Origin of the sequence: Fluoribacter gormanii, assembly GCF_900156395.1 — a bacterium.
GTDB classification, from domain to species: Bacteria; Pseudomonadota; Gammaproteobacteria; order Legionellales; family Legionellaceae; genus Legionella; species Legionella gormanii.
Genome location: NZ_FTNL01000017.1, coordinates 57,672 through 98,312, shown reverse-complemented (window position 1 = coordinate 98,312; position 40,641 = coordinate 57,672). Strand labels below are relative to the sequence as shown.

Genomic DNA, 40,641 nt, shown 5'->3' with positions numbered 1-40,641 from the left:
GGAGATCCCTCACCCTCGCTGCGCTCGGGTTCGGGATGACGTGGGGAGTTACCAGTTTTTTAACATGTGTTAATAATCATAGCGATGATGGTGCTCCACTATCTAATCAGCCATCAAGAGACAGAAATACATCATTATGAGTGCGCAAAGCAGAGCGCGATTGCTCCAAATGAACGATACACAGAACGAATCAAAGGAAGTGATATGTTTGCAAAAATTGATCAAATAAGAAATAAAAATAGAAAAGAAGTGATAGCAGCAATATCTGCGCTCGATACTGTAACTTATGAGACAGTTTCAACGTTTTTACCCGCAAAACTTGCTGACGGTTCATTGAAATTAGATCATAGTGCTTATTTGCCTGTCGATCCAGGCACAGTAGAGCCAAATGGTGTTGGGCGGTATCTTATCTATGATCACCCTGATGAAGCAAATCCTTTTTCCATATGGGCATTCGCATTTGCACCAAGACAAAAAACAACAATCCATGACCACAAATATAAGGGAACGGTGACTGTTCTGGAAGGGCCAATCTCTGAGAAATACTATCGACCCACAGGCGAACTGACCGCGCGATTAGAGAATCGTATTGATCGTTATCGATTTCATTGCAATCGTGATGATTTAAGTGAAATATTTGTGCATCAGCTCAAGCGAAGAAAAGGTTTGGGCAAAGGGATTAGTGTGACTTTGCATATATATAACATGCAAGCTTATTTAGTGAATTTAGAAGGCGATAAAGTAGATCGAAGGAACTTAAAGACAATCTATGCTAAGGATAAAACAATCGATGAAGAGAATATTGCGGCTTATTCAGAAGTTTATCCTCAGTTAAAGTTTGATTAAATAGATAATTATAATCTCTATCAAGGAGTTACTTGGTCATCCAATTCCTAATTTTTGATTAGAGAATTTTTTTCTAAATCTTCATAAGACTATAAGCCAGGATATAATTAACCTGGCTCAGTATATTATTTATAAATTTAAAAAGAGAAGTAGTGCTTTTTGTACGTGCATCCTGTTTTCACTTTGAGTAAAAATTATGGAAGCCGGACTGTCTGGCAAAGTCTCGGATACTTCTTTTCCTCGTTCCATGGGCATACAGTGCATAAATACTGCTTCTGGTTTTGCGTAAGACATTAATGACTCATTTACTTGAAACCCTTGAAAGGCTTGCTCATGTTCCTGACCTTCAAAGCCCATACTGGTCCATACATCCGTATAAACTGCATCGGCATTTTTCACTGCTTCTTCCGGTTTAGAAAAAGTATGAATCATTCCTGCTTTAGTGCTTTGTGCTTGTTTGACAATTGAATCATTCGGTTGATGGGATTTGGGACAGCAGTAATTAATTGTTATCCCTAATTGAGGCGCAAGGAGTATCAAACTATGGAGAATGTTATTTCCATCACCAATATAAGCTACGGTTAGCCCGTCCAGTGTGCCGAATTGGTCCCATAGACTCAGCAAATCAGCAAGAATCTGGCATGGGTGATGCAATGCCGAAAGGCCATTGATTACAGGTACTTTTGCATAGGTAGCCATTTCCTGCAACAGTTCATCAGCATGAGTTCTTACCATAATAAAATCAGCATAGCCGTTTAGAACTCTTGCCATATCTGCCGGTGCTTCTTGTTTTCTGGTATTGCCTACGCTTTCAATGGCTATTCCACCCATACTTTGAATTGCCATTGCAAAACTTAATCGGGTTCGAAAAGAAGGTTTTTCAAAAATCATCGCAAGGCTTTTATCGGCTAGAGCCTGATTGTAAAAGGATGGATTTTGTTTCAGCGTTTTAGCTTTCTCCAAAATGTGCATCAAATCCTCTGTGCTTAATTCCGTTCCTGTCAGCAAATGCTTTGGTTTTTTAGAGGATGTTCTATTCGTTAACTCTCCTGATTCAGATACAGAATCTTTGGTTTGATACGTACCTGATTCAAGATCAAATAGTGCTTGTTGTAGATTAATCACAAAAGTATTAGTTGTTACTTCACTAATAGATTGAGAAGCGTTTTCTGCAATCTGAGTGTTATTAACTGGGATAGTAAGCGACATGTTAGCCTCCATCAATTTATTTATAATGAGTCCTTTAACCAGATATCTTCCAGCTTTTGAATTTCTCCATTTTCTTTAAGCTTTTGTAATGCCTTGTTAATTTTTATTGTTAAAGGAGAGTCTTTTTTGACGACTAATGCATATCCATGGTCTGCTTTGGCAATTACAGAATGAGAAAGATCCATATGTTTTTTGCAGTAGATTTTACCTTGAGAGCCATCCATTAAAACGACATCAACAAGACCTGAAATTAATGCTTCAATCGCTTGATTATTATTATCCAGAACAGTAATTTCGACTTGAGGATAATTTTCTCGCAACCAAATCTCCATAATGCTACCAAGTTGAACTGCTACTTTCTTTCCTTTGAGTTGGTTCGGTATTGTGACTGGTTGGTTGGAGTGATACACGGCGGCCATGCCTTCAAAATAGTAAGGTTCAGAGAAGTCAAAATTGATTTTTCGAGCATCAGTAATTGAGATTGTAGCTATGGCAACATCATCTTGCCCCGAGCTTATGGCCGGAAGTACAGTACTAAATTGCATATTGTCAAAAACAGCCCTTTTGCCAAGCTCCTTAGCAATGAGTTTTGCTAAATCAATATCAAATCCCTTTATATCACCGTGGTCGCTATATTCAAATGGTGGATATTCTGCTGAGGTGGCGAAATGCAGGTAATTCTCACTGTCTTTTTTGTCACATGAAGATGAAAGAATAGTTGATGCAAGTACTACGATCTTTAAAAATTGCCTCATTTGAATACGAATCCATTTTCAATCCATAAAATGAATATACAGTTCGTTTTGTTTGTTGTCAATAAAGATGAATATGATTTCAATTTTTAGAATGTGTGTTCAGTACAGAGGGCTTTTGTTAATTAAGTACGTGCAGCTGGTATTTTTAGGGAGGCGTTTTTGAATCTATTGAATATCAAGTAAAATCTAATTGCCGCCACGCTTCATATAAAATGACTGCAACTGCATTTGAAAGATTTAAACTTCGATTATTCTCACGCATCGGAATAGAGAGGGCGGTGTATTTTTGTAAAACTTCTTTAGGTAACCCGCTTGATTCTGGACCGAACAAAAACATGTCTTCCGGTGTATATTGAACCTTTGAGTAACACTTCTGAGCTCGAGCACTGAACGTATAAATCGTTTTTTGATGATGTTGTTGAATAAAGGTTTCCCAGTTTTCATACTGGGATATGGACGCCCATTCGTGATAATCGAGCCCTGCACGTCTTAATGCTTTTTCTTGTAATGAAAAACCAAGAGGATGTATTAAATGTAGTTTTGCACCAGTATTGGCACATAATCGAATGATGTTTCCAGTATTTGGAGGAATTTCAGGTTGGTATAAGGCAATATGAAACATAAATTTTACAGAATAATAAAAGGGGTTATAGCCATTAATAAAAAATGATAATGGCTTATAGAATATAGTCAAGGAGAAGCATTTCATCCTTGTTTATAGGATTGCTTATAACATAAAGAGATTTAAATTATCACGCAATTCTTCTTTATCCTTTTTATCTACCTGATGAACATATTTAAAAAAGGAGATAATGCTTCTATCTTGCCATACAATAAGTGCAGTACTTTGAGTTGAAATTGTGTGTTGATATTTAAGTGTTATGCAGTCGGCTTCTTCATATTCAATATCTGATTCATCGTCTGGGAAAATTATTGACTGAGGCTCTTGTGCCAAGCTATTTTGTGTACTCTCAGAATCTGGAATTTCCTCAATGCTTAAAGAGGAAGCAGCAGAGGTCAGCTCTCTAAACGTAGGTAAAGCTCGTGCTTTCGATTTTAGTGAATCAGTATCAGTAGCATGAGGAGATTCTTTCTGCATTAATGAGTCGCTTACTTTTAGTGTATGTTTGTGCTCATGAGCATAACCAACTTTAACTGTTGCATTACTATGGAAGTAAGCTAATTTTTTAGTTTCATAATCAACTCCATTTAATGATACTAACTGCGGTACATGGACTGTCGCTGAGTAATAGTTAATGGTTACGTCTTTATAGTGTTCTCCTAAACCCTGAGCAAAATAGACTGCTAATTGATCATTAGTGTTATTCTCGTCACATATGAATAAATTAATTGCTTTCGTATTCTGGGCTAATGAAGGTGTAAGACCACATTGTTTCATTCGCCAGGCCACTGCATGAATTGATAGCTCATAAGGTTCTTGCGAAAGATATTGGTAATAGGCTTGATTAATATTTATGACATGATCAGGATCTCCGGTTCCATCAGCAAGAATATAAATTATTGCATTGTCTCCCAAATTTTCCTGAGTAAAACTAAATTGAGCTTGATCATAATATTCGTACTCTTCTTCGTTTTCATCAGGATGACGATAGATTATGATATTTGGAGTTTTGTCACTTTTCCCTACTGAAGTTTTTAAATTATACCTCCAGTCTAATGCTCTCATATAAAGAGAAAAATTATTTTCACTTGCAGTGAACGGAATAAATAAGATTATTTTTTGCTTAGATAAGTTCGAATCAAGTTTTTTTAGCATGGCCAAAGTTCATAAGCTAATAAATTTATCAAAGTATATAATTTTTAAATTAAGAGATTATTAAATATGACAAATCATTAATTCCTTATGGGATGCTGGCAGTCATAACGAGTTGATTTTTTAATTATCTATGCGTAAAGAGTAAAGCACATCTGCATGCGATTGGGTTGATAAAAACTGGACACTCCATAAAGCAATTTTAGCTTGGTCATCTAAAAATCGCCCATCAGTGAGTATGAGTGGTTTATTATTGACGATAATAAGGAAGTTATCAGTAAACCAGTTAAAAATAGTAAAATCATGAAATAACGAAGGTGAGTCTTTGACGTAATTGGGTAATTCTTGGGGTGGGAAAAAAGGATAGCTTGTTACCAATTGACTCTTTGACTCTCTAAAAAGGGGAGTTACTTCATCAATGATATATAAGCGATTTGTAGTTAGGGCAATTCCTCTCCATAAAGTTGAACTCAATAATTGAGGGAATACACGTACCTTCTGAGTATTTATCCTCAGCTTGGCCAGTTCATCCCGAATTCCTGTCATTGCTCGATAATGTTGAAATCCGTTAAATAGCATAAATACGCTTGCTAATATTAAAGCGATAATGACTGGCTTTCTTTTATTAAAAACAACAGTACAAACAACTCCCAAACATAAGGGTATCGTTACAAAGGGATCAATAATAGAAACAATATCCCAACTTACTCTGGTTGTGGAAAAGGGCCAAAATAAGACTGTCCCATAATTGGTACATGCATCGAGCAAGCCATGGGTTGCATAACCAATTAATGCTGCTAAATAAGTGTATTTCCAATTGATTCGGAAGCGTTTAAAAATTAACAAAACTAAAGTAACAATCAAAGCACCTACTGGAATAAAAAGTAAAGAGTGGGTGAAGTGACGGTGATAGAGAAAGAAGAGCATTGGGTTGCCTGATTCTCGAATTAGTAGGTCTAAATCAGGAGTCATAGCTGCTAAGCCACCAACAAGCCAGGCATTATGCTTGTCTTTCTTGAATAAACATGACTGAGAACAGGCTGCTCCCAAGACTGCATGTGTGACCGGGTCCATTTTTTTATCCCTATAGGTATTTTAGCAGCTAATATTTTTAATCCATTTTACTGTGAATTGAGGCGTGTACGCTTTGTTATTGTTCACAAATATTTACTATAAGCGATCCTGCCTGTTTTAAGAAGTGGAAAGCGTTTAGCAAAAGCTCAACCTGTTGGTGCTATCCGAATATCATTTTTACACATGCTAAGTTGCAATTTACTAGAGGAGCGGGGTTTAGTATTCTAAGATAACCTGAATTTTCCTTGGTTGCTGCTTTATCTCTGTTTCTGCAGTACTCAATTACCTGTAAGCTCGCTCCTCTAAATAAAGCGGCCTTGCTCTCAAGCAAAATCTACAGGTTATGCAGGAATTCTATCGAAGTGTTTAATGTTGATTCACTGGATGACTCATATTCAGCCATAAGAATTTCTTTTATTTCTTCTGGGGTTGGCCTTTCTTCCGGATTTGGCGACACCATAGGTAAAAGATTATGAGTTATTGTATCTTTTTCGAATTCCTCAAGATAAATAAGATCACTATCAAAAGTACCTTTCTTATTTAAACCGTAAATTTCTTTTATACCCCATTTAGGGCCAGGCGTGATCCTTCGCTCTCCAAAGAGTTCCGCAAGAATATGCCCTAAAGCAAATACATCGCTTGCTGTACTACTGCCTTCTCCAACAAATCGTTCAGGAGCCATATATAAAGGAGTCCCTCTTATGTTGGGGCCAGCATCATTTTTATGTGTTTTTTTGGCAAATGCAAAATCAATAAACGTGACAATTGGTTGCTTGGGGTTTGAAATATCAATCATTATATTTTTAAGTGAAATATCATTGTGTACCAAGCCTTTGCTTTCGACTTGTTCTATATAGGCGTTGAGAATGGCAATAGATATTGTTTTACGAGTTTCGATATCAAGTTGCACATTGGATTTGCCATGTAAAATATCATGCAATGTGGCACCGGATGCTTTCTTAATGAACATGTAGGCACAAAGTTTTCCCGCATTATCTCTAAAAAACACAGGTTTTCTTACATTTAAATGTCCTGCTTGCTTCGTTCGCTTATATTCTTTTTTAATGCTGTCACGCCATTGCTCTTCTTCCTTATCTTGTTTAAAGAACATGAATTTTCTCACTCTCTCCTTGTGAGGTTTTTTATGTGCGGGGGCAAACTCAAGTTCCTTACTAAAAGAAACTAACTTTCCTTCAATGTTATCCACTGTAGCGTATTTTCCAACACCTGCCCGACTATTTTTCATCACTTCAAAACATTCACTGACACCATCTTTCCCCAAACGCCAGTTCAGCTCATGGGTTAATTTAAATTGAATTTGCTTATATGTATAAATCGTATCCGGTAAAAATACTTCGGGTTGGTCATCCCCCTCCAAAAATTCTTTTAGGAATATACTCTGTTCTTTAGTTAAGTCAGTCGGGTTAATCAGCGCAATTGATTCATTTGTTTGGTCTGTGTTTTCATCTGTTGGTGATATTCTAGTCATTGAAAATTACTTAATATAAATTAAATGAACACGATTATACATTTCAATTATTAATTAAACATTATGGCAACTAATTGGGATGTTGAGTCGAATTTTTGAACCATTATTAAATGACTGTTTTCAAAAAGAAAAGCATTCTTAGTTCAGATGCTCTTTAAAATGTTTTAAATGACCAACAAATACCCTATAATTTCAAATTAAGATCTCTTCGAGACATTTTATGGCACTTGTAAATACTGTTGATTCAAATATTGATCAATCGATTATTGTGGATAAAGAAAGCGAATTTTTCATAGCTATTGCTAAAAAAGATGTCCATAGTTTTATTATGTTGGGTGTCGTAGTGGATGGTAAACCTAAGCTTTTAGCGAAGGTTGGTAAAGGAAACATTATTGATAAAAGCTTTGGAACAAGCTGTACCCAGCAATTCACCTTGTTTGGAAAAATGCTCAGAGGTCATTCAGATGCTTTATTAATTGATGAAGGTCTTGGGAGTTCAAATCAGTTTCCAGTAATTAGCTATCAAGCCTACGCTATCTCCTTTGAGCAGTATTTAGAATTTTTAGCGATAACAAAAGATATTCATCAGGATCAGTTGGAATTATATAAAGATAGAGCCAATCCGGTTGGGGAAGATAAAAAATTGACCTATCCTGAAAGGGCCGTGTTAAAACTCAGGAAAGGTATTTATTGTTATCTTCCTGATGAAGAAATATCTCCAGGAAAAATTGCTCTAACATACCAAGAGATTGGAGCCTTTAAAAAGGAAGGCATTCACGATGATAAGCTAATTCGTCAAGATATAATTGATGAGGCGAAGGAAATTAATACCTATAATACCTGTCGTACGACAGCACGTTCTATTCTTAATTATACCTTACATTATACTGCCAATGTTCCTGCCTTATTTGCTCTTGGATTTGATTACAAAACAATACTTTTGAATGGAAATACCTTACCGTCAAATACATTTTATATTCTGCCTCAGCCACCAAATTGCTTTCAGGTAAATTCTACTCAAATGAAAGTGCTGGAAGAACTGTATCAAAAGCTCGAAGATATACCTAAAAAAGAGCCTGAATCTGACGTCACAAGACGAAAATTTAAAAAATTAAAAAAACTATATCTTGAGATAGCAGTTGAGCCGCAATTATCGCTACGCTTACTATTGGATAAAATTACGGTGCATCGGGCAAATCATCAAAAATTATTTGATACCCGAAGAGGTCAAAGTTGTACTAGTCGCTTTGCTGAACTGCTTGGGATTAAAATTCAAACAGGGACTCAGCAAGCCTATGATCGAATGGAGCAGACTATCAGTAAGGAAATCGAAAGAGTGAAAAAGATTAACATCTCATCATTACCTTCGCAAAACATGGGAAATACAGATAGAGGGCCATTTACTCCATCTGCAGGTTGAACATTTGGCCATAAATACCCACCTTTCTACGTATATCTCCATGCTTCTTTGTGGATATTATTTTAACTACCTCATTCTATGATTTAGCTATAATATGAGTATTTTTTGAATAATCCTTCTCCATTCAGGCTTTAATAGTTCTAGTCTGCTTCATTGCTCAATAACTTATCCCCATTTTCTGTGGATAAGTCTGTGTACACCCACTGAAATTAACTAAAATCGATCGTTCAGGGGATTTCCCTAGCGAACAATTAAATCCATTAATGGACAATTGGAGTCGCGACTTAAAAAAGAAATGGGACGCAATTGACGATAAAAACTCCTTTTACCTTAACTATTATTCTTGTTTTATTGGTGTATCAAGGCAATCAGATTTATGAACTTTCCTTTAATGGTCGCGGTGTTCTCATGAAAAAGCGACTGTCCTTGACTGCGGAAGTTGCTTTTTTTATATGAGTGACAATGCGACAAAATTTCTTCTTAATTAAATGATTAGAACCTTAGTCCCTGGATTAGCCTTTACCCAATTAGCCACATATTCGATGTGGTTATTGTTGCCAACAGCGATGCATCCACGTGTTGAGCTTGGTAAGTTGTTTAACCAACGAAACATACTTGATGACTGAGTAGGTCCATGGATCCCTACATCTCTGCCTGTGTATCCCGCAGCTAATTGTTTTGTAGTCGGATAGAGAATTGGAATAAAAACTTTAAATTGATTCGATTTTCTTGGATGAGCTAACCCATATAAACCAATTGGAGTTTTATTATCCCCCGCGTGTTTTTTACCGACACCTTTGTATCCGAGCGCTACTTTAAAGGTCTTAATTACTGTACCGTGTTTACAAATATTTAAAATTCGCTTTTTGGTATGTACATTGATACCGTTTGATAAAGGACAAGGAGTAGTACTTGCGAATAAAGCGACAGGAAAAAAAATAGAAATTATCAAATAAACTGCTTTTATTTTCATATAATTATACTAAATTTAATTAAATTGGCGAATAATTATCCCATAATTTTGTCTTTATTCATAGGGGGGATCAGGTTAAATCGTTAGCTTGCATTCTCTTCGAGAAATCTCAATTCGAACTAACTCCTTGATTTTAAATATGCTTCACAAGGAATCGCTCCCTCTAATGCCTCTGCTCGATGTCTTTGCAACAACTTATTAGTTTAACCAATTTCAATTTGATCGTTTTTTGAGCATAAAGATTGGCATGTGCTATGATTATAAAAAGAGCTTAATGGTTTTTTTGTAATCAATTGGTGGGTCATGAGAAGAGCAAGATCCTTTGCAGTGACATGTAACCTTACATTTCGAGCATCTGTCGCAAATTATAACTCTCGAACTGGTACTCTTTTTTCAAGCAAAAGATTGCATCTCTCCATGTATTTCAGGTGTTTGACGGTCTTGGTATCAGACACAAACCATTTAAATACTTATGTGAGGAGGCCACTATGAGAAGAAGTTTCTTTGCACTGGGAGAGTTAACTGGGAGAGGGCGTTCATTTAGAGGAGCAGTATTAAGCCATGCTGCTCAATCTGGAGGATTACTTACAAACTATCCGTATAGATCTACTGTGCAGCAGGATATCGGGCATGCAGAGTTATTGAGGAGTTTACCAGTAGGAGAGGGTATTATTTATCGGGGTACAGCAGGTATAAGTGAAATAGTGGAGATAATGCGGTCTGGTGAAATGGGTACAGGGAAATATGCTAGAAGAACAGAGACGTTACAAATCCCCGAGTTTATTGAAGTGAATGATAGTCGCTTTCTTCTCTCCGCCTCTCCTTGCCCCCAAACAGTTCAAGACTATGCTGAAGGTTTATCTGTGATACCCACCAAAGGATATATTATTGTGATGGGTATGCCCAAAGTATTTATTCGTCCACAATTAGTACTACATCTCGATAGGGAACTTTATGAAGAATACGCACAAGCGAAAATCGCAAGAGAGGAAGAGGGTATGCGGGGAGCTTATAAGCCAATTGTTGCTACAGCTCAAGGAAACAATGAGGTGACCATCATTTTGGGAACTAGTAAACGAGATAATTGGCGACCAGAAATCGGTACTGATGTCATGAAAATTGTTGAGATAACCGCTCCTGGTAAGTTTCTAGGAAAATACATGGCTGCTAAAAGGGTTCACAGCCGAACAATCGATAATGAGGAGTATGTACAACGTCCTTGGGCTATAGAGGTTGCAACTACCAGGCATTCGGTACTCCCTGATTTTAAACCAGCATATGAACGAATGAATCGACGCGCCGATGAATTAGGTCTGATGACTCTCTCCGCTTCTGAGAGAAGATTGCTGACGATTGACGATGCTGAGGCAATCATGAGATCAGGAGTGCTCGAAGAGTTCGCACAGAGGTATACTTCGGGGAAAACTCTAGTATTTAGAGAGGTGCCTAAGGAAATTCCTATAGGTCACGCTGATGCATTAAATGAGTTTATGATTTCTGAACTTAAATCTGACCCTACCCTGCGAGAAATGATGCGAGCAGAAAACCCCGCACATTTTTAACAGGATGCTTTACTATCTCTCCAGCCGTAGGTCGGGCCAAGGCGCGACCTTGCTTAATAATTTATAGTCAGGCTTCGGTAAATAAAAATAAATACACATTCCGATTATTTTAAGGTATTTTTGTATAATAAAATATTTATTACCCGGTAATAATCAATGACTATCTATTTTTTATTTGGTAAAACTGGCTCAGGAAAAAGTTATATAGGAAGGCTACTCGAAAAGCAAAACATCATTCATATCGATGGCGATAAACACATCACCCCGAGGATGCTGGACTGTTTAATCGAAGATGAACAAATGACCTCGGAAATGATTGATGAATATGTGATGGTCTTGATTGATGTTATCAAGAAACAAAAGGAAAAAAATCCTGATCAGAGTTTTGTTATCTCACAAGCTATGTATCTCGACAAATACCGACTTAAGTTATTAAATGCAATACCCGAGCTTAAATTTGTACTGATTGATGTCGCTCCAAAAGTTCGGGAGCAGTTCATCTCCAGACGATTTGAAAATAAAGAAAGCAAAGTCAGTCCGAGGTATGCCAACGAGATGGATAAGTTTTTTGAAAGTCCTACCCATGAAGTAGTCACATTTGAAAATAATCAAGAAGCAGATGACATTCTAATAGAGCAAATCCATGAAAAAATGCCAGCTCTTTTTAACATGGAAGCAAAAGAAGAATTAAGCTCATGTACAACGACACTTTGCCTAAGTCCTGCTCTGTAAGTGGGGTTAGAGCTGTTACGTGTACAAGTCGAAATAAAATATCTATATGCAGTACGCCTCTTGATAAAAAGCTCTATCTTCTTGCTTATGCATCAGTACTACGCACAAGAAGTACTGGTGTGGTGGCAATTCGAACAACATTCTCGGCCACGCTACCCAAAAACAGGCGACTAAACCCACGCCGGCCATGTGTGCCTAGAACTAATAAATCTGCAGGCCATTCTTTTGCTGCGTCAACAATTACCTCAGCTATTCTTCCTTGCAATGGCTTTAATTCCAGGATTGATGTATCAGGCTTAATCGATGATTGGCTGGCTATTTTTTTTGCAGCATTATTTAATAGCTTTTCACCATCCTCCCTACATGAAGCAATATATGAAAGATAGTCAAAAGAAGGCCCACCATAAATCAGGAAGCTCTCATCAATAACATGGATTATTCGCACATTAACGTTTTGACCGTTAGTTAATTTTATTACTTCCTCAATTAAGGAGTCAGATATTTTACTCCCATCAAGTGCTAGCATAATATTTTTATACATTATAATGGCTCCTTGCTCGTATGATTAGTTATGACATCTATGAGCTAATTATAGATCTGACTGCTGTAATTTATTAGATACCATTTAATCACGTCCATGCACATGCAAGACATAAAATACATTAATTATCACTAGTCTTATTAATTGTAATAATGCAAACACTCGCTAAAGAGGGTAGTGTTTGCATTTGAAAAAATTTTAATTGAGGTGATTTATTCAGCCTTTTCAATTTTTATTGATTTCGAGCTGCCTTTGCCTAGAGCTTTTTTGGGAATAGTTACCCATAACATGCCTTTTTTGAAAGACGCAGTTGCTTTGTCTACATCAGCAGTTAAAGGCAACGAAACCGTACGCTCATAGCGACCATAAGTAATTTCTCGACTTACAAAATTTTTCTTTTCATCTTTCGTGGATGTAGATTTTTCACCTTCAATAGTTAACTTATTATCATTGAACGTTACTGTAATGTCTTCTTCACTCATGCCTGGCATTTCAGCTTCAATTTTAAAAAAATCCTTATCTTCGATTATATCCAGAGCAGGGGAAAGTTTGATATTTTCGAATTTTTTCAAATCGATGCTCATGGGCTCAAACAAATCGTAAAAATCACTCATTGCATGATTTACTTCTTGCTGAAGTCTCAAGAAAGGGCTGATAACATTTTCACTTTGATGATATTTCTTTAAACTGGCCATTGACTCATCTCCTTATCCATAAATTAAGTACGAAAGCTTCTCTGGTAGATTAATAATGCCATAGGAGTTATCAATATAATTTTAGATCAAAAAACAACAAAATGCATAAAAACAAATCGACTTTTGTTGGTGTTTTGTGGTTAATATGAGCAAAATAATTAATAAAATTTTACATGCTCAGCAGTTTCATCAAAGTGAATTTACTGTTTTTCAACGTGCTATAATTCACTCTTTGCCGCTCCTTCCTTTGTTTAACTATAATCTATGTATTACCTCAGTATGTGCTGATGCAAAAATTCAGCTAACTCAGGTTCCGTTAAATTAAGTATGTCATTTTTTATATTATGAGTTACTAATTGTTTTACGTGCTTATTGAGGTGTTGAAATAAAAGCCCATTCATATGGGGTGGGGCTACAACAATCAGATTTTTGTATGCCTCAATATTCCTGTCGTTATTCAGCTCTTTGGCCACTTGTCTTGAAAAATCATCGATTTGTATTTCTTTTGGATCTGACGGTTGCGTGAATGCACCGTGAGCAAAGTTATCAGCTTTATAGCGACCGGGTTTGTCTGAAGTTAACTCGATATCCTTAAGTTTGCTTGCAGGATGCAGAATTTCTTTAAGTAAAGCGAGTTGATAAGGATTTGTACTCAATTTATAGATTCGGCATTCATTCGAATTTAAGATAAGAACCCATGTTGCATGTTGATTGGATGACATGATTTGTACTCCCTTACTTTGATATGATTAATCAATAATTGTAGTATATTTTGCCATATTCGCTGGATTTGATAAGGTTTTCCATGTCATATTGTCAAGATGTCCCAAGTTTTGGGGTGATATTAGGATGATTTGAGTAAAGCTATTTGTTAATTGCTTAGGACTTATATTCTCAAGGATTGGTTTATGCATAATAAGATAATCAAAAAAATGAAAGGTGATGGACTATTACCGAATTTACAAGATTATCCTTCATTTTGTTCTTCATTTAGTTGGGAAAATATGGCAAAAGAACTGGATGGGTTGCCATATGAGAGAGGTATTAATATTGCATATGAAGCAATCGATAAACATATCCTACAAGGAAAAGCAAACAAAATCGCTTTACGATTTATTGAGAAGGACAATAATATAAAGGATTTTACATTTCAAAATCTAAACGATTTAAGTAATCAATTCGCAAATGTTCTACAAGTTCTTGGTATAAGCAAAAATGACAGGGTTTTTACACTCACTGGCAGAATACCGGAATTATACATTACTGCTCTTGGAACCTGGAAAAACAGAAGTGTATTTTGTCCTCTTTTTTCAGTTTTTGGACCAGAACCTATTTATTCAAGGCTCTCGATAGGCTCTGGAGTAATTCTGATAACAACCGAGGAATTGTACCGAAAGAAAATAAGTGATATCCGTGCTTCACTGCCTGATCTCAAGTATGTTCTTGTGATTGGAGATAACAGTAAATTTAAGAATACATTAAATTTTCACAAACTGTTATCAGAAGCTTCATCACAGTTTACGATTGAACCCACTGAGCCAAAGGATAATGCCATACTTCATTTTACCAGCGGTACAACGGGTAAGCCTAAAGGTGCTATGCATGTTCACCAAGCGGTTCTTGCTCATCTGATGACCGGAAAACTCGCGTTGGATTTTCATGAGAATGATATCTTTTGGTGCACTGCTGATCCTGGTTGGGTGACGGGCACCTCCTACGGTATTATTTCACCCCTGGTGAATGGCATTACCAGCATCATTGATGAGTGTGATTTTAATTCTGAACGATGGTTTAATATTCTTGAAAAAGAAAAAGTAAGTGTATGGTATACCGCTCCAACCGCAATCCGGATGATGATGAAAACAGGAGCTGAACAAGTACGCCAATATCAATTATCCCGACTTCGGTTTATTGCAAGCGTTGGCGAACCACTTAATCCTGAAGCAGTTTGGTGGGGAATGGATGCATTTAATCTACCTATTCATGATAATTGGTGGCAAACAGAAACAGGCGGCATCATGATAGCTAACTATGCCAGTATGGATATTAAGCCTGGATCAATGGGGCGTCCTTTGCCTGGAATCGAAGCCGCTATTGTTAAGATTGATTCAACTGGAGCCATACATTTCATTAAAGAACATGGTGTCAAAGGAGAACTTGCATTAAAAGCGGGTTGGCCTTCTATGTTTCAAGGGTACATCCATGAAGAAGAGCGGTACAAAAAATGTTTTGTCGATGGATATTATCTTACTGGTGATTTAGTTACCCGTGATGAAGACGGTTATTATTGGTTTGTGGGACGAGCTGATGACATTATCAAATCATCAGGGCATCTCATTGGCCCATTTGAGGTTGAGAGCATCTTGATGGAGCATCCTGCTGTTGCTGAGGCGGCAGTTATTGGTAAACCTGATCCAGTGGCAATGGAACTTGTAAAAGCTTTTATTTCTTTAAAGCCGAAATTTCCAGAAAGCGAAGAGCTGAAACTTGAAATCATGGGGTTTGCTCGCAAGCGCCTCGGAGCCGCTATCGCCCCTAAAGAAATTGAGTTTATATTGAATATCCCCAAAACACGAAGTGGTAAGCTCATGCGTAGGCTTCTAAAAGCACGTGAATTAGGAATGCCAGAAGGTGATACATCAACTTTGGAAACTAACTTATGAACGATTTGGATTTGCTTTATCAAATGATCTTGATTCGTAGATTTGAAGAAAAAGCAGCGGAACTTTATACCGAAGGTAAAATCCGTGGTTTCTTGCATTTATACATTGGCGAAGAAGCCATAGCCGTAGGTTCAATGAATGTTTTTAGTAAGGATGACAATATCATTGCTACTTATCGTGAACATGGCCATGCATTGGTACGTGGTATCCCTGCAAGTTCAATTATGCTTGAAATGTTTGGAAAACAAGAGGGGTGTAGCCATGGCCGTGGTGGTTCAATGCATTTATTTGATATCAAAAATAAATTTTATGGTGGGAATGCTATAGTTGGAGGTGGGATCCCCTTGAGTGTTGGTCTTGCTTTAGCTGATAAAATGCAAAATAAACCAGCATTAAGTGCTTGTTATATCGGTGATGGCTCTATAGCTGAGGGCGTATTTCATGAGTCAGCAAATATAGCTGCTTTATGGAAACTCCCCGTTTTATTTCTATGTGAAAATAATTTTTATGCAATGGGTACAAAACTATCTGAATACGAATCTCAGACCGATCTTGCCAAAAAAGCGAGAAGTTATAATATAGCCGCAGCAACAGTTGATGGAATGGATGTTATTGCTGTAAAAAAAGCAACTGACAAAGCAGTTCATTACATCCGTAATGGAAACGGTCCCTACTTTATCGAATTTCAAACCTACCGATTTCGTGCGCACTCTATGTATGATCCCGAACTTTATCGCGATAAAGCAGAAATTGAGGAATGGAAAAAACGCGATCCTATCGATAATTTTTTTTCAAAACTGAGTACACAAGGTAAGGCAACTGTTCATGATTTGGATCAGATTGAAAAGAAAGTCCAGGCTGTTATTTCAGATGCAGTTGCCACCGCTGAAAAGGGGACATGGGAACCTATCGAGCATTTAACTAAAAACATCTATCATGAGGATGATGTAAATGACGACTCAACTAATGACTTATCGTGAGGCATTGCGAACAGCACATCGAAGAGCCCTGCAACGTGACCCAAGGGTGTTTCTTATGGGAGAGGATGTTGGTGCCTATGGTGGAACTTATGCTGTGAGTAAGGGGCTTTTACAAGAATTCGGCCCCCAAAGAATTCGTAATACTCCTCTGTCAGAAAATGCATTTGTAGGTATAGGAATTGGAGCAGCACTTGGAGGCATGCGTCCTATTGTCGAAGTGATGACGATTAATTTTAGTTTATTAGCTTTGGATCAAATCATTAATCATGCCGTAACTTTTTGTCATATGTCAGGAGGACAACTATTTGTTCCCCTGGTTATCCGAATGGCAACAGGTGCTGGTCGTCAGGTTGCTGCGCAACATTCCCATAGTTTTGAGGGATGGTATGCTCATATTCCTGGAATTAAAATTCTCACCCCTGCGACTGTTGAGGATGCGCTTGGTATGCTTCTTCCAGCACTTCAAGATCCCAATCCTGTTTTGATTTGTGAACATACAACTCTATACAATCTTGAAGAACAGGTGAACTCTGAGATTGAAGAAGTTTCTATTGATAAGGCTGTAATTCGAAGATCAGGTACTGATGTTACCATTATTGCTTATAGTGCTATGGTGCATAAAGCATTAAAAGCAGCTAAAGAATTATCTGAAGAGGGGATCAATGCTGAAGTCATTGATTTGCGTATACTTCGTCCACTTGATACAGAGACAATTATTGCATCAATCATTAAAACTCACCGCGTCGTTGTTGTTGATGAAGGATGGAAAAGTGGAAGTCTTTCTGCGGAAATAATAACAAGAGTTATAGAAAATGCATTTTATGATTTGGATGCTCCACCAATAAGGGTCTGTTCCGAAGAAGTTCCTATTCCTTATCCTAAACATCTCGAAGATGCCGCAATTCCACAGGTGATCTCCATTAAAGAGGCCTGTAAAAAAGTGGTAGGTCATCATGTATGAATTTAAAATGCCCTCATTAGGGGCGGAAATGACCTATGGAACGCTTCTTGAGTGGAACATTGCAGTAGGAGATAAAGTAAAGCCTCATCAAATTATCGCTGTCGTCGATACGGATAAGGCAGCCATTGAAGTAGAATCTTTTGGGGAGGGCATTGTCGAACAATTGATAACAATGCCAGGTCAAAAAGTTCCTGTGGGTACTGTGATGGCATTAATCCGAGAAAGTACAGACAAAGTGGTTCCTCCTCTTGAGCCCCAATCCGTCCAAAAAATTAAAATAACCCCTTTAGCCAGAAAAGAAGCAAAGCAATTAAATATAGATATTTCTCAAATTCAAGGTACTGGTCCTGATGGCGTTATTACTGAAGAGGATATCCGAAAAAAATGCAAGCCATCTTTAGTTAAAGAAGACCATACTGAGTCTATGAAAAAAGTGATCGCAGCAGCTATGGCGAGATCGAAACGGGAAATACCCCATTATTATCTATCCAGTGAAATTGATTTAAAAAAGGCTTTGAATTGGCTAGAACAATACAATAATACGCATCCTGTCACTGAACGCATTGTTTATGCCGCGTTGCTCATTAAATCTGTAGCTCAAGCAATAAAGGAATTTCCTGAGTTTAATGGGTTTTATATAGACAATGAATACAAAGCAAGCGATTCAATACATATAGGCATGGCTGTTTCATTACGTGGTGGAGGACTCATTACACCTGCTCTGTTAAATACAGACAAACTGAGTCTAGCTGAGATAATGAATAATCTTACTGATCTGGTGAGCAGAGCCAGATCAGGCAAACTCAAAAGTACTGAGCTTTCAGATTCTACCATCACCATTACCAATCTTGGAGAACTAGGAGTAGACTCCGTATTTGGCGTTATTTATCCGCCACAGGTTGCACTTATTGGTTTTGGTAGGATAAAGCCCGAACAAACTATGATTATGACACTTTCTGCAGATCATAGGGTTACAAATGGCCATGTAGGAAGTCGTTTTCTTTCACGTATTGCTAAAATGTTACAGGAACCTGACCAATTATGAGTAATCATTCTGAATCTATTGATGAAATAAGAATGGTAATTTTGCAGTCACTGCATCAAATTGCCCCTGAAATTGATTTTCAAAACATTAGTCCTGATACTATTTTACGCGAAGAATATGAGATTGATTCGATGGATTTTTTGCGCTTTATCGTTTTACTTCATGAAAAACTAAAAATAGACATTCCAGAAAAAGATTATCCGAGACTGGCCACATTAAAAAGCAGTTTGACCTACCTGAATGAAAAAATAAATCAGCATTGAAGCTAAATTATTTGATTTTTTAGCTCTTCTAATACAGAAGCGAGTTTCTGCGTACTTCCTTCATCTACGCATCCATGCTTTGCGCAATTCTTCAAGCGCTAATAGGATGAAAGCGAACGGTAAAATAAATACCCATACTGATAATGGCAGAGGGGCTGTGTCCAGTAAATAATTACCTAGTGGCGTATAGTTGATGACGATCAACACGATGATTTCCAGCAAGACCCCCCAAGTGATCAAGGCATTACCGCCTAAGCCAATGGAAAATAAAGATCGTCTTGTGCTGCGGCACAAATAAACATTAACAATTTGCATCACAATAATCGTACTTAAATATGCCGTCGTAGCCTGTAAATACAGGGGGTTATTGTGAGCTAATACCTGTCCATAATGCCAACCACCGCGCATTAGCACATAAAAAAAAGCGCCCATAGCGACTATGGCTTCCATTAATCCTAAAAAACAATAGGCACGCATGGCTAGAAATGGATTCATTAAACGCTCGTTAATTGGTCTTGGAGGTTTGCGCATCAACTCCGGATTGGGCGATTCGACACCTAAGCCCAATGCAGTAAGTGAGTCAGAGCCCATATCAATAGCCAGGATTTGTAACGGGGTTAATGCGAGTGGAATTTTAAACAATACAAAGCCAAGATAAGGCATCAGCTCAGGAACATTATGTGCAAGTACATAAGTCAAAAATTTACGAATATTAGCAAATACTGCACGTCCTTCTTCGATTCCATTGACAATACTGGCAAAGTTGTCATCTAACAAGATCATATCAGCGGTTGACCGCGCTACATCTGTGCCACTCATTCCCATTGCAATACCAATGTGCGCAGATTTTAATGCTGGCGCATCATTTACACCATCTCCAGTCACTGCCACAATATGGCCTTTCATTTTAAGGGCTTGTACAATACGCATTTTTTGCTCGGCCTTAACACGTGCAAAAATTATCTGTGGATTATCAAGTGCTAACTGTAATTGTGTCATAGAGAAATGATGCAGTTGATCACCTGTAATCACCAACGGATGATTGTCATGGAGCAAATTAATTTTTTGAGCGATAGTTACGGCTGTACGAGGATGATCACCCGTAATCATGATAACATGTACACCTGCCTCTAAACATCGTGCTATCGCTGCAGGTACTTCAGGACGTGGTGGATCATCTAGTCCCACTAAACCACAACAAGTTAATTCACTTTCGCTCGCAAGATGAGCATTGGCAGCCTCAATATTTTTACAAGCAAAGGCAAGAACCCTTAATCCTTTCTCCGCCATGTCAAGCTGCAACTGTATCAGCCTTTTTTTATTTTTTTCGTCCAAAGATATTAATTTACCGTTTATCAAAATGGACGTGCATAAAGGGAGAACGCTTTCTGGTGCGCCTTTACAGAAAAGTCTAACCCCGGCATCGTATTGTTGCACTATTGATAAACGCATACGATCCGAATCAAACGGTATAGTATGCAAACGCTCACCTGATTCAAGTGTTGGAAGACAAGACTTGGCCATTTGTAATAATGCAACTTCCATTGGGTCACCCAACCAGGTTTCATTCTGTGACCCATGCAAGTCGTGGCAATAAGCTGCACATTCGAAAAACAAATGATTTATTACTATTTCAGGTGAGGTTTTATTGATATCAGCTCGATCAAAGCATGTAATGCCTAAAACGAGCTGCTCAACAGTCATGCAATTTTGAGTCAGCGTACCGGTTTTATCGGTGCATATCACTGTGGTTGAGCCTAGGGCTTCGATAGCTGGTAAATGACGAATTAATACATTACGTTTGACCATACGCTGTGCCGCGAGAACCAGTGACAAGGTGAGCGTCGGCAAAAATCCTTCAGGAACCATAGCGATGAGTATGCCAATCGCAAAAATAGCATCCTGCCATAAAGGTATTCCTAGAAAGTGCCCCACAATAAAAAAAGAAATGCCTAGCACAATGGCAATTGCTGCAATCAGATAGCTAACATAAGCCACTTCTTTGCGAAGGGGAGAAACTTCATCCTTACTATGTTGGGTTAAATGAGCAATTTTACCGAATTCCGATTGCATACCGGTTGCAAACACGATGGCCTTTCCCTCTCCGCTAACCACAACGGTACCGGCTAATAAAACATTATTCGCACTGAGGAGACTATCTTGTATGCACACCTTGGCATTGCGTGACTGTACATGTGATTCACCTGTAATGGTGGCATTATTAACCCGCAGTGTATAAGCTTCAATTACCCTTGCATCCGCAGGCACGTTGTCACCTTGTTCAAGTAAAATCACGTCGCCAGGAACTAATTGCTCTGCAGGAATGATGGTAATGAGGTTATCTCGAATTGTTTTAACTCGTGTAGGCAATAATTTTTGCAAGGCGGCCAGTGTTTTTTCGATGCGATACTCCTGCCAAAAAGAGAATAACGCCGAAATAATAATCACTATTACTACCGCATATCCTACTTTAGCCATCCCTTTACCTGGATCGGCCCATTCGCTTAAAAAAGCGAGTGCAGCCGCCACCCACAAAATTAACGAAAAAAAATGTGTTAATTCATAAAAAAATTGTAACCACAATGGGGTTTGGCGAACGACTGGAATGCAATTTAGACCATACTCTTTTAGACGACGATCTGCCTCAAGTGGTGACAATCCCTCAGGACCACTATGCAGGCTAGCGAAGACATCAGACATCTCGAGCTGATATATCTTCATATTGACTCACACAATCCGTTTTAAATAAGTTTAGATATAAACGTAAGCGATTGCACTGCGAGAGCATTACAATATGATTAAAATTTGTAGTCTATTGCAGAGGACTTTCGAAGAATCTGGAACAGCATTCCCTATAAGTAACTAAATTTAGGAGTGGTCCAGTTTTACCTATACATAAAACTGGACAAAAGGAGACCAAGGGATCAAAGCAATTTCAGGATGATATACTACTTAGTATTAGTATTAGTATTAGTATTAGTATTAGTATTAGTATTAGTATTATGTTCATCCAAAGGTTGAGTACATTTGCATTTAGCATTTTGATCTTTATCACACCAACAACCGCATCCCTTTCCAGGACAGTCAATTTGGTTTGAACCCTTAGCACAATCAACATCGCAATCATCAGCAAACAAAGTGGTTGGCGCAAAGATTGTGAAACAAAGAGATGAAAAAAGTAACAATGATTTAATAAAATTGTTCATAGGTAATACTCCTTTTCCTTACTCCCTAAGTTAGAATATACAGTTTAACGAAACAATTATATTCGTTATCAAGTATAGTCTGTTAATAAGGATGGAGCCGTCAAAATTATGATAGTTGAATGTAAGACACTTGCTGAGACTGAATTAGGCGTTATCTACCGTCAATTATTACTAAATAGTAAGTTACTCGCTTTAATTGAAAATCAAACTGTTGCTGATCCCATACAAATATTCAAAGCTTCAAATAAACAATTAGCTGTATTTCATCCTAAAAAAAATAGCTTATTTTTTCCTGCAGCTACAGATCCAAAAAGTGCTTTAGATATTTTCATTTATTTAAAAGCGAATTACATCGTTAAGATTATTGAATGTGCTGAGGAATTAGCCGATAAAATTGGAGATTATTTACAAAAATTAAGTGAAAATTACAGTAGCGCAAAAATGCTTTTGATGTCTAAAGGGATAAGTGAAGACAGTACTTCGCTATCATCAGAATTTGAATTTCTCAAGGGCGAATCCCTTAGCGATTTTGGCGCTGATGTTCTTATTGCCAAATTTTCTAAGGAGCGATTGAATGTAATTCTCGATGAAGAAGAAGCCAAAAAATTGATTTTATCTCCTTCAAGAGCGTTTATGGGCTTAAAAGTAAGCGATGAGGTTGTAAGTATTGCCGCATGGATCAGAGAAATAAAAGGGTACCGTTGTCTGAGTTATGTTTATACAGACGAGAAATATAGAGGGCAAGGTTTTAGTCAATTACTCTTATCCAAGTTATTAAATGATATTAGCGGTAAATATAAAGGAGCATTTTTATTTGTAGATAAATCCAATATTCCTGCATTGAATTTATATCGTAAATTTGGATTTAGGGAATCTGGTTGCTTAGCGCAAATGAAATTAAAATAAACTCAGGTTGAGAGGTTCTCATATTAGAATTAATAGAATTTATGGACTATATTCCTCCCAAAGGGTAAGGAATTTTGGTCTTATTGTTTCAATATTCTAGCACTTCAAGTATCTTGAGATGTAAACATGGAATATAAATATGGCAAACAATTTAAACGAAAGAAAAATGAATTCTTTTTTAATCGATCTTAAAGAGGAAAAGCGTATTTTTGACCTGGTCAAAAATGGCATGACGATTACTGATGCAAATTCTACAATTATTTATGTTAATCCGGCATTTACAACTATTACGGGCTACAATAAAAGTGAAGCCATAGGAAATAATCCCGGAATGTTACATTCAGGCTATCATGGCAAAGACTTTTATGAACAAATGTGGGCCGACATTACGAATAAGGGAGCGTGGGAAGGGGAAATTTGGAATCGAAGGAAGTCTGGACAAATTTATCCTGCATATTTGACCATTTCAAAAATTCATTTTGCAAACAGCGATCAACTATTCTATTTAGCCATTTTCTCAGACATCACCTTCCTAAAGAGCGATATCAAGAACAAATATCATTTAGCATTTTATGATCCACTGACCGAACTACCAAACCGTAACCTTTTTCGAGAACGAGTGAACAAGATTTCTGATAATAAATTTGATGAAAAAACAGCTCTTTTATTTATGGATTTAAATAAATTTAAATACGTCAATGACACATTTGGACATTGTGTTGGTGATAAGTTGTTGAAACTTGTTGGAAGGCGGTTTGCTACCATTACAAGGAAAGATGATACGATTGCCAGAGTTGGTGGGGATGAGTTTGTAGCGATTGTTACAATCAATGAAGATTCGTGGCTCGAGAACTATGCTAATCGTATTGTTTATGCTGTTGAGCAGCCTTTTGTAATTGATGGAAATAAAATTAATGTATCCATCAGCATAGGAATTAGCATTTATCCTAAGGATACTGATAATGTCGATCAGTTGATTGAATATGCTGATAAGGCAATGTACTATGCCAAAAAACACGACTTACCCTTTCAATATTATGGTGATATTGAACTGGATACTCCCTGAACAGTTACCAAAAATAACCATCAAAAGTTGGAGTTGAGCTAGGACACAAACATCCCTATGCAACTTGAAAAACACTTGCTAAATCCATTTTTCATTTGCAGTAAAGGCGATGGTTAGCCAACGTTGAGGCGTGTCTTCTCCAATAGCCAACGCGATTTCATTACGAATGTCATCCAGGGTTTCAATGCTTGAAATTGGGAAGCTTTTGGGTACTACTATATGTATTTCAATAAATTGTGCTCGTCCTATTTTTGCAACATAGCTTGTATAGGTTTTAAAATTACGCTGTTTGATAAGCTCATCTAAAAAATCTCTTATTTTTTCGTCAAGCTCCAAGGGAGCCATGCGAAATATGTCTCGCATGGCATCACGGATGGCGGCCATAGGCACAAAAATCAAACAAGCAGTAAGAATCGCTAAAATAAGGGGATCAATGTAGGGCGTAAAATATCCATAGGCCCCACCATCAAGCAAGGTTGCGATACCAAATGCCAATAGAAGCGAAACGGAAATCAACGCAGACATTAACCAGCTTTGGATATCTAGTCGCAAGAATTCAGATTTAATTTTGCGATTTTTTTTTATCAAATAAAAATACATGCTGGTTGATAAAAAAAATACCAAAAGAGCAAATACAAAGGCCCAATCAAAATTCAGCTCATGCCCGCCGGACATTAAACTACCTATTGCATTGATCATCGCGTAAGTACAAAGAAGTATTAGAATACTTCCATTCAAAACAAGAACCATAGGTTCAATATGCCAGTAACCATATTGAAATCTCCGATTCCCCTTTCTTGTTAGAAGGCGGGCAACAAAAAAGGCCAGAATTGACATCACAGTATCAACCATATTAAACATACCGTCAAAGACGATAGCCAATGAGCCCGACAATAGCCCAAATAGTATACCTATCACAGCTAAGAGAAAGGTAACAGCTATTGATATTTTAAGAGCTCGCCGTTCATGAAGCCCCTCTTGTACTTTCATTTGAGTGATATCCTGATATTAAATAATGCCTTATCTTTGTATATTATTGCTTTAACAGCTCTTAATAAATCCATAGATTTATATTATTAGGCCTTTCAGATAATAACCGCTTCTTTATTTCAATTGTCACGGTATGTTTTTCGCCGGTTTTAGATAAATCAATTTATTTTACGCACATTAACCTTGCGTCCTTTTAATTTCCCACTTTGTAAATATTGGTACGCCTTATCAGCTTGGCTGTGGTGGATTGCAACATAGGAGTACAAAGCTGTAATGTTAATTTTGCCAATTGTGTTTCCTGCTAATCCTGCATCTTTGGTTAATGCACCAAGGATGTCCCCAGGGCGAATTTTATCCTTTTTACCGGAGGCAAGACAGAGTGTAACCATTTCTGGCATTAAGCGCGTGCTAGAGTTATTTTCTAACTCATGAATGTTCCCCCAGTGAATGGGCTGTGAGAGATTGTCTTCAATGATGCAAATTCGTTGGGCATCGGCTGGTGTTATAATACTTAACGCAATGCCTTTACTTCCGGCTCGTCCAGTTCGGCCAATACGATGAATATGGACGTCATGATCAAAAGCGAGATCAAAATTAATCACTGCAGAAAGTTCCTTTATATCAAGTCCTCGCGCCGCAACATCAGTGGCAACAAGAATAGAACAACTTTGGTTGGCAAAACGCAAGACAGCAAGATCACGATCGGCTTGTTCCATATCTCCATTTAAAGCAATGGCACTAAAGCCTTCACAGATGAGCTGGTCTGTAACTTCAGTTGTTTGTTGTTTGGTATTACAAAAAATTAATACTGAAACGGGTCGGTAGTGCAATAATAATGATTTTAATAGGGGAATTTTCTGAGCTTGTTTTGAGACTTCATAAAAATGTTGTTCAATATCAATTTCCTCAGGATGCGTCTCTACATAAATTTCTGTCGGGTTCTTCATAAATTGTTTTGACAGCTGTTTGATCTCTTCAGGGTAGGTTGCGGAAAAAAGTAAGGTTTGTCTTTGTTTAGGGCAAATCGAAATAATGTTTTTAATGTCATCAAAAAATCCCATATCCAGCATTCTATCTGCCTCATCCAAAACTAAGGTTTTTACCTGAGATAAGTCTAAAGAGGCGTTTTTTAAATGCTTAAGAACTCTTCCCGGTGTTCCCACAATTATATGAGATCCATGCCGTAATGAATCCAGCTGAGGTTTCATCGGTATACCACCAGATAAATTGATAATTTTGACATTGGGCATAAAACAGGCCAACCGACGGATGGCTTGGCTTACTTGTTCTGCAAGTTCACGAGTAGGGCAAAGAACCAAACCCTGTACTGCAAAAAAAGGTATTTTCAAATTATTTAATAAAGCCAAAGAAAATGCAGCAGTTTTTCCGCTCCCTGTTTTTGCTTGAGCTATAATATCTTCATTTTTAAGAATGATGGGCAGACTTTGCATTTGAATTGGAGTCATCCTTTCATAATTTAAAGAAACAAGGCTCTCTATTAATTCTTGACGAAGAGGGTGCTGAGAAAATGATAGGTGTTGCTCGATGTGTTCTGATTGCTTCATGAAGTTGTTTCCCCATTGTGCTTAATTGCTATTGATTCGTATAAGAATTGGTTTGTCGGTTTGCACAGTAATTATGATTTTAGCTCTTTTCCAATAATTTTCTGCTTTCCCGTTCGATAAATGCCGCCGGCTCCCTCTTTGTAAGTAAAATGGGTTGATATATATAGGTAAAAATACATAGGATAATCTGAGTGCTAGCCAAACTTTTTAATATATTAAAATTTAGTATAAATTATCGAGAACGCCTGGGTAATATGAAATTCTCTTGGGCCAGAGTTACTTATAATGACCTCGAAGTAACCACTACACTACAGTTAGATATAGTGGTAAAAAATATTAGCTATTTAAATTAAAGAACTACTATGTTTTGTGCTTGAAGGCCTTTTGCTCCTTGCGTCACAATGAATTGAACTCGCTGGCCTTCTGTGAGAGTTTTGAAGCCAGAACTTAAAATTTCTTTAAAGTGAGCGAATACATCCGGTCCGCCTTCTTGCTCAATAAAACCAAATCCTTTGGATTCGTTAAACCATTTAACGACTCCATTTACTGTTTTAGACATAAATTTTCCTAAGTGTTTATTATAATGCCTGTATAGGCGAATTTAGCCGGAAACCGGTCAAGAATTAAAAACTACCTAACGAGGGATTAAATGAATAAAACGACGATTTGGAGAGAATAAAATAGACATTTTCTAGCTGAGAATAGGTTACTACTTTTTAAGGTTATAAGTCAATCTTATTTGTAGGAGGGTGTTGTTGAAACCCTTAAACTATTCAATTTAGCCCATCATAACCAAAGGATTGTATAAATATTTTTTCTTCTTATTCTTTGACTGCATCTATAAAAAATTGTTAGCCTTCTTTTGTATTTTTATGAGCCTAAGCTTGCTTTTTTGATATCGTTCAAGATCTCTGTCCACTAAGGTGATATGTCCAACCTTGCGATTAGGATAAGAATTTTTACCGTAATCATGATAATGCACCCCTGGCATCTTAAGGCAAGAATGGATAGGGAACATCTTGCCAAGACAGTTTACTAAAAGGCAATTACTGATCAGTTCCGTATTCCCTATGGGTAGAGAAAAAATCGCACGTAAATGATTTTCAAACTGACTGGTTATTGCCCCTTCAATAGTTAGATGCCCCGAGTTATGAACTCTGGGAGCGATTTCATTGACTATTAAATTGCCGTTTTGATGAAAAAATTCTATGGTCATGATGCCGACATATTCCAACGAATCCATAATTTTTTTGGCAATAGTTTGAGCTTTTTGTTGCAATAGATTGTTTTCTAGTGGGGCTTCCGACCATTGAAGTATGCCATGATCATGATGATTTCTAATTAGAGGATAAAATTGGATTTCAGCTCGTTGACTTCTTACAGCAATAAGAGATAGTTCCTCCTGAAAAGGAACAAACTGTTCCAAAATCAAATCGCAAGACTGCAGCCTTTCCCAGGCTTTTGTCAAATCAGACAACTGATGAAGAGCATATTGTCCTTTTCCATCATAACCCAATCGTCTTGTTTTCAAAATGGCGGGCTTATTCCAACTTATAAACGTATCATGAAGTTCATCCTGGGTTTTAATCGCAGCAAAACGCGCAGTTTTGATCCCTAATGTGTTTAAAAATGATTTTTCCAATAAGCGATCTTGAGTCATTTTAAGCGCTTTTGTAGCTGGATAAAATGGAACCTTTTCAGCAATCAATTCAGCGCAAGTTAAGGGTATATTTTCCGTTTCAAATGTGACGCAATCCACTTCATTACAAAACTCTCTAAGTGCCTTCTCGTCGGAGAATGACGCGGAAACCAGACGAGTTATATCACGAATACAGGGATTGGGATCGGGTGAAAAGCAGACAGTACGAATCCCTAGCGAGTGCGCAGCAAGAACTAGCATTTTTGCTAATTGCCCGCCACCTAAGATACCGAGTTTCATAATAACTCCAATGGGGGCTTATTGTTTTCAAGAACTTTTTGACTTTGTTGCGCCCGATATTGATTTAAGCGCTCACAAATCGCAGTGTCGTTATTCGCAAGAATTGCTGCTGCCAAGAGTGCTGCATTAATCGCTCCTGCTTTACCAACGGCTAGAGTACCAACGGGTACGCCTGCTGGCATTTGAACTATAGAAAGCAGTGAGTCTAAACCATCAAGTAAGGAAGAGGGAATTGGTACACCCAAAACAGGAAGCCTCGTCATTGCTGCCATCATTCCAGGCAGGTGGGCTGCACCGCCAGCGCCAGCAATAATAATCTGTATTCCTCGGTCTGCGGCATTTCGTGCATAGTCATAGAGTTTGTCTGGTGTTCTATGTGCCGATACAATTTCTGCTTCAAAAGATATCTTCAAGCCATCTAAGGTTTTTGCGGTTTCACAAAGTATTGTCCAATCACTTTGCGACCCCATAACGATTCCAATCAAGGTTGTATTTTCCATCTTAATTTCCTCCTAAATTGGTTATGTTTCTAAGGATTACAATTATGACAATATTGAGGATCTGCGAATTCTAAACCGTCTTTTCGAGAGCGTGTGTCGCGATAATCACATTGGATACAACCCCATATTTCATGCTGATATAAGGACGTTGCTGAGGCACATTCTTTGCAAGGAAGATGGCCGGAGGTTTCTTTAAACCCAAAACCAGGTGTACAACAATTGGGACAACAACATTGAATTCGCTCGGCTAATTTTTGGGCGAGTACAGAAATCGCATGCATCCGTGTTGGGTTCATCATGGCTCTCATATCTGTTGCGATAAAGAGCTCCTTTTCTTGTTGAAATCCAAGATCCAAGGCAGTCTCGAGCGCCTTGATGTCTCTAATCCCTTTCGCAAGGACCTTTTTGTCGCTGTTGGTTTGCAGGGTCAGTGCATGCTCGGGAAAACCTGCTTTTTCTAAAAAATCGCCCAGTTCTGTTTGTGGGGTTATGGCCATCATACGGTAATTTGTTTTGGGTGTAGTATACTGCTCTGTAATAACCCAATTGTTTTTGCGATCTAAAAACACCATGATTTCATGGTCACTGGGAATAAAAGGAAGCGCGGGATGAGGGCCAAAACTTCCCTCGCTTGCAATTGCTAACTCATACCCATAATGTTCTGCGGCACGTCTTGCTTTCAAAACACAGGTATCAAAGGGACTTAATGTCCTTGCTATTTCACCAGTAAACGTACCAAATTGGTCGGTATCAAACTCGTGCACATCAAGTGTGCACGCTAGTTTTTCAAAAAATGCGTCGGCGATTGCTTTTTCTTTTTCATGTTTTGAGGCAAGTAAAACGGACTGATTTTTATAATGCATGATTAATCCTCTGTGTTTGAGTGAAAATAATCCATTCGCGCCACATCAACATCGGAGACGAACATAACACCGGAATTCTGTTGAAATAAGGTTTTCATTCCTAAAGCAAGAGTTGCAATTACCTCCTCTGGTGCTACGGCTAGAAACATAATCAGTGAAGCCCTGTCGTTGAATAATATTTTTCCCTCATGAAATCCATTATGACCTTTACCCGAGATGTTCCTTAATAAAGTAAATCCTGTGACTTTTGCTTCCTCCATCATCGAGCTGATGAGCTGCTCATGCTCGCCAGAGACTATGATTTCTATTTTCTTCATTGGATGAAGATTGATTCCAATATCCTTTCGCTCCTGAACCTTAATAACATTCATTTTTTTCCTCCTTTTAGTTTGATAAAATCCAATTGCCTGTTTGATTCAGTTTGTAGGCTAAACCAGAACTCGGCTCAATGATGACAAGGTGAACCCATTCATTGAAAAACAATGTTTTTAAAATCGCTTGTCGTTCGATGATGTTTGATACAAGTGCTTTTGGTGCATAAACTACAGTCAGTAAACGTTGGGGCTGATGGTAGGGCCTTTCATCACTGCTCATCACCGATTGCAGGGGAAGACCATGCATTAAATCGCTGCCATTACCTTGCATGATGCCAATTTTACCCGTGACATTGTGGGTGATTTTGCTCCCACTTCCATAAGCAACGTTATCGAGGGTTGAAAACAAATATTGGGTATTAATCCATTGAGCAACGACCATGGGTGCTGTCAGAATCGTTTCAAGGAAACTCCCTTCAGGATCTTGTTCCCAATCGTAAGAATGCAAAAAACATCGACCATCAAGATTGATGTTTTTTGTTAGAGTGCGAGGGGCAACAATAAAAGCGGCATTGCGTGCAAGACCCCATTCAGGTCTTGTTTCAGACCAATCCTGACTTCTTCGCTGAATGTCCTTTGCTGCATCGATTGAATTTAATTTTCGACCTCGCTCAAAATTATTGCTGAACTTTGCCTCCTCCAAATCAACAAGCAACTGATTTAGTAGGCTTGGATAAATGATTTTACTTGTTTTCAGGTTATAAATTTCAACGGAGTCGGTAGTGGTATTATGAAGTGCACCATAAAACACTGTGTCGAGAGGAATATGAATGCCCTTAAGCTCCAAAGCGCTTCTCACTTCTGTCTTATTAAGTATCGCGGCGAGTAATTTGGCATTGACTCCACCATGATTCCCACCACAGGCACCACAATCTAACGCGGAAGCATAGGGATTATTTTCTGTGGTACTTCCATGACCGCAAAGAATAATGATTTTTGCAAAATCTGCAGTGAGCCCCATGAGTCGTAATACGGTTTCGGCATAGTCAATCTGCTCATCTAGGGCGATGCCATGTTCCAAATTGGACTCAGTTAATTCAAACGAAGGTTCTGTTTGGATTTTGGGGGAGATATAATGGTTTAACGCTTGACTCGATTGCTTGGTAAAATTTGGAGCAAGCGATTGAGACAACATCTTCAAACCACACCATGCGCCAAGTGTTTCCACTAATGCAAAAGGTGTTGCAAAATTATACTTTAATTCTTGATAAAGCTTGCCAAGATTAGACTTTATTACTTTTCCCTGTTGGTGTTGTTCAATAAAACGTGCATTTGCAGCATTTGGTCTTTCATCGATGCGATAACGTGGTTTTAATAATACAGGGCAGCAGTCTTTTGTTTTACCACTCTCAAACTCTTGTACGCGAATAGGCAAGCCAAAAAAGCCAGCAAATCCCAGTGTTTGATAATTGCCCAGCCTCTCTATAGTCCTGCGGATGGGTTCGGAGCGAACATCAATACAAAACACAAGTTGCGCATCAGCTCTTTTGGTATTCTTCGCTAATTGATTCACCTCAGGCAAAAGTGTTTTTATCAAAGCTTGCTCGTATTGCTTTTCATTGCTTTTTATTTCTTCAAGAGCTTTTTGAACCAAAGAACCATCTTCTTCGCTTTTTTTTTCCTGGGAAGCATCTGGCCAGAGCAAACAGGTAATCACGAGACGTACGGCAAGAAAATCAGTTAGTGAAACAGGGATTTTGTCTACTGTCGTTGGATTGTGCCAGTGAGTTTTCCATTTCACAAAACCAGCCCAACCCGGTAAATGAAGAAAGGTTTGTGTGATGAACTCTTCCTCTTTTTCCTTGGGTACCTGAAGTTTATTCAGGCAAAGAATAATTGCCTCTTCAGCCTCTTCAGGCAAGCCCATTAACCATTTTTTTGCCTCTTTTTTATTGTGATGAAGCTTCTTATCAAAATAGGCTAATTTTAAAAATCCGAAATAAAATCCTTTATCTCGATGCGGCATTTCGATAGCACCTTGTCCTGCATCAAAAAAGCCGCCACACCATTTAATCATGTGCAGGTTGACTTCTTCTAAAGCGCGATTGCGTGTATTTTCCTTTCGTCTAAAACCACCCATTGCCAAGGCTTCTTCAAAAGTTTGTGCTTCAAATCCTTGCAACGGGTTGCAGGCTATAAAGGTTTCTAGCGGCCAGACTGGAGCAATTCGTTTGGCCGCATTGTCCACCAATGCACGCACTTCAAGTTTCCTGCTTTGGGCTTTGACTGAATTATTTGTTTTCATAGAGTATTCATTTGATTTTTCTTCGTTCGCGATTACTTTTGCTGTTCTCATAGTTACTCCTCAGGATAATTAGTATTTATAACCAGACCGTAGTGTGGTTACAGTTTTTGGAGATGGTTGGCTTTGATTGAACAAGTTCATGTAAAACCAGCACCAGAAATTGGATTCTTTTATTCTTTTCGTTAACCCAAGATTAAACATAAGCCAGGGTAATACGAGAAGTAACAAGGTCATCAGATGAAGTATCGAAAGCTTGGGTAAGTAAAACTGAGTCAAATTAGGAAGCAACAACTCAATCAGATGTATGCTTCCTCCATAAATCAAACCAGCTAAGGAAGACATCAATAATCCAATCGTCATATTTGTGATGGACAAACGATTGTCCATTAGCGTTAGCATCAGTTGAGTTCCTGCAATGAATGCAAAAACCAGTAAAAAGGTGGTTGCTTGCAGAGATAAGATAGGCTTGTTCGTCATAAAGGCAAAACCAAGCATGCCTATAAAGCCACCAATACTTGCAATGAGTAATACAGCTGGTTTGTATGCATGAATTTTAGGTTCATTGTTTTTTTGCGTCATGATAGATCCAGAACTCAAGAACAGATAAGCCTTGAATAGACCATGCCAGCACAAATGGGCAACAGCCGCTGCGAATAGTCCCAGACCGCATTGCATCATCATAAATCCCATTTGCGCCAAGGTTGAGCAGGCTAGCATTCTCTTGATGTCATGCTGCATGAGCTTCCAAAAAGTTCCCAGAAATACTGAGACAGCACCCAGAATGAATACAATCATGAGTAAGCCGCTGGATGCTGAAAATAGTGGTGCAAACTTTACAATGATGATCCCACCGCCATTTACAAGACCTGCATGCATCAAAGCAGAAACAGGTGTTGGCGAGTTTAAAGAGCTTATAAGCCAGCGATGAAAGGGCCAGATGGCCGACTGAGTTAAACCGGTGAGCGTGATAAGAGTCATCGCAGTTGTAAAAACAGAGGAATTTATAAACTCTTTTTCGTCTAAAGCTTGGATTGACGTAGTGTCACCACTTAAGGTGATTAGAATAACGGCTGCTAACAAACTGATGCTGCCTAGTAATAGGGTACTTAGAGCGAGTCGTCCTGAGTTTTTTGCAGCAGTCCATTCTTTTTTATGAACAATTAACAAAATTAGGAAAACATTGCTTAGCGACCAGGATAGCCAAAACAGAAAGAGGTTATCGGCAAGAACCATAACTATGGCACTCAGAGTAATGGCTGCAAGGGTACTAAAGTAACGGGAATAGAGTTTGTCACCATCCATGTACCTTAAAGAAAATCGATGAACGGTAAAACTTACCAATAAAATTAAAGTCGAAAGTAATAAACTTAAGGTATTAAAAGTGATATACAGGTTGGTTTTAGGTGGTTCTGCAAAAGTGAGATGGCCTAATAAAAAAAGGCCGATTATAAAACCAAATCCTACAAAAAAACTTGCCCAACGAGCAGCTAAGACTGCTTTTTTCCTGCCACTGCCACAGTTAACTAGCAGCGCGAGTGTCGGACATGCCAGAAGCGCACCATCTAAAAAATGTATTAATGTATTCACAGTATTCCTCATAAGAAATTGTTTTGCTACAATGTAAATATATTAGATAAACTTATATAAGTTAAATTAATAATATTAATGTTTGATATTAGGAATTCTAATGAGTCTTGATACAGTGACCTTGCAGTGCTTCCTGGCGGTAGCAGAAACCCAGAGTTTTACAAAAGCCGCACTTCGAGTGGGGCGTACTCAATCGGCGGTAAGCCAGCAAATTGCAAAACTCGAGCAGTTAATTGAAAAACCATTAATTCTTCGAGGACGTGAGTTGTCTTTGACACCAGATGGAGAGCTTTTTTTAGGCTATGCCAAAAAGATTTATGAACTTCATCGCGAATCACTGGACCGTTTTAAAGCACCCGAGCTTCATGGAGAGATTCGTTTTGGTCTGCCTGAGGATTTTGCTTCAATGATTTTATCAGATGTACTGGTTGAGTTTTCACGACATCATCCACGGGTGATGCTCAATGTTGAATGCGAGCTCACGCTTAATTTAATCGAGCGTTTTAACCAAGGCGATTTTGATTTGATTTTGATTAAAACCAATCAAATAAATCATATTGCTGAGGGTGTAGATGTTTGGAATGAGCCAGTAGACTGGGTAGGAAAAAGAGAGCTTCTGACTCAACTGAACAAAACCACCCCAATTCCGCTAGTGCTTTCACCAACACCTTGCGTCTATCGTGGTAATGTGATTGATTCTCTAGAAAAGAATCATTTAAATTGGCGTCTTGTGTTTAGTAGCCCAAGTTATGCGGTGAAAATGGCTGCTGTGCGCGCAGGACTAGGAATTACTGCGATACAACGGAGTATGATTCCCAGCGATCTTGACCGCCTTGATGAGAATTTCTTACCTAAGTTGAGTGAAATTCATGTATCCTTATTAAAAAGGAAAAAACAGAACAAGGCTATTGAATCGCTTGAGTATTTCATAATGAAAAAATTAAAACATTGATGTCTTTGAAAAATAAAAAAGGATAATTAGGAAAAAATGAATTCAATCAGGGATGTTTTAGATAAGCCAACACTCTTATCCATTGCACTCATTAGTTTGGTAGCAAGTCTATTAACTTTGAGTATTCCGATTGCAGCGCAGACATTAATTAATTTGATTGCCTTTGGAAAGTTACTGCAGCCTGTTGTTACCTTGAGCTTTATAGTTCTGATTCTGATGCTGGCACTAGGCGCATTAAATATATGGCAAACGGTAATTCTGGAAGTAGTGCAACAAAAATTGATGGTGAAGATAAGTTTGAATCTCACGAGACAATTCAACAACCTCTCTTTGGATAATTTTTCAACACACAATGGGCCAGAGCTGGTTAATCGTTTTTTTGAAGTAGTAACCATCAAGAAATCACTTTCAAGTCTTTTACTATATGGGGTTAACTTAGGGCTTCAACTTTTTTTTGGGTTATTACTGCTCCTATTTTACCATCCATTATTCCTGATCTTTGATGGATTTATCATTCTAAGCATCATCTTGATTATTTTCATTCCCTATCGTAAAGGACTCGCCAGCGCAAAAGAAGAATGTGCTCAAAAGCATCAGGTAGGCTCCTGGCTCGAAGAGCTTTTAATCAATCGGTTTCTATTTCGGTTTAGCAAATGCAGCCATTACGCTACGTTACAATCGGATAAGCGATTAGTTTCCTTTTTACATGCAAGAAATACTCATTTTAGACAGCTCATACAACATCAAATTGGATTTTATGTGCTTTCTGCGCTTTCCAGCAGCCTCCTTCTGGGCTTAGGGGGATATCTCGTTATTAAAAATCAACTCAGTTTGGGGCAGTTAGTGGCTGCTGAAATCGTACTTGGTGCATTGATTTATGCATTTAAACGATTTGGCGTACTTCTAGAGAATTATTACGATTTAATTGCTTCTGAAGGTAAGATTGATACAGTACTTAATTTATCAGTAGAAGAAATTAAAATGGATCTTAATGCTCTATTTCTACCGATGAAATCGATAGAAATTAAATTTCCACATAAAAGTCCGGCAGTTGCCGCTTTGGAGCAACCACTCTTTATTTATTCTCAAGATGCAGAACGCTGCAAAACATTTTCCGAGTCGCTTTTAGGGTTTGGAAAAAAATATGACATGGCCATTTTAGTGAATCAAAATTTGTGTAATGAAGAACATCGATCAGCACTTCGTCAATTCAGTTTATTGTTGCGAAAACCCGAGTGGTTTGCCGGAAGTATCTATGACAATTTAGTACTTAACCATAAAAATACACCACTGAAAATAATTATGGAGCAATTAGAACACTTTGGACTATCTGAAAAAATAATGCGTCAGCCCGATGGCTTAAAAACGATTATTTATGATTGGCAAAATGAGTTTACACAATTCGAACTGATTGCTCTTATGATTATACGAGCTGTCTTGCTTCAACCTCAGTTGCTCATAATTGACAGAGTTTTTGATGGATTAGAGAACGAAAAAAGTGAACTTCTTATCACACCATTGCTGAACTTAAAAAATACGATTTTGATTTTGGTCACCCAAAACCATGAATTTAAAAAAGTGACAAATCATGTGGTGCTTTCATGAAATTACATGCCTATGCAATGATAAAAAAACTACCAAAGCCCCAAAAAATTGCCAAAATAATTTTTATTATTGCCCTGATTATCACTCTGTTTTTAGCGTTCACTCCATGGCAACAGTTTGCTCTTGGCAATGGCAAAGTGATTGCGTTTTCTCCCACCGAGAGGCTTCACACGGTTAATTCTCCAATCAATGGACGTATCAAAAAATGGTATGTCGATGAGGGGATGACCGTAAAAGCAGGAGATCCTTTGGTCGATATCACAGATAATGATCCCAAGTTACTAACACGATTAGAATTGGAAAAAAAAGCAATTGCCCTTCGGATTGAGGCCGCAGAGCAATCAATTGTTGCGGGAAAATCTAATCTTGAGCGCCAAAAAAAACTGTATCAACAGGGAATTAATTCAAAGCGTCAATATGAATTAGCACAAATTGAATACTCCAAATATCAAAGCGAGTTAGCGCAAGCAAACATTGATATGGTGGATATTGACGTACGTATTGCACGTCAGCAATCACAACTTATAAAGGCGCATGTAGCAGGGGTAATTTATAAACGATTGACAGGCCAAGAGAGTGTGGTTGTCAAAGCTGGCGATGTTTTGGCTCAAATCATTCCGCAGACTGAATCACGAGCTGTGGAACTATGGATAGATGGTAATGATATTCCATTTGTTCGAATTCATCAAAAAGCTCGATTACAGTTTGAAGGATGGCCTGCGATCCAATTTAGAGGTTGGCCTGCAATTGCTGTTGGCACTTTTGGAGGTACGGTTTCCTTTATAGACCCTACAGACAATGGTACGGGATTATTTCGTGCAGTAATTGTTCCTGATGAGCCCTGGCCTCAGCCACAATTTTTAAGACAAGGTGTACGTGTACATGGTTGGGTTCAATTAGGAGAAGTGCCTTTATGGTATGAACTGTGGCGCCAGTTTAATGGTTTTCCGCCTGAAAGTACTCCAGAGAAGACTCAGCCATGAAGAGATATTATACTCATAGCGAATTTAAGAGTCAGTTGATCTTAGGATTTTGTTATTTGCTCCTTTCCACGGTATGTATCGCAAGTGAACCACACAAATTAACTTTGGATATGGTGCTGCGGAAAGTAACTCTATATTATCCAAAAATTAAAATTGCACGTTTGGAAATTACCAAAGCTCAAGGTGCTCACTTGAGTGCATTGGGAAAGTTTGACCCATCTCTTGATGCAAATACTCGTTCTCAACCTGCTGGTGGCTATATTAACAATTATGGAGATACCCAGCTTACTGTTCCTACCTTTTATAATGGAGTCAAATTATTTGCTGGTTATCGAAATGGGAATGGGAACTGGCCGATTTATTATCAAAATTACTTAACCAATTCAGGCGGGGAATATCGAGCAGGACTTTCACTGCCTTTACTTCAGGATCGATTGATTGATAAGGAGCGAACCAATTTATTAACTACCGCGGAGTCGATTGAAATGAAAAAAAACGACGCGGAAGCGATTAAAATTAAAATTTATCAGGAAACAATCAAAGCCTATTGGCAATGGGTTGAGGCTGGATTGCAATTAAGAACATTTAGACACCTACTAAAATTGGCTCAAAAGCGGCAACATGCTATTGAGCAACAGGCGAATCAAGGTGATCTTCCTAAACTTGCGATTACTGAGAATTTGCAACAAATAGTCCAGAGAGAACAATTGCTCAACCAAGGAAAGATGATATTTGAACAGGCTGGAATTAATTTATCTCTGTATTATCGAGATGAACAAGGAAATCCCAAAGTTCCATCGGAAAACAGCCTTCCTCTGCGCGTGTTAACCAACCCAAGACAATTAGCGCCTGGCATATCGCAGTTAGCGCATCATCCTTCACTTAAGAAGCTACAAAATTACTCAAAAATCATCAAGCTTAAACGTGATTTAGCACAAAATGAGCTGCTGCCTAATTTGGATGCTACTGCATACACGTTTAAACAAAATGGTACTGGAGGATATCCATTGTTAATACCAGAAGCCGCCTATATAGGAGTTTCTTTCAAATTCCCTGTACTCCAGAGGGAAGCAAAAGGTAAATTAATTCGTACCCAAAGTGAGCTATACCAAATCAGAGCAGAACAAAAGTTTATGTATGAGCAGCTTAGGAATGAACTTACCAATCTTTATATCGGGATAAGAAGAATTCATCAGCAGATAGCATTTTTAAAAAAAGAGTATGATTTGGCATTGAAGGTGCAGCAAGGAGAGACACAAAGGTTTCATGCAGGGGATAGCACTTTGTTTCTCGTGAATCAACGAGAACAGGCAACAACTCAGGTAAAGCTTAATTGGATTAATGCCCAGGTGCAGCAGGAGGAGTTAAAAGATCTAGTCCGCTTTTTTTCCTCAGCAGATATAAATTTTCCCCAAAAAAATGGCTAAAGTGCGGCAAAAATTATGAACAGACCACATGAAGTTATTTTAGATGTAACATTCAATAATAACTCATCAAAACATAATCGCAGCGTCGTATTTTCACTCATATAAAATATATAATATCCTCACTATCTAGCATCAAATATGGAGAGAAGAGTTTGAACAAGAAAAACGGAATTCAACTGATTATTTTGATCCTATCCTTTGAACTGATTGGTTTCTTATTGGGCTTACTAACGCAAGCGAACATCTATTCCTGGTATGAGGGGCTTCATAAGTCAATTTTAACTCCTCCCGGGTGGGTATTTTCCGTGGTGTGGTCAATCTTATATGCTTTTCTTGCGATTGTTGGATTTACATTATGGCAAAATCGCAACAAGCCCCACACTAAAACAGTACTTAGTCTTTACCTAGTACAATTAGTGATGAATTGGCTATGGACCCCGCTTTTTTTTCAACTGCATTGGTTGGGTTTTAGTTTTTTATGGATACTAATCATGGTGGGTTTGAATGCTGCCATTATTTTAATGACCGTTAGAAGTAAGGAAAAAGGAATCCTTTTACTCATAATCCCCTATTTTTTGTGGCTTATTTTTGCGAGCTATCTCAATGGGATCATTTGGGCTCTTAATGCTCAAGCCTAAAGACAGCCTGAGTCTAAAGAAGTTAGGATTTCTTGTGCCTTGGTTTGAGTGGCTTCTTTTTTATCCGGGGCCATTTTTTGCCAATTCATATAGGCGTAGTGAAGTCGAGGATTATTTTTAAGCTTTTCTTCGTTTTGTTTAAGAAAATTCCAATATAACGCATTAAATGGGCAGGCTTTTTCTCCTAATAAATCATTTGGATTATAAGAGCACGATTCACAAAAATTACTCATGCGCTGAATGTATTTTCCACTGGCAGCATAGGGTTTGCTGGCCATCAAACCACCATCAGCATAAAGTGCCATACCTAAAGTATTAGGAAGCTCTACCCACTCATAGGCATCGGCATAAACAGCAAGATACCATTCACACACTTGCTTAGGATTTATGCCTGCAAGTAATGCAAAATTACCGGTTATCATTAATCGTTGGATATGATGCGAATAAGCTTCTACTGAAGTTTGGCGAACGACTTCCCTTATACAAAACATTTTAGTATCTGCACCCCAAAAAAAAGCTGGCAAGTCTCTATTAGCATGAAAGTGATTCATTTCTTTGTAGGCAGGCATAAAATGCCAATAAATACCACGGATGAATTCGCGCCAACCAAGAATCTGACGTATGAATCCTTCTACTGAATTAAGAGGGGCTTTTTTTTCTAGGTAAGCTTGTTCTGCCATACGACATAACTCTATAGGTAACAACAGTCCGGCATTAAGATAAAACGATAGTTTAGAATGATATAAAGTTGTTTCATTCGTTAACATAGCATCCTGATAGGCACCAAAAGAGATAAGGCAATGATTAATAAAA

At 38.0% G+C, this 40,641-nt stretch carries 39 protein-coding genes (1 of these 39 cut by a window edge); 17 read left to right on the top strand and 22 right to left on the bottom strand.

Annotated elements, in window-relative coordinates; all coding sequences use genetic code 11:
- Positions 1-204 precede the first annotated feature (204 nt).
- On the top strand, positions 205-846 hold the full coding sequence (locus tag BW930_RS11630; RefSeq protein WP_058466841.1) for a cupin domain-containing protein: 642 nt from the start codon (positions 205-207) through the stop codon (positions 844-846).
- Between the two features lie 129 nt (positions 847-975).
- Here the strand turns inward: BW930_RS11630 and argF are convergent, their stop codons facing one another.
- From argF to BW930_RS11600, 6 genes are all read right to left on the bottom strand, one after another.
- Positions 976-2,055, bottom strand: a complete 1,080-nt coding sequence (gene argF / locus BW930_RS11625; RefSeq protein WP_058466842.1) for an ornithine carbamoyltransferase — start codon at positions 2,053-2,055, stop codon at positions 976-978.
- Positions 2,056-2,075: 20 nt separating this feature from the next.
- The gene (locus tag BW930_RS11620) at positions 2,076-2,810 is read right to left on the bottom strand and encodes a substrate-binding periplasmic protein (protein ID WP_058466843.1); all 735 of its coding nucleotides are present in this window, start codon (positions 2,808-2,810) and stop codon (positions 2,076-2,078) included.
- A 175-nt stretch (positions 2,811-2,985) separates the two neighbouring features.
- Positions 2,986-3,432: a tRNA (cytidine(34)-2'-O)-methyltransferase gene (locus BW930_RS11615; RefSeq protein ID WP_058466927.1), complete on the bottom strand. Its 447-nt coding sequence runs from the start codon at positions 3,430-3,432 to the stop codon at positions 2,986-2,988.
- A 105-nt stretch (positions 3,433-3,537) separates the two neighbouring features.
- Positions 3,538-4,587 carry a hypothetical protein gene (locus BW930_RS11610; protein ID WP_058466844.1) on the bottom strand — a complete coding sequence of 350 codons (1,050 nt, stop codon included), beginning with the start codon at positions 4,585-4,587 and terminating at the stop codon, positions 3,538-3,540.
- Between the two features lie 120 nt (positions 4,588-4,707).
- The gene (locus BW930_RS11605) at positions 4,708-5,658 is read right to left on the bottom strand and encodes a metal-dependent hydrolase (RefSeq protein ID WP_058466845.1); all 951 of its coding nucleotides are present in this window, start codon (positions 5,656-5,658) and stop codon (positions 4,708-4,710) included.
- A 334-nt stretch (positions 5,659-5,992) separates the two neighbouring features.
- A complete protein-coding gene (locus BW930_RS11600; protein WP_058466846.1) occupies positions 5,993-7,147 on the bottom strand; it encodes a protein kinase domain-containing protein in 1,155 nt (384 codons plus the stop codon).
- A 220-nt stretch (positions 7,148-7,367) separates the two neighbouring features.
- Between BW930_RS11600 and BW930_RS11595 the strand changes: the two genes are divergently transcribed.
- Complete coding sequence (locus tag BW930_RS11595; RefSeq protein ID WP_058466847.1) at positions 7,368-8,567, top strand: hypothetical protein; 1,200 nt, start codon at positions 7,368-7,370, stop codon at positions 8,565-8,567.
- A 306-nt stretch (positions 8,568-8,873) separates the two neighbouring features.
- Positions 8,874-9,023, top strand: a complete 150-nt coding sequence (locus tag BW930_RS17275; RefSeq protein ID WP_154668518.1) for a hypothetical protein — start codon at positions 8,874-8,876, stop codon at positions 9,021-9,023.
- Between the two features lie 28 nt (positions 9,024-9,051).
- Here BW930_RS17275 and BW930_RS11590 read toward each other — a convergent pair whose 3' ends face one another.
- Positions 9,052-9,540: a L,D-transpeptidase family protein gene (locus BW930_RS11590; RefSeq protein WP_058466848.1), complete on the bottom strand. Its 489-nt coding sequence runs from the start codon at positions 9,538-9,540 to the stop codon at positions 9,052-9,054.
- Positions 9,541-10,028: 488 nt separating this feature from the next.
- Here BW930_RS11590 and BW930_RS11585 point away from each other — a divergent pair, with 488 nt between their 5' ends.
- Positions 10,029-11,102: a hypothetical protein gene (locus BW930_RS11585; RefSeq protein WP_058466849.1), complete on the top strand. Its 1,074-nt coding sequence runs from the start codon at positions 10,029-10,031 to the stop codon at positions 11,100-11,102.
- A 156-nt stretch (positions 11,103-11,258) separates the two neighbouring features.
- A complete protein-coding gene (locus tag BW930_RS11580; protein WP_058466850.1) occupies positions 11,259-11,834 on the top strand; it encodes a zeta toxin family protein in 576 nt (191 codons plus the stop codon).
- A gap of 85 nt (positions 11,835-11,919) precedes the next feature.
- On the opposite strand, the gene BW930_RS11575 is transcribed toward BW930_RS11580, so the two are convergent.
- The 3 genes from BW930_RS11575 to BW930_RS11565 form a co-directional block, all read right to left on the bottom strand.
- Positions 11,920-12,375, bottom strand: a complete 456-nt coding sequence (locus BW930_RS11575) for a universal stress protein (RefSeq protein WP_058466851.1) — start codon at positions 12,373-12,375, stop codon at positions 11,920-11,922.
- Between the two features lie 212 nt (positions 12,376-12,587).
- Positions 12,588-13,070 carry an Hsp20/alpha crystallin family protein gene (locus tag BW930_RS11570; RefSeq protein WP_058466852.1) on the bottom strand — a complete coding sequence of 161 codons (483 nt, stop codon included), beginning with the start codon at positions 13,068-13,070 and terminating at the stop codon, positions 12,588-12,590.
- Between the two features lie 269 nt (positions 13,071-13,339).
- A complete protein-coding gene (locus tag BW930_RS11565; protein WP_058466853.1) occupies positions 13,340-13,792 on the bottom strand; it encodes a host attachment protein in 453 nt (150 codons plus the stop codon).
- Between the two features lie 186 nt (positions 13,793-13,978).
- On the opposite strand from BW930_RS11565, the gene acsA reads away from it, so the two are divergent.
- From acsA to BW930_RS11540, 5 genes are read left to right on the top strand one after another with little or no spacing between them, the layout of a single operon-like run.
- Positions 13,979-15,733, top strand: a complete 1,755-nt coding sequence (gene acsA, locus BW930_RS11560; RefSeq protein WP_058466854.1) for an acetate--CoA ligase — start codon at positions 13,979-13,981, stop codon at positions 15,731-15,733.
- Complete coding sequence (gene pdhA, locus BW930_RS11555) at positions 15,730-16,713, top strand: pyruvate dehydrogenase (acetyl-transferring) E1 component subunit alpha (RefSeq protein ID WP_058466855.1); 984 nt, start codon at positions 15,730-15,732, stop codon at positions 16,711-16,713. Before acsA ends, pdhA begins: the two co-directional genes overlap by 4 nt.
- Positions 16,685-17,674, top strand: a complete 990-nt coding sequence (locus BW930_RS11550; protein WP_202972258.1) for an alpha-ketoacid dehydrogenase subunit beta — start codon at positions 16,685-16,687, stop codon at positions 17,672-17,674. The genes pdhA and BW930_RS11550 overlap by 29 nt, the downstream gene beginning before the upstream one ends.
- A complete protein-coding gene (locus BW930_RS11545; protein WP_058466856.1) occupies positions 17,667-18,719 on the top strand; it encodes a dihydrolipoamide acetyltransferase family protein in 1,053 nt (350 codons plus the stop codon). The genes BW930_RS11550 and BW930_RS11545 overlap by 8 nt, the downstream gene beginning before the upstream one ends.
- Positions 18,716-18,982 (top strand): acyl carrier protein, encoded by a 267-nt coding sequence (locus tag BW930_RS11540; protein ID WP_058466857.1) that lies wholly within the window; start codon positions 18,716-18,718, stop codon positions 18,980-18,982. The genes BW930_RS11545 and BW930_RS11540 overlap by 4 nt, the downstream gene beginning before the upstream one ends.
- 60 nt (positions 18,983-19,042) lie before the next feature.
- On the opposite strand, the gene BW930_RS11535 is transcribed toward BW930_RS11540, so the two are convergent.
- Together BW930_RS11535 and BW930_RS11530 are read right to left on the bottom strand one after the other, a co-directional pair.
- Positions 19,043-21,703, bottom strand: a complete 2,661-nt coding sequence (locus BW930_RS11535; RefSeq protein ID WP_058466858.1) for a cation-translocating P-type ATPase — start codon at positions 21,701-21,703, stop codon at positions 19,043-19,045.
- A gap of 227 nt (positions 21,704-21,930) precedes the next feature.
- Entirely contained in the window at positions 21,931-22,188 is a 258-nt protein-coding gene (locus BW930_RS11530; protein ID WP_058466859.1) for a hypothetical protein, read from the bottom strand.
- A gap of 108 nt (positions 22,189-22,296) precedes the next feature.
- On the opposite strand from BW930_RS11530, the gene BW930_RS11525 reads away from it, so the two are divergent.
- Positions 22,297-23,094 (top strand): GNAT family N-acetyltransferase, encoded by a 798-nt coding sequence (locus tag BW930_RS11525; protein ID WP_058466860.1) that lies wholly within the window; start codon positions 22,297-22,299, stop codon positions 23,092-23,094.
- A 139-nt stretch (positions 23,095-23,233) separates the two neighbouring features.
- A complete protein-coding gene (locus tag BW930_RS11520) occupies positions 23,234-24,160 on the top strand; it encodes a GGDEF domain-containing protein (RefSeq protein WP_058466861.1) in 927 nt (308 codons plus the stop codon).
- A 78-nt stretch (positions 24,161-24,238) separates the two neighbouring features.
- Here the strand turns inward: BW930_RS11520 and BW930_RS11515 are convergent, their stop codons facing one another.
- From BW930_RS11515 to BW930_RS11475, 9 genes are all read right to left on the bottom strand, one after another.
- Positions 24,239-25,150 carry a cation diffusion facilitator family transporter gene (locus BW930_RS11515; RefSeq protein ID WP_058466862.1) on the bottom strand — a complete coding sequence of 304 codons (912 nt, stop codon included), beginning with the start codon at positions 25,148-25,150 and terminating at the stop codon, positions 24,239-24,241.
- A gap of 158 nt (positions 25,151-25,308) precedes the next feature.
- Positions 25,309-26,715 carry an ATP-dependent RNA helicase DbpA gene (dbpA, locus tag BW930_RS11510; protein WP_058466863.1) on the bottom strand — a complete coding sequence of 469 codons (1,407 nt, stop codon included), beginning with the start codon at positions 26,713-26,715 and terminating at the stop codon, positions 25,309-25,311.
- Between the two features lie 349 nt (positions 26,716-27,064).
- Positions 27,065-27,274 (bottom strand): cold-shock protein, encoded by a 210-nt coding sequence (locus BW930_RS11505; RefSeq protein ID WP_058466864.1) that lies wholly within the window; start codon positions 27,272-27,274, stop codon positions 27,065-27,067.
- 279 nt (positions 27,275-27,553) lie between these two features.
- Positions 27,554-28,654 (bottom strand): 5-(carboxyamino)imidazole ribonucleotide synthase, encoded by a 1,101-nt coding sequence (locus tag BW930_RS11500; RefSeq protein WP_058466865.1) that lies wholly within the window; start codon positions 28,652-28,654, stop codon positions 27,554-27,556.
- A complete protein-coding gene (purE, locus tag BW930_RS11495; RefSeq protein ID WP_058466866.1) occupies positions 28,651-29,154 on the bottom strand; it encodes a 5-(carboxyamino)imidazole ribonucleotide mutase in 504 nt (167 codons plus the stop codon). Before purE ends, BW930_RS11500 begins: the two co-directional genes overlap by 4 nt.
- 29 nt (positions 29,155-29,183) lie before the next feature.
- The gene (locus BW930_RS11490; protein ID WP_058466867.1) at positions 29,184-30,017 is read right to left on the bottom strand and encodes a DUF6671 family protein; all 834 of its coding nucleotides are present in this window, start codon (positions 30,015-30,017) and stop codon (positions 29,184-29,186) included.
- Positions 30,018-30,019: 2 nt separating this feature from the next.
- Positions 30,020-30,388 carry a P-II family nitrogen regulator gene (locus BW930_RS11485; protein ID WP_058466868.1) on the bottom strand — a complete coding sequence of 123 codons (369 nt, stop codon included), beginning with the start codon at positions 30,386-30,388 and terminating at the stop codon, positions 30,020-30,022.
- A 13-nt stretch (positions 30,389-30,401) separates the two neighbouring features.
- On the bottom strand, positions 30,402-32,687 hold the full coding sequence (locus BW930_RS11480) for a DUF2309 domain-containing protein (RefSeq protein WP_058466869.1): 2,286 nt from the start codon (positions 32,685-32,687) through the stop codon (positions 30,402-30,404).
- Between the two features lie 18 nt (positions 32,688-32,705).
- Positions 32,706-34,235: a proton-conducting transporter transmembrane domain-containing protein gene (locus BW930_RS11475; RefSeq protein ID WP_115266208.1), complete on the bottom strand. Its 1,530-nt coding sequence runs from the start codon at positions 34,233-34,235 to the stop codon at positions 32,706-32,708.
- 88 nt (positions 34,236-34,323) lie between these two features.
- Here BW930_RS11475 and BW930_RS11470 point away from each other — a divergent pair, with 88 nt between their 5' ends.
- From BW930_RS11470 to BW930_RS11450, 5 genes are all read left to right on the top strand, one after another.
- Positions 34,324-35,175 carry a LysR substrate-binding domain-containing protein gene (locus BW930_RS11470; protein WP_058466871.1) on the top strand — a complete coding sequence of 284 codons (852 nt, stop codon included), beginning with the start codon at positions 34,324-34,326 and terminating at the stop codon, positions 35,173-35,175.
- 36 nt (positions 35,176-35,211) lie between these two features.
- Positions 35,212-36,780, top strand: a complete 1,569-nt coding sequence (locus BW930_RS11465) for an ABC transporter transmembrane domain-containing protein (RefSeq protein WP_058466872.1) — start codon at positions 35,212-35,214, stop codon at positions 36,778-36,780.
- Positions 36,777-37,763, top strand: coding sequence for an efflux RND transporter periplasmic adaptor subunit (locus tag BW930_RS11460; RefSeq protein ID WP_058466873.1), 987 nt, complete (start codon positions 36,777-36,779; stop codon positions 37,761-37,763). The genes BW930_RS11465 and BW930_RS11460 overlap by 4 nt, the downstream gene beginning before the upstream one ends.
- Complete coding sequence (locus BW930_RS11455; protein ID WP_058466874.1) at positions 37,760-39,190, top strand: TolC family protein; 1,431 nt, start codon at positions 37,760-37,762, stop codon at positions 39,188-39,190. Before BW930_RS11460 ends, BW930_RS11455 begins: the two co-directional genes overlap by 4 nt.
- Before the next feature lie 152 nt (positions 39,191-39,342).
- A complete protein-coding gene (locus BW930_RS11450; RefSeq protein WP_058466875.1) occupies positions 39,343-39,828 on the top strand; it encodes a TspO/MBR family protein in 486 nt (161 codons plus the stop codon).
- Here BW930_RS11450 and BW930_RS11445 read toward each other — a convergent pair.
- Positions 39,825-40,641 carry the 3' portion of a cryptochrome/photolyase family protein gene (locus BW930_RS11445; RefSeq protein ID WP_058466876.1) on the bottom strand. It continues 722 nt past the right edge of the window, so the window shows 817 of its 1,539 coding nt (coding positions 723-1,539); its start codon lies beyond the right edge, outside the window; it ends in the stop codon at positions 39,825-39,827. The genes BW930_RS11450 and BW930_RS11445 overlap by 4 nt on opposite strands.

Excerpts from the sequence above, each read along its gene's own strand:
- BW930_RS11520 (WP_058466861.1), top strand. The coding sequence starts at position 23,234 with ATGGCAAACAATTTAAACGAAAGAAAAATGAATTCTTTTTTAATCGAT.
- BW930_RS11530 (WP_058466859.1), bottom strand. The coding sequence starts at position 22,188 with ATGAACAATTTTATTAAATCATTGTTACTTTTTTCATCTCTTTGTTTC.
- purE (WP_058466866.1), bottom strand. The coding sequence starts at position 29,154 with ATGGAAAATACAACCTTGATTGGAATCGTTATGGGGTCGCAAAGTGAT.
- BW930_RS11600 (WP_058466846.1), bottom strand. The coding sequence starts at position 7,147 with ATGACTAGAATATCACCAACAGATGAAAACACAGACCAAACAAATGAA.
- BW930_RS11470 (WP_058466871.1), top strand. The coding sequence starts at position 34,324 with ATGAGTCTTGATACAGTGACCTTGCAGTGCTTCCTGGCGGTAGCAGAA.
- BW930_RS11480 (WP_058466869.1), bottom strand. The coding sequence starts at position 32,687 with ATGAGAACAGCAAAAGTAATCGCGAACGAAGAAAAATCAAATGAATAC.
- BW930_RS11580 (WP_058466850.1), top strand. The coding sequence starts at position 11,259 with ATGACTATCTATTTTTTATTTGGTAAAACTGGCTCAGGAAAAAGTTAT.
- BW930_RS11585 (WP_058466849.1), top strand. The coding sequence starts at position 10,029 with ATGAGAAGAAGTTTCTTTGCACTGGGAGAGTTAACTGGGAGAGGGCGT.
- dbpA (WP_058466863.1), bottom strand. The coding sequence starts at position 26,715 with ATGAAGCAATCAGAACACATCGAGCAACACCTATCATTTTCTCAGCAC.
- BW930_RS11565 (WP_058466853.1), bottom strand. The coding sequence starts at position 13,792 with ATGTCATCCAATCAACATGCAACATGGGTTCTTATCTTAAATTCGAAT.
- pdhA (WP_058466855.1), top strand. The coding sequence starts at position 15,730 with ATGAACGATTTGGATTTGCTTTATCAAATGATCTTGATTCGTAGATTT.
- BW930_RS11540 (WP_058466857.1), top strand. The coding sequence starts at position 18,716 with ATGAGTAATCATTCTGAATCTATTGATGAAATAAGAATGGTAATTTTG.
- BW930_RS11570 (WP_058466852.1), bottom strand. The coding sequence starts at position 13,070 with ATGGCCAGTTTAAAGAAATATCATCAAAGTGAAAATGTTATCAGCCCT.
- BW930_RS11630 (WP_058466841.1), top strand. The coding sequence starts at position 205 with ATGTTTGCAAAAATTGATCAAATAAGAAATAAAAATAGAAAAGAAGTG.
- BW930_RS11550 (WP_202972258.1), top strand. The coding sequence starts at position 16,685 with ATGACGACTCAACTAATGACTTATCGTGAGGCATTGCGAACAGCACAT.
- BW930_RS11465 (WP_058466872.1), top strand. The coding sequence starts at position 35,212 with ATGAATTCAATCAGGGATGTTTTAGATAAGCCAACACTCTTATCCATT.
- argF (WP_058466842.1), bottom strand. The coding sequence starts at position 2,055 with ATGTCGCTTACTATCCCAGTTAATAACACTCAGATTGCAGAAAACGCT.
- BW930_RS11575 (WP_058466851.1), bottom strand. The coding sequence starts at position 12,375 with ATGTATAAAAATATTATGCTAGCACTTGATGGGAGTAAAATATCTGAC.
- acsA (WP_058466854.1), top strand. The coding sequence starts at position 13,979 with ATGCATAATAAGATAATCAAAAAAATGAAAGGTGATGGACTATTACCG.
- BW930_RS11535 (WP_058466858.1), bottom strand. The coding sequence starts at position 21,703 with ATGAAGATATATCAGCTCGAGATGTCTGATGTCTTCGCTAGCCTGCAT.
- BW930_RS11610 (WP_058466844.1), bottom strand. The coding sequence starts at position 4,587 with ATGCTAAAAAAACTTGATTCGAACTTATCTAAGCAAAAAATAATCTTA.
- BW930_RS11455 (WP_058466874.1), top strand. The coding sequence starts at position 37,760 with ATGAAGAGATATTATACTCATAGCGAATTTAAGAGTCAGTTGATCTTA.
- BW930_RS11475 (WP_115266208.1), bottom strand. The coding sequence starts at position 34,235 with ATGAGGAATACTGTGAATACATTAATACATTTTTTAGATGGTGCGCTT.
- BW930_RS11515 (WP_058466862.1), bottom strand. The coding sequence starts at position 25,150 with ATGAAAGTACAAGAGGGGCTTCATGAACGGCGAGCTCTTAAAATATCA.
- BW930_RS11620 (WP_058466843.1), bottom strand. The coding sequence starts at position 2,810 with ATGAGGCAATTTTTAAAGATCGTAGTACTTGCATCAACTATTCTTTCA.
- BW930_RS11500 (WP_058466865.1), bottom strand. The coding sequence starts at position 28,654 with ATGAAACTCGGTATCTTAGGTGGCGGGCAATTAGCAAAAATGCTAGTT.
- BW930_RS11460 (WP_058466873.1), top strand. The coding sequence starts at position 36,777 with ATGAAATTACATGCCTATGCAATGATAAAAAAACTACCAAAGCCCCAA.
- BW930_RS11525 (WP_058466860.1), top strand. The coding sequence starts at position 22,297 with ATGATAGTTGAATGTAAGACACTTGCTGAGACTGAATTAGGCGTTATC.
- BW930_RS11605 (WP_058466845.1), bottom strand. The coding sequence starts at position 5,658 with ATGGACCCGGTCACACATGCAGTCTTGGGAGCAGCCTGTTCTCAGTCA.
- BW930_RS11505 (WP_058466864.1), bottom strand. The coding sequence starts at position 27,274 with ATGTCTAAAACAGTAAATGGAGTCGTTAAATGGTTTAACGAATCCAAA.
- BW930_RS11615 (WP_058466927.1), bottom strand. The coding sequence starts at position 3,432 with ATGTTTCATATTGCCTTATACCAACCTGAAATTCCTCCAAATACTGGA.
- BW930_RS11545 (WP_058466856.1), top strand. The coding sequence starts at position 17,667 with ATGTATGAATTTAAAATGCCCTCATTAGGGGCGGAAATGACCTATGGA.
- BW930_RS11595 (WP_058466847.1), top strand. The coding sequence starts at position 7,368 with ATGGCACTTGTAAATACTGTTGATTCAAATATTGATCAATCGATTATT.
- BW930_RS11490 (WP_058466867.1), bottom strand. The coding sequence starts at position 30,017 with ATGCATTATAAAAATCAGTCCGTTTTACTTGCCTCAAAACATGAAAAA.
- BW930_RS11590 (WP_058466848.1), bottom strand. The coding sequence starts at position 9,540 with ATGAAAATAAAAGCAGTTTATTTGATAATTTCTATTTTTTTTCCTGTC.
- BW930_RS11485 (WP_058466868.1), bottom strand. The coding sequence starts at position 30,388 with ATGAATGTTATTAAGGTTCAGGAGCGAAAGGATATTGGAATCAATCTT.